The organism is Streptomyces gamaensis (assembly GCF_042656465.1).
Lineage (GTDB): Bacteria > Actinomycetota > Actinomycetes > Streptomycetales > Streptomycetaceae > Streptomyces > Streptomyces gamaensis.
The window spans coordinates 1-55,475 of sequence record NZ_JBHSPB010000014.1; the positions used below are offsets into that span (position 1 = coordinate 1).

A 55,475-nucleotide genomic window follows, 5' to 3' on the forward strand; every position below is an offset into this window, starting at 1 on the left:
CTCCGCGCGAAGCGCGGAGCAGCGAAGCTGCTCGCTTCGCTCGCAGGAGCCTTCGCGCTACGCGCGAAGCAGCTCGCTTCGCTCACTGCTTTTCTCCCCCGCTACGCGGGGGAGCTCGCTCCGCTCGCAAAAATACTCCGCTGCTTTCCTTGCTCTCCGCTGCTGCGCAGCGGAGAGCAAGGAAACCGCTCGCTTCGCGCGCTTCTTTCCTCCCCGCTGCGCGGGGAGGGCTCGCTACGCTTACAAGGAGTTCTAGAGCCCGCGCAGCGGGCTCTAGAAAGCAGTAACACTCCCTGCTGCGCAGGGAGTTGTCGCGCGCAGCGCGACACAGGACTGAAGGAGTCCGCGTAGCGGGCTTGCATCACTCACGCTCCGCGTGAGCGGAGCGGCTCGCTACGCTCACCACCCCCTGTTGACTCCACTGATGTTGAGTCAACTACGCGGAAAAGTAGACCTGAAGTGCCCGTTGCTCTTCTGGACAGGTGGCTTCCGCTGCGCTCCAGCCGCCCAGCACCGACACACAACCAGTGGGCACATGCGATGGCCCGTCACAAGACTGCAGGAGGAAGAAAAGTGACGGGAAGTTCTGATACCGACTTCCTTTTCAAGGAAAGACAGACCTGCAAAAAGAGAGGGGCACGGGCGGGGACCGGCAACCCTTTAAGAGGAGCTATTCGGCTCCTGCATGACCTGCTGGCGCCGGCTGCGGGACTGGGACGAGGCCGGGGTCTGGGACAGCCTCCACCTGCCGTAGGAGCGGGACGGTCAGCGCATATGGGGACGGTTGAGCAGGATGTCGGCTGCCATGGCGCGGACCTCGGTGTGGGTGTGGCCGGGGTGCTCGGCAGCGAGGAAGTGGCTGCCGATGGCCAGGCTGAAGGCGAGTAGGCTGCGGGCCTCGATCTCGTCGGAGTCGTCGCAGAAAGTGCCGATCATCTCGCGCAGCAGAGCCATGCGCTCGTTGTCCACCCGGCGCAGGCACGCGGCAGCAGCTGCGTCACGCCGGGCCCAGTCGCGGATCGCGAGGTCGATCGGCAGCAAGCGGTCGACGGACAGGGTCAGTTGACCGGCCAGCCGGATCTTCTCGCGCGGGTCGCCATCGAGCTGCTTGACCCGTTCGAGGACCTCGTCGATGCTCTCCCGCTCCCACGCGTCCAGCATCGCCTCCAACAGCGCGTTGCGGTCGGCAAAATACCCGTAGAACCCGCCCCTGGTGACCCCGAGTGTCTTGGCGAGGACCTCGACCCGTACGGAACCCACGCCTCCGGAGGCGAGCGCCCGCAGCCCCTCTTCGACCCAGGCCTCGCGCGGTGTGCGCTTCGCGCCCACGGTATGTCTCCTCTCGCGTCCCACGCCCGCTATACGCCACCGTATACAGCAACGCTCCCAGCCGGGATGTCTGTCGGCCCGTCCTTGGGTCACGCCTGAGGGCGACGCTGTGGTCTCCACCGTGGAGTTCGAGTCCCAGGACACCCTGGACGCGGCGTTCGCCGCCATCCAGGAACAGGTTGCCCCGATCACCGTCTTCGACAAGCGGGAGTGCAAGCCCCGGCAGGTCCACTACCTCCAGTCCCGGTAGGAACGACCACGATGAGGCTCCCTGGCACCGCCCACACCTCGCGGCCGTAGCGGATCCACGAACTCGCCCCCGGTTCCGGGTGGAGGACGTGTGGTGCTTCCGCAGCCCCGGCGCCGGTCCGGACGGCTTTCCCGTGATGCTCGGCGCGACGTCCGGCCGACTGACCTGCTCGTGCGGATGCACCCGGACCGGCGCCACATCCCGTGCCGTGCCTCTGTGTTCCCCGAGCGCATCCTCGATCTGCCGGCCCACGGTGAGGGGGTCGCATGCGTCCGCAGGCGCCGCTCGGGGAACCGCCGTTCATGAGGAGGAGGGCTTGGGTCCCAGCAGTGCCTTGCTGATCCATTCCAGGGATCCCTCGCGCATTCCGCGGACGTAGTCGCGGCCGTTGTGGCCTCCGTTGTCGATGGTGCGCAGGGTGGTTTTGATCGGGCCCTTGCCGTACTTCTGGATGAACTCCTTCAGATTGCCCGGGTCTTCCTTGGTGCCGATCTGGAAGTTGAGGTGGACGTCCGGTCCGCGCCGGGCGATGAGTTGCTCTGCGAGCTTCTCCGGGTTGTTCTCGTCCATCTCCTTCTGGTGCCCCTGCCACAGCTGTGAGTCCGGTTTGGTCATGCCGCCGCTGGCGATCACCGCTTTGAAGCGGTCGGGGTGCTTCATGACTTGTTTCAGGCCCACGAAGGCGCCGGTGGAGGAGCCCATGAACGCCCAGCCGTCGCGTGACTTGTACGTGCGGAAGTTCTGCCGGACGAGGTCGGGGACGTCGTCGGCCATCCAGGTGCCCATCTTCGGCCGTCCCGGTATGTCGCTGCCGTCGTGGTAGGCGCCCTTGTCCGGGTTGAGCACGGGCATGACCACGATGAAGGGGTGGTTCTTGCCTGCCGACGCTCCCTCGCTGACGGCCTTCTGCAGGCCGAGGTCGGTGCCCATCCAGTAGTTGGTGGGATAGCCGCTGCCGCCAGGCAGTGCGATGAGGACGGGGAAAGCGCTCTTGGCGTACGCGGGGTCCTTGTACTCCTTGGGCGTCCAGACCCATACGTCGCCCGTGAACCCGGACTTCGGGCCCGCGAGTGTGGTCTTGCTGATCTCGGTGCCGTCGTCCAGGCGGGCGGTCCTCTTGAATGCGGCGAGGGGCCCGGTGGGGAGCTGCACGTTGGGGTCGGTGCCGGTCTTCTGCTCCGGTCCGGCCCCGGGGCGCGCGGTGTCGCCGGCGTCGGCGTAGGTGACCGGCTCGCCGTTGTCGGAGAAGAAGTCGAGCTGCCAGGCAGTGATGCCGCCGGCGGCGAGCGCGAGCGCGGCGACCGAGCTGACGATGGCGAGCCGCCTGCGCTGTCGCTGTTTCTGCTGCCGGTTCACGCGGTAGACCCGGGGCTCGCTGTAGTCCTGGGCGTCGCTGCGCTGGTTCTGGCGGTCGTACTGCGGTGGGGGCTGCGTCATGTGCCTTGCTCCGGATTGCGCTGCTCGATGGGGCAGGGAGTCTGTCGGTGGAACGCTTCGGGATTCGGGGATTCTGATTGCCCGTCAGGAAATGGGAGCCGTCTCGTCAGGACGGTGCGGTTCTGCGCCCTTGTCGGGGGCGTGCCCCGGCATCAGTTTGTCGATCAGTGCCAGGGCGATGGCGGAGGCGATGAAGACCATGTGCACGATGACCTGCCACATGGTCTGCTGCCACTGCCAACCCGGTTCGCTGATGCCGATGAAGGCCTTCAGCAAGTGGATGGAGGAGATGCCGACGATGGCGGTGGCCAACTTGACTTTCAGGACATTGGCGTTGACGTGGCTCAGCCACTCCGGCTCGTCGGGGTGGCCCTTCAGATTCATCCGGGCGACGAAGGTCTCGTAGCCGCCCACGATCACCATGATGAGAAGGTTGGCGACCATCACCACGTCGACGAGCCCGAGGACGGCAAGCATGGTCGTCGTCTCGTTCGCCTTGCCGTTTCCCGCGAGGGTGTCACCGACCAGGTGGAACAACTCGGCGAGGAAGACCCAGACGTAGACCAGCTGCGCGACGATCAGGCCCGCGTACAGCGGTACTTGCAGCCACCGGCTGACAAACATGATGTAACCGATCCGGTGACCGATTTCCGGCCGGGGCCCCCGGTCTGCTCGGGGCTTCGGGACTGTGGGGGATTCGGAGTGACGCATGTACTGCTTTCTTCACGGGTTTTCTGACAGGGGGACTGAGCGGCTGCGAGCAGGTACGTCCATGACGGTCACCCCGGCTCCCGCGCGGCCTTCTCGTACAGTGCGCGTGCCCGTGTGTCGAAGAGGGCTGCGGTGGACTCGCTGTCGGTGTTCCCGCCGCTGAGTACGCCGATGAGTCTCCCGGGGTGTTCCGGGCCGGCGTGGTCGGCCAGCCACGGACTGCCGCTCGTGCCGCCCCAGAAGCCGGCGCATTCCATGCGCATCATCCCCGGCATTTCGTCGTCGCGCCGGGTGCGCGTGGTGCAGGAGACCGGCCGGTCGCGGGGGTTGTGGTCGGAGTCGGGATAGCCGATGACGGTGACGTCCCGGGAGAATCCGGAGGACCAGTCGGGGATCGTGGCACCGACTGCCTCCTGGACACTGCGGCCGCGCTCGTCCGGCTCGACGGTCAGGAAGGCGTAGTCGGCTCCGTCGTCCTCCTCGTCCTTCCAGCGGTCGTCGATGTGGATGCCGCGGACCTTCCATTTCCCGTACGGAGACCTCCCGCTGGCAGTGCCGGAGAATCCCGGTGCGAACTCCAGCCCCACCTCGGAGGGACCGGTTTGTTCGCCGTCCTTCGGGTCGCCGACGAGAGGGAAGACACAGTGCGCGGCGGTGGCGAGGACATTGCCGTTCGGGCTGTCCACGACGCTCGCCGTGCACCAGTGTTCTCCTTCGTCGTCGAGGAGCACGCCGACGTACGGGACTCCGTCGAAGGGCGCGGCCCGTGGCGTGGCCGGCTGGGCGCACGCGCCGAGGGCCAGCGCCGTGCCCACGGCAAGGACGGCGTGTCCGCGCCGCAGCCGTGGCGTCATCGGTCCCGCTCGGGCGTACGGCCGACGGCGGAAGGCGTCGGCGGAGCGGGCGCGGACGACGACGGTGGAGCCGACGCCGGCCGGTGCCGGCCGGCCGCCGAGCGCAGCGCCCACTCCAGCGGTCCGTGCCGCAGCGGCGAGCCGCGCCAGGCGTACCGCCAGGCACAGGCACCGGCCAGCGCGGCGGCGCTGAACCAGCCCAGCGCCTGCCAGGACCGGGCGCCGTACGCGGGCCATGCCAGGGCCAGGGCGTGGACGACGTACACGCTCAGCGACATCGCGCCGACGACGGCCAGCGGGCGCAGCAGGCGCAGCACGCGCGGGTTCGTGAACGCCATGGCCAGTCCGATCAGCGCGCCTCCCACTCCCGCGTTGCCCAGGGTCTCCAGCGGGGTCTGGCTGTAGGGCTCGGCGATCAGCAGCCAGTCCCAGGAGGTGCTGGGTATCGCGCCGAACTGCCGCGCGAGCACTGCCCGTACGGGGTCGGCCGCCGCCGAGGCACCGGGGTGGTGTTCGGCGATCGCGGCGAGCAGCCTCTCGCGCCCGCCGAGCCGTTCCGTGGCCAGCCAGGCGCCCCCGTATCCGGCGACGGCGGCCGCCGTTCCCCAGCCCGCCATCCGCCGTGCCGTGCCCGGACGCCGTGGATCGGCGACCCGGCCGAGTACGAGCCCGATGAGCAGGTACGGCAGATAGGTCAGCAGGGGGTAGGCCCCGGTGACCAGCAGGTCGGTGAGGGCCCGGCCCGCCCCCTCCCAGGTGGTGAGATCGCTCAGCGAAGGTGTCCCGCCGCGCCCCTGGGCCCGTACGCCGAGCGGCGGGCCGAGGACATAGGAGGCGAGCGGGCCCAGGACGGCGCTTCCGGCGGCGACCGCGGCCAGTACGGGGGTACGCAGCCGGGTGAAGGGCTCGCAGGCCAGGAAGTACGCGGCGTAGAAGGCCAGGATGACGAGGATGCCTGTCTGCAGGGAGGCCAGCGCCAGCCCCAGCAGTGCCAGGACCGCGCACCGCACGATTGTCGTCCGGGGCGGCGGGCCGGGCCGGGGCGTCGTGCCGCCCCGGGCCAGCGCGAGCGAGAAGCCGGCGACGAGGGTGAAGACGGCGGGCGCGCGGCCGTCGGCGGCCACGAGCACATACCCGGGTCCGTCCCGGTACGGCGCGGGCCCGACGTGGACGGCGAACATCCCGAGGATCGCCAGGCCGCGGACCGCGTCCAGCCCCACCAGCCTGCTCTCTCGCAGGTCCCTCATATCTCAGAGCTCCCATCCTTTTCTCTACAGACGGCAAAATTACGGACAAGGTTGCCCCATCCCTCCTGGGTTACCTTGGCGGGGCGGTCCGCGGCTGAGTCATGACCGGGGCAGCCCCGCGCGGACCGGATGCGAACGGAGAACCTGCATGGCTGTGACAGCACGTCCGATCCGTGGACCTCGCTCATCGCGCAGCGCTCGGGCGCGTGCGCGCGGAGGGGCCGCTGTCGCACTCCTGCTGATCGGTTCGGCGGTGGCCTACAGCGCGTGGATCCTGGAGTACTTCCTGGACACGGGACTGTCCTACTCCCATGCCTTCGTGAGCGAGCTTTCGGCACGTGACCAGCCGTACCGGTGGCTGTTCGGTGGCGCGGACGCCGTGGCCGGCGTACTGGCGACCGCTGCGGCAGCCGTCATGCTGGCCCTGCGGCCGCCCCGGGACCACTGGGCGACCACCGGATGGCTCGGGCTGGCGGTCTTCGGTATCAGCACGGCGGCCGACGTCCTTCTCTTCCCGCTGGACTGTGCCGTCTCCCAGAGCACGGAGTGCCGGGTCGCGGAGGACGCGGGCCGCGTGTCGCTGGGGCATCAGATCCATACGGGAACCAGCGCCCTCGCCGGAACGGGACTGTGCACAGCGGCTGTGACACTGTCCGTCGCGGTGCGCGGGAAACGGCGGTTGAGCCCGTTGACCGGCCCGGTCGGGCGGTGGCTGGTCGGCGGGCTCATCGTGGCGACCGTGGCGACGCTGGTCCTGGTTCCTTTCGCGTACGGTCACGGTGTGCCGCAACGCGCGCAGGTCGGGTTGGCCACCTGCTGGCTGGTTGCCGCCGGCCTCGCGGTGCGCCGTGCGACGGCGCGGTGAGTTCACCCTCCGCCACTGGCCGCCCCGGGAGGCGCTGACGGCGCCAGGTATAACACCCGTATGAAACATGTGACGTTACGCCGTCGTTCCCTGGTCGCCCTGACGCTCGCTCTGGCGGCGCTCCCGGCCCCGGCCGCCTCCGCCGCGGCCGGTTCGTCCCCCTCCCCCGCCGCCCCGGACCACGCGGTGGTACGCGAACTCCAGCGGCACGCCCACCCGCTGCGCAGCACGGAACCCGGCGGATCCACGGCCGACCTGGCCGCGTTCGCCTCGATGGCCCGCGGCGCCACGGTCGTCGGCCTCGGTGAGGCCTCGCACGGTTCGAAGGAAGTCTTCGCCGTGAAGGACCGGTTGTTCCGGTACCTGGTCGAGCGGGAGGGATTCTCCGCTCTCGCCACGGAGATGAGCTGGTCGGCGGCGGCCCGGCTGAACTCCTATGTCCTGACCGGTGAGGGCGACCCGCAGCAGATCATGCGCGAGGAGTTCCAGGACGGGTACAGCCTGTTGAACACCGAGGAACTCCTGCGGATGTTCCGCTGGATGAGGGAGTACAACCGCGCCGGGGCGCACAAGGTCCACGTCGTGGGCATGGACTTCTCCGACGCCGGTCCGGAACAGTACGAGCGCATCCTCACCTGGGCAGCCGCCCACGAGCCCTCCCTGGTGCCCGAACTGCGCCGCCGCTACGCGGCACTTCGGGCCCTGCCCGGTGGCGTCGCCACACGCATGGCCGCGCACAACGCCCTGCCGTTCGCCGAGCGCAGGACCATGGCGGAGGACGCGGAAGCCGCCTACCGGCTGCTCGCCCGGGCCGGTGAGCAGGATCCCTGGGTGCTCCAGGAAGCCTGGATCATCTCCCAGTTGGCCACGTCGTACACCTTCGACATCGACGACCCGGCCCAGGCGGGCGCCATGGGCCGCCACCGTGACCGGACCATGGCGGAGATCGCCGTGTGGTGGCAGCGCCGGACGGGCGACCGTGTCGTCGTCTCGGCGCACGACGGCCACGTCTCGTACGAAACCGTGATGCCCGCCTACTATCCCGTCACCACGGGCGCGGTGCTGCGTGAGCTCATCGGCGGCGAGTACCTGGCCGTGGGCACCTCCCTCTACGAAGGCGACTACCGCGCCCGGACGTCGGAGAGTGCCGCGGGGGTGTTCTCCGTCGGACCCGCCGCACCGGGCAGCAACGAGCACACCCTCGGCAAGGTCCGCTACCGCGACTACTACGTCGACCTGCGTGCGGTGGGCCGTGATCCGGTCGCGCGCGACTGGCTGGACACGGCCCGTCCGACGTTCGTCATCCCCGGGCGGTACCCGAACCTGCCGGCACCACCGCTGGCACTGGGCCGCGCCTTCGACGTCCTCGTCCACCTCCACCACGTGCACGCGTCCGTTCCGCTGCCGTCGTCGTGTTGACGCGGGCGCTGTCCGGGTCCCCGCGCAGCGCCGTCTCCTCGGCGACGACGGCCGTTTCGGCCAGGGATGCCCCGAGTCCGCCGTAGCGGGCCGAACGGACGGCCCCCCGTCATCTCGCCATACTGCCGGTAGGCCTTGCGTTCGATGCTGGGCCTCGTGGTGGGATAGGGCGATGCGAACCCCCACCCGCATACCCGTCCTCCCCGCCAACCCCTATGACGAACTCGCGTCACTGGACGACGAGTACGAGCCGTGCCCCCCGCACCCGCTCGACTCGGCGTTACAGCGCCCGGCGGGCGAAGTGGAGGACGAGCCGTGGTCACCGCCCGACCACCGCCGCGCCGCACCGCGCAGGCGCAGGCGCCGGGCACGGCGTCGCCCGCGTCACCGGCACCTTCCCCTGAAGCTGCTCATCACCGCCGGGACCGGCGCCGCCCTGCTCGTCCTCGCCGACCGGTGCGCCGCGCTCTACGCGGAGAAAGAGGCCGAACAGAAGCTTCAGCAGACCCTGCATCTCGAAGCGGCGCCCCAAGTGGACATCCGCGGCTTCCCGTTCCTCACCCAACTCGTCGACAAGGAACTGACGGAGGTCGACGTCACCGTGCCGCACCTCGCCGCCGACCGCGTGTCGATCGCGCGCGTACAGGCGAAGGCGCACGGGATACGGATCCGCGGGGATCTGCCCAGCGACATACGCGGCGCGGTGGTCGGACGCCTCAACGGCAGCGTTCTGCTCGCCTTTGACGACATGAACCGTGAACTGTCCGCATCCCAGCTGAAATTCGGCAGGGAGAGCGACGACACGATCGTGGCCCGCGGTGACCTGACCGTCGCCGGCCGGCCGGTACGCATCCGTGCCCGCGCACACGTGCACCAGGACGACGGGCAGTCCCTCTCGACCCGCCTCGACGCGGTGACCATCGATCTTCCGGGCATCGCGGTCTACCGCCCCGTCCAGGCGGACGGGAACCACGGCAAGAGCCTGACTCTCCACCGCGAGGCGGCCGAGCGCATCGCCCGCGACGCCGCACGCGTCAAGGCGCTGTTCTCCGTCCCAGCCCTCGCCGCCCGGCTGGGTGTCACGCCGGACGAGGTCGCGATCGCGCTCCGCGAGGACGAGCGGCTGCACGAGATCGCGGGGACACCCCGCTTCGTCGAGAGCCTGACCCGCATCAATCTGGTCGACGTCGTCGCCGGGCACCCTTGGCTCCTCCAGAAGATCGGCATCGACCCGGCGGTCGTCACCGGTCTGTCCCGGCTCCGGCCGCCCACGGTCACCGACGGGCTCACGCTCTCCTACACGCTGCCCGCCGAGGCCCGGAAGCTGGGCCTGAGACTCGACGGCGTGAAAGTCGGGGACGACGGGGTGCAGGCGGACGTGACCGCCGACGACCTGCCGGTCGACGCCACCGCGCACTAGGTTGCCGACGGTACTGAGCGTCGGATGCCAGGAGGTGTGTGCCATGGACGGCTTCGATCCCGTGACCGAGCACGCGAGGTGCCGTGCGACGCTGCGCGTCACGGTCGCGCGCCTGGCGCGGCTGCTGCGCGACATCCCCGATCAGGACGCGCCGTCGGGGCTGCCGGTGTGGTCGGTGGGAGACGTCGCCGCGCATCTCGGTGCCGTATACCTCGCGTTCTGCTCCGCTGTCACGGGCGGGTTCGAGGACTGGGCGCATATCCTGCCGCCGGACGAAGGCCCGTTGGCGGAGCGGATCGCGTCCTTGAACGCGGAGGCGGTGCGCCTCGTCGGCAGGGACGAGCGCCGGCGTCTCGGAGACTTCGTCGCCGAGCGGGGCGAGACCTTCCTGCGGGTGACGGAAGGCCTTGCCCCGGACACCCCGGTCGCCGCGCCCTGGTACGGGCAGCGGACGGTGCTGACGCTGGCGACGGCCACCGGGCTGCTCCTCAGCGAGAGCCTGCTGCACGGACTCGACATCGCGCGCCGTACCCGGCCGGCGTGGGCGATCGCCCCGGACGAGGCGCGGCTGGTGCTGGGGCAGGTGATGCCGACGATGATGCCGCTGGCCCTGGACGCGTCGCGGGCACGGGACGTGAGCATCGCGTACGACATCGCCGTCAGGGGCGGTCCGCGGCTCGCGGTGGTCTTCGGCGGCGGCACGGTGACGGTCGTGCGCGACGCGCCGCCGCGTGCCTACGACTGCCGGATCACGGCGACGCCCCTCGCGTTCCTGCTGGTCGCCTTCGGGCGTACGCCCGTGTGGAGACCGGTCGCCCTCGGCCGGCTGCGGGCCGGTGGCCGCAGACCGTGGCTGGCCCCGCGCCTCACCCGCCTCATCACGAGCCCGTGACGGTGCGGGGTGCACGGGATGGTTCTCGGAGTCCGCTGGAGGTTGTCCACTTTGGGATACAACTTTCGTCTCTCCCGTTGCGCGCACAGCACGCCCATGATGGAGGCAGCAGCACACGAACAGCACTGACGAAAGGGCTTCCATGTCGTTTCTCCCCCGCCACGGCCGGTGCACCCGGACCCCCCGACGGGCCCAGGGCCTGACTCTGGCAGCGGCCGGCGCGGGCCTCGCCGCCTCTCTCTTCCTCGCCGCACCGGCCCACGCCGTCACCCCGGACCGCACGGACACGACGACAGCCGCCCAGACCACCGACTCGGGCCACCGGACCGCCGAGCAGCACGTCGAAGCGCTGGCCCGGCTGGCCGCCCAGCGGCTCGCGACCGCCGACCAGGTCGCGGCGTCCAAGTGGATCTCGGACAAGCCCATCGAGGACCCGGAGCGTGAGAAGCAGGTCCTGGACGCGATGGACGCCGAGGCCCAGCGCCTGGGCATCGACCGGGCCACGGTCGAGCGGGTCTTCCAGGACCAGATGGAGGCCAACAAGTACGTCCAGCACCAGTTGCACGACTACTGGCGCGAGCACTCCGACCAGGCCCCCACCACCGCGCCGGACCTCAGCACGATCCGGGAGGAGATCAACCGCATCAATGCGGGCCTGCTGACGGCGATCCAGGGCGCGCAGCCCCTGCTGAGCGCGCCGCAGTGCTCGGGCGTCCGGGAGAAGGCGTACCGGACGACCGTCCACGATCTGCGTCTCGACGCCCTCCACGCCCAGGGGCTGCGGCGTGCTCTGACGGGCCTGTGCTCCCCCGCCTGACAGCCGGCGACCGCCGACTCCCCTGGGCCGGTGCCCAGGGGAGTCGCCGCCGCACGGGCGGGAGTTGACGGGGCGTCCTACGAACCGGCAGTGGATCCCATCCACTTGTCGTAGTACCGCTGGAACGTGCCGTCCGAGAGGGCCTTCGACAGCCAGCGGTCGATGTCCTTCTTCAACGGGCTGTTCCTGGGCGTCATGTACGCCTTCCGCACCTGTGTGAACGGTTCGTCGGGGTGGACCGGTGCCAGGCCCGGATGCTGTCGGGACTGGTATTTTGCCTCCAGCGCGTCCGTGATCATCACGTCCGCGTGGCCGTTCACGATCTCGTCGAAGACGGTGGTGTTGTCGTTCCAGACGGTGACCGTGGCGTTCCGCAGGTGCTCCCGGACGAACTTCTCGTTCGTACCGCCGGGGTTGACGATCACCCGGACGTTCTCGCGGTCGATCTGTTCCAGGGTCCGGTAGCGGTCCACGTCGGCGGATCTGACGAGCGGGACCTTGCCGTCGTCGAGGTAGGGCTCGGTGAAGTCCGCCTGCTGCTGCCGGTCGGGTGTGATCGAGACACCGCCCATGGCGATGTCGCATTTCCCTTGCCCCACAAGGTCGTTCATCATGCCGCCCCAGGTCGTCCGGACGAATTCCGGGCTGCGGCCGATCCGGTCGGCGAGGTCGTGCGCCATGTCGATGTCGATGCCGCTGTACTGTCCGGTGCGCGCGTCGAAGTACGTCAGCGGTTTGTAGTCACCGGTCGTGCAGATCCTGAGCTTCTCCGGCGCACCGGCATCCGCGTGGGCCGTGCCCGTACCGGCGAGCAGAGCGGCGAGGAGGGCACTGCACGCCTTGGCTGACGCGAAGGGTTTCCGCAGGCCGGGCGGCTTGGGCATGGTGGATCACCTCATCGGGGGCCGGACCGGATCGGGGAACGTCGGCTGGAAGCGGCGGCGTTGGGCACGGTAGCAGCTTGCGGGGCGGGCTGGTCCGTGTCAGCTGCCGGTGACCGTCGGCCACAGCCGGTCGCCGCCGCCCTCCACGACATGCCGTCCGATCCTGCGGAACCAGGCGTGTTCGCTGCCGTCCTCGTCGCGCCAGGACCGCATGCGGGTGGTGGTCAGGTGAAGCGGGCTGAGCCCGGTGAAACCGATCGCGCCGTGAAGCTGGTGGGCGATGCGGGTGATCTCGGCCACCGAGGCGGAAGCCTGCGCGGCGGCGGTCCAGGCGGCGAACCCGGCGGTGCCCGGGTCGGCCAGGGCGGCGGCCGCCGCCTGTCGCCGCCGGTCTGTGCCTGGCGCTCGCCCCTGAGCAGGTGCGCTCGGGGATTCCCGGGGTGGCCTGCCGCCCCCTGCGCGGCTACTCCCCCTGTCTGGAGACCGCGGTCGCGGTCGTCCATCGCTCGGACGGCTCCGACGCCGCCGTACAGCGGGTCCTGAAGGTGTTCGCGGCCTTCGGCCTGCCGGGGAGCGGCCGTGGAGAGGGCCGTCACGGTGAATGCGGTGGTCGGTGAGGGTGAACGTGGAGGATCGGACGCTGTTCCGGCTTGGCCGATCAGGGCGCTCCGGGTAGGGAGGCGGGGGGATTCACCAACCGCGAGGGTCAGGATCACACAGTGAAGAGAGCCTGTCGCACGAAGACGGCGGTCGCAGGTCTTTTCGGCCTGCTTGTGGTCGGGGGCGGGGCGCCGCCCGCCATGGCCTGGGGCGACGGACCGTTCCGCGCCGACGGCGACACCCACATCAGTTTCCAGGCCGGCTTCAGATGCGAGGGTGCGGCCCGGACCTGCGTCAACGGACCGGTGAACAGCGGCAACTCCAACAACGCGCAGAACGTCAAGCTGACCGGCAATCCCAGCAACAGCGGCAGCCCCACGAACAACAGCGGGTCCGTCAACTCCGGCTCCTCCGGTACCGGTGCCGCGTCGGGCAGTTCCAACCACCAGCAGAGCATCGGCAAGGGCGGCGACCTCCGTCTGTGAGCCGGCGGCACGGCGGGAAGGACCTACCGCAGGCTGGTGTCGTTCCTGCTGTTGCGCTCCGCGCCGGTGGCGGTGTTGAGGCTGTTGGTGGAGCCGGCCGCGGTCTCGATGTTGCCGCTGTCCACCGGGTTGCCGTGGTTGAGGAAGTTGTTGCTGTTGCTGCTGTTTCCGCTGTCGACCGGCCCGTTGACGCAAGGGTGCGGCGAACCGGCCACCGGCGACTGGTAGTGGAAGTCGGCCAGGCGGTTGTCACAGATGACGTAGGACACCATCCCGGTGACGGTACCGAGGTCGGCGCCCGTCACGGCGGACAGCAGGGACTCGCCCGGATTGGTCTGCGCCCGCGCGGTCCCGGTGCCGCACAGCACCAGGCCGCACGCCCCGGCGAAAGTCACCGTCTGCACGAGTCTTCTCACGACGCTCCTTGCCCGGTCGGCTTGTTGGTCCCGGACGTATCGTGCTGCGGTTGCCCTCCGGGGTCCCGACAACCCACAGGAGGCCAAACGCTCGTGGGCCGTATTCACCCGGACGACACAACCGGCAGCCCCGCAGGGCCCCGCCGGAGGGCCCGTCGCCTCCCGGCGCGGGGTCTGCGCCCGCGCCGGGAGGTGATGGGTCCGGGCCCACGACCTGACGCAACAGGCGTCACACCAGTTCGGGTTGCCGTTCCGGTTGCCGCACGGGTGCGGCCTTCGGTTCCCACATTTTGGTCGTCCGGATGTAGCCGTAGATCACCGAGGCCGTCGCCAGAATGAGAAGGGGTCCGAACACCCACGGGTATTCGGCCATCTGTACCGGCAGATAGCGGTAGGACACCAAGAACGCGGTGAAGACCGCTGTGCCGTAAGCGACCAGTTGGACTCCCGCCCGGTCCCAGCCGCGGTCGAGGGCGCGCAGAGCCGCCTCGATCGTGAGGGTGAACACCACGCCGGCGATGATGTCCGTGCCGTAGTGGTAGCCGAATCCCAGCGTCGCGCCGAGCGTGGCGACCAGCCAGAACGCTCCTCCGAACCGGAGAATGCGCGGGCCCTTGCGGGAATGGATGAAGATCGCGGTGGCCCACGCCGTGTGCAGGCTGGGCATGCAGTTGCGCGGGGTGATCTCGTCGAAGGGCATGTGCTGGGGCGCGGTGAGCGGCACCAGCGTGTCCGGCCACAGGTCGGCCACCGCCCAGTGTCCGCCGTCGGTGCCGTAGGCGAAGATCGGTCCGACCACCGGGAAGATCATGTAGATGCCCGGTCCGAGGAGGCCGATCACCAGGAAGGTGCGCACCAGATGATGTCCCGGGAAGCGGCGCTCGGTCGCCACGTTGCGCAGCTGGTACACCGCGACGAGGACCGCGGCCACCGCCAGCTGGATGTAGACGTAGTCGAGAACGTGGGCGCCGACCGGACCGGTGGCCTGGACGATCCGGCCCGCCAGCCACGAGGGGTCGCCCAGCGCGTGGTCCGCGGTGGCCACGTACTGGTCGAGCACCGTCGGGCGGGTCTTCGACGTGATGAGCAGCCAGGCGTCGCCGGTCTTGCGGCCGGCCACCAGCAGCAGGCCCAGTCCGACGCCCTTCAGCAGCAGGACACGTTCCCGGCCGGTGCGGCGCGTGACGGCGATGACCGCACAGGCGAGAACCACCCACAACGCGCCGTTGCCGAACATCATCTTGGCGTCGACCGCCCACCGCACCAGAAAGAAGACGATGTCGATGCCGACGGCGGCGCCGACCGCGATGAACCGCTGTCTCCAGGTGAGGACCACCATCATCAACGCCATACTGGCGTACAGCAGCGGCCCCGATTTAGGCGCGAATACGACCTCTTTCACCTGGTTGGTAATCGGCCCCGGCTGGCCGTAGTGACGCGCGGCTATTTCCAGCGCGACCAGGAATCCGAGGGCTATCACACCCGCCGTGGCCCACAATATCGCTCGCGGTTGACGACGTGCGGCGAACGCTATTCTGCTGTTTATTCGCGAGAACAACCGCGATGATGTAGGTATCAATTGTTCGGCCGATTTGCTAGACGTTGATTGAAGGGTCGTTCATCGTGCTGGACGGCATGTTTCCGGTGCAGGGCGGGCGACGAGGCGATCATCGCAAGCCCGAACATGCTATCGGAGCGGCCAGGGACACCCTGGCCGGGGTTTGTATCGGGCGAGTATCGAGGAACGCTTGGTTGTCCATCAAAACGGTGCGCCGGGCGGCGGCGAAGGAGGTTCCGCAGGGAGCCGGCGTGCCGTGACCCCGGCCCGCGCCCGAGTCGTACACCCGGTGCGACATGGCTATTCGCGGAAGGAAGGCACTGCACGGGGTGCACCGCATGTCCGTTGTGTGACGCGGTTGCCACGCTCGGTGTTTGCCATAGGGTTCCTTTTCGGGTCGCCGTATGCGCGTGTACGTACGGACCTGTGCCGCTCGACCGTCCGAACAGGAGTCATTCGCCCGTGTCCTCGTCCGCCCCTGCTCCGGCCTCTTCGCGGCCCGTCCGTGTACTGCTGGTCGAGGACGACGACCTGATGCGCCGGTCCTTCAGCGTCGCCCTTGAGCGCTACGGCTATCAGCTGGAGGCCGCGGCCGACGGCCTGGCGGGCCTGGAGCTGTTCCGCGAGGAGAGCTTCGACCTGCTGATCCTCGACGTGATGCTGCCCGGTCTGGACGGGATCGGCCTGTGCCGCCGCATCCGGGAGACGAGCCTGGTGCCCGTGCTGATGATGTCCGCCCGCGGCGACGGACTCGATGTCGTCGCCGGTCTGGAGGCCGGGGCCGACGACTACGTGGTCAAGCCGGTGGACACCTACGTGCTCGTGGCGCGGATCCGCTCCCTGCTGCGGCGGGCGACGTACGCGCCGGCCCCGGGGCCCGAGCGGGCCGCCGGCGAGGGGCCGTCACCGTCCGGGGCGGAGGTGCTGGTCTTCGGGGACCTGGCCATCGACACCGGTGGCATGGAGGTGTCCGTCTCCGGCTGCCCGGTGGCGCTGACCCCGACCGAGCTGAAGCTGCTGCTGGAGTTCGCCGCCCACCCGGGCATCGTCCTGGAGCGGCACACCCTGCTGCGCAATGTCTGGGAGTACGGCTGGGACGGCGACAGCCGGGTCGTGGACCTGTGTGTGCAGCGGCTGCGCAGGAAGCTGGGCCGGGAGCGGATCGAGACGGTCCGCGGCTTCGGCTACAAGTTCAGGCGTTGAGGCCGGTGCGCCCGTTCCGGCGGCTGCGGCCGGCCCGCGTGTCCCTGCGCTGGAAGATCGCGGCGCTGGCCGCGTCCACGGCGTGCCTGGTCGCGGCGGTGGTGGGCGTGCTGGTGCACGCGTGGACCGCGCAGGAGATCCGTTCCCGGGCCGAGGCGCGGGCCTTCAACGGCGTGTACTCGGCCATGGACGTCTACCGGCGCACCGGCGCTCTCACCGAGGGTGCCGAGATCGATCCGGCCGAACTGCCCGCCGTCCTGCGCAGTCCGGCCGACGGACAGCGGCACACCGCCTACGACGGGCGCGTGAGGGGGAACGTGGGCCCGAGGTTCTGGGCCGCCCAGCGGGTGGACGGACCGGGCAGCCGGGTACTGGCCGTCCAGGTCAACATGAACACGGAGCTCCACACATTGAGCCGGCTCGACGTGACCATGACGGTGGCCTCGCTGGTCGCGCTCGCGGCGGGCACTCCCCTGGCGGTCTACGCCGCCGGGCTGCTCGGCCGCCGGCTGCGGCAGGTCTCCGAGACCGCGGGCCGGATCTCCGCCGGGGACCTCGATACCCGGACCGGGCCCACCAAGGGCCGCGACGAGGTGGCCGACATCGCCGCCACCGTCGACCTCATGGCCGACAGCCTCGGCCAACGGCTGCGCGTCGAGCGGCAGTTCACCGCGGACGTGGCCCACGAGCTGCGCACCCCCGTCGGCGGTCTGCTCGCCGCCGCCGACCTGCTGCCGCCCGGTGAGACGGAGGATCTGCTGCGGGCCCGGGTGCGTGATCTGCGCGGCCTGGTCGAGGACCTCCTGGAGATCTCCCGCCTCGACGCCGGGGCCGAACAGCCCGTCCGCACCCGGGTGCCGCTCGGGGCGGTGGTCTCCGAGGCCGTGGCGCGCACCGGCTTCGGCACCGAGGTGACCGTCGCCGACGCCACGGACGGAGCGGCCACGACGGTGGAGACCGACCCGCGCCGCCTCGAACGGATCGTCAGCAACCTCGTCGTCAACGCCCACCGGCACGGGGAGAGCCCGGTGCGGGTCACCGTCGGGGACCGTACCGTCGTCGTGCGCGACCACGGCCCCGGCTTCCCCGCGGACCTGCTGCGCGACGGCCCGCGCCGCTTCCGCACGGGCGCGGCGGAGCGCGGCTCCGGCCACGGCCTCGGCCTGACCATCGCCCTGGGCCAGGCCCGGCTCCTCGGCGCCGAACTGCGCCTGGACAACGCCCCGGACGGCGGCGCCGAAGCCACCCTGCGCCTGCCGGACTGACCGTCCGGCCCCTCGGGGCAGCGGCTGCAGAGCTGATACAAAGCGGCTGGGCCGCCGATACACGGCAGCCCAGGGCCGGATACGTTCCCCGGACACCCTTCGACGTGCACCGTTGCGCACCCGAAGAGGAGTCCCGCTGTGACCGCCGAGCCCCTTGCCCCGTACGCGCCGTACCCGATGACGGGGGTCGCGGCCGCCACCACGGATCTGTCGAAGGTCTACGGCAGCGGCGACACCCGTGTCGTCGCCCTGGACCGGGTCAGCGTCTCCTTCCGGGAGGGCGAGTTCACCGCGATCATGGGCCCCTCCGGTTCCGGCAAGTCCACCCTGATGCACTGCGCCGCCGGGCTCGACTCGGCCGACTCCGGCTCCGTGCGCGTCGGCACCACCGAACTGGGCGGTCTCGACGACCGGCAGCTCACCCGGCTGCGCCGGGACCGGATCGGGTTCGTCTTCCAGGCGTTCAACCTCCTGCCGACGCTGACCGCGCTGGAGAACATCACGCTGCCGATGACCATCGCCGGGCGCCGCCCCGACCCGCAGTGGCTGGACCGCGTGATCTCCATGGTCGGCCTCTCCGAACGCCTCGGCCACCGGCCCGCGCAGCTGTCCGGCGGGCAGCAGCAGCGCGTCGCCGTGGCCCGGGCCCTGGCCCCCCGGCCCGCGATCGTCTTCGCCGACGAGCCCACCGGCAACCTCGACTCCCGTGCCGGGGCCGAAGTCCTCGGTTTCCTGCGCGAGTCGGTGCGCGAGCTCGGCCAGAGCGTGGTGATGGTGACCCACGACCCCGTCGCCGCCTCCTACGCCGACCGCGTGGTCTTCCTGGCCGACGGCCGCCTGGTCGACGAGATGGCCTGTCCCTCCCCGGACCGGGTCCTGGACCTCATGCCGCGTCTTTCTGGGGGGAACCCCCAGGCCCCCGCACTCGACGCCCCCCGGACCGGCTGAGCCGTACCCCGCGCACTCCCCCGTACCTCCACGCCCCGAAAGCCATCCATGCTGAGAACAGCCCTGCGCAACGTCCTCGCGCACAAGGCCCGTCTGGTCATGACCGTCCTCGCGGTCTGCCTGGGTGTCGCGTTCGTCTGCGGCACCCTCGTCTTCGCGGACTCCTCCGCCGCGGCCTACCGTGCGGCCGCGTCGAAGAACTTCGCGGACATCGCGGTCACCGTGTCCCCGAAGGACCCCCCGCCGGGGAGCGCCGCGGACCGGCGCGGTTCCGTCCTCGACGACGCGCTCGCGCGGAAGCTGGCCGATGTGCCCGGGGTCGCCGCCGTGCGTCCGTCGGCCGACGGCTCGGCCGTCCTGAACGCGGCGGACGGCACTCCGCTGCGGGCCGGCAAGGCGTGGGCGAACCTGGCCACCGCCTATGTGCCGGGCAAGGACGGCAAGGACAGCCGCTACCCGCTGGTCAAGGGCCGGGCGCCCAGCAACGGCGACGAGCTCGCCGTGGACAGCGGTACCGCCGCCGCGGGCCACTTCCGCATCGGCGACACGGTCACGCTGGCCACCGACGGCCCGGTCATGACCAAGCGGCTCGTCGGCATCGTCACCACCGAGGACACCCGGGTGACCGCCGGCGGCACCCTCGCCCTGTTCGACGTGGCGAGCGCCCAGAAGCTGTTCGCGTCCCCCGGCCACTACACCGGGATCGACCTGTCCGCCAAGCCCGGCATCAACGAGGTCCAGTTGTCCGGCCGGGTCACCGCGGTGCTCCCGGCCGACCGGGCCGAGGCCACCACCGGCTCCGCGCAGGCCGCCCAACAGGGCATTCTCGTCGACACCCTGACCCGGGGCTACACGAAGATGCCGCTGGTCTTCGCCGGGGTCTCGCTGTTCATCGGCTCGTTCCTCGTCGTCAACACCTTCACGATGCTGGTCAAGCGGCGCACCCGTGAGATCGCGCTGCTGCGGGCGATCGGCGCCGAACGCCGCCAGGTGGTCCGCTCCGTCCTCCTGGAGGCCTTCCTGCTCGGCCTCGCCGCGTCGGCGGCCGGGTTCCCGCTCGGCCTCGGCATCGCCTCCGTACTGCCCGACGTCCTGGGCACCGACGCGGACCCGCTGCCCAAGGGGCCCCTGGTGATCGGCCCGCTCCCCGTCGTGGCGGCGCTCTGCGTGGGCGTGGGTGTCACCATGCTCGCCGCGTGGCTGCCGGCCCGCGGGGCCGCGAAGGTCGCGCCCGTCGAGGCGCTGCGCTCGGCCGAGCAGCCGCCCTCCGGTGCCCGTTCCCGGATCCGCGGCGTGGTGGGGCTCGGCCTGCTCGCTCTCGGCGCCGGCCTGCTGCTCTCGCTCACGGGGGCGAAGGACGCCTCGGAGGAGAACCTGCGGAGCGCGATGTTCGGCTGTGCCGTCCTCGTCGTCGCCCTGATCGTCCTCGCGCCGCTGCTCGCCGCCCAGGTGATCCGGCTGACCGGCCGCCTGACCGGCCGTTTCGGGGTCACCGGCCGGCTCGCGCGGGAGAACGCGCTGCGCGACCCGCGGCGCACCGCGGCCACCGCCGCCACCCTGATGGTCAGCACCGCGCTGGTCGCCGGGCTCGCCGTCATCGGGAACTCCACCGGGCAGGCCCTCGACCGCCAGGCCGCGGACGGTCTCGGCGCCGACTACGTCATCGGCACCCGCACCCCGACGACCGTCATCGACCCGGCCGCCGTGCGGCGGGTCGCCGACACCTCCGGGGTGCGGACCGCGGCCGCCGTCTCGGACTCCACCGTCTTCGTCGGCGGTGGTGTCCGGCACATTTCCGGTGTCGAACCCGACGCCGTGAAGGCCGCCATGAAGCTCGACTTCACCAGCGGCTCCCTGAAGGACCTTGGGCCGGGCAGGATCGCCGTGTCCAGCACCGTCGCGCGGGAACACGGTGTGAGCGCGGGCGGCAGGCTCAACGCCCGCATGGGCTGGGGCCAGGACTTCAGGCAGTACACCGTCGTGGGTGTCTACAAGGACAACCCCACCGCCCAGGACGTGCTCGGTGACCGCGGTGAGGTGCAGCGGAGCAGTTTCAAGCCCGGCTCCGTCCAGCGGATCCTCGTCCGTACCGACGGCGGCGCGACCTCGCGGAGCATCGAGGGGAAGCTGCGCACCGCCGTGGGCAACAGCCCGCTGGTGAAGGTGCAGGACCGTGAGGCGCTCGTGCGTGAGGCCGCCGGCGCCCTGAGCAGCCTGCTGACGCTGATGTACGGGCTGCTCGGCATCGGTGTCGTGATCTCCTCGCTCGGCATCGTCAACACCCTGGCCATGTCGGTCGCGGAACGCACCCGTGAGATCGGTGTGCTGCGCGCGATCGGCATGGACCGCGCCGGCGTGCGGCGGATGATCCGTCTGGAGGCGGTGACCGTCGCCGCGTTCGGCACGCTGCTGGGTCTGGCGGGCGGGCTGTTCGGCGCGTGGGCGGTCGGCTCGCTGGCGGGCGGCGCGATGGGGCAGTACTCCCTGGCGCTGCCGTGGGGGACGCTGCTGCTCGTGTGCCTGGTGTCCCTCGCGGTCGGCGTGGTCGCGGCCGCTCTCCCGGCCCGCCGGGCGGCCGCGCTGAGCCCCCTCGAAGCCGTCGCGGAGTCGTGACGTCCGGCCCGCGCCGCCCGTTCTCCGCCCGTTCTCCGCCCGGGGCGGGGAACGGGCGGCGCGGCGTCGACGCGTTCCCGAAGACCCGGCCGGCCGCCCCGTCGCATCCTCTATGTCAGGATTCATCCATGGATCATGTCGATATCGTCCCCATGCAGTTGTCCCATCTGGAAGGCGTGCTGAACCTCGGCTACCGCGCGTACGACGTGAACGCGATGCCGTACACCTCGTGGTCGCTGTCCAGCGTCGCCATGCACTGGGACGCGCAGCCCGAGGCATGCTGGGTCGCCGTCGACGACGAGGGGCTGCTCGGCTTCGTCCTCGGATCGCTCTCCTACGACGAACGCGAGGACTGGGGCTATCTGGAGTGGATCGCCCTCGACGAGCGGGCCCGGGGCAAGGGCATCGCGAGCACGCTCGTCGAGCGGTGCTGCTCCGCCCTCTTCGCGGCCAGCGCGTCCCGCATCATCACCGACGTCGAGGCCGGCAACGAGGCGTCAGCGGCCATGATGCGCCGCAACGGATTCAGCGAGGGCGTCACCGTGACGCTGTTCGTACGCTCCAACCCCGAGCGGCCCGCTCCCCCGGCCGCCCACCCCCCGCGGGACCCCGCCCGCGCCCGTCTGCGCCGCGCCGCCCGGACCACGAGCGGGTCCTGACCGGCCGTACGACGTGACGGGGTTGCGCAGCGTTCCCAGGCCCTCGATCTCCACTTCGACCTCGTCGCCCTCGTGCAGCGCGGCGCTGCCCTGCGGGGTGCCTGTCAGCAGGACGTCGCCCGGCAGCAGGGTCATGGAGGCGCTGACCTCTGCGACGACGCGCGCGGTGCTCCGGCTGAGCCGGGAGGTGTCGCCCTGCTGGCGGATCTCCCCGTTGACGCGTGTGGTGATACGGGCCGCCGTGATCTCAAGCCGGCAGGGCACGGCTGCCCCCGCGCGCGTGGTGCTCCGCCGGCCGGGTGGCGACGTCGGCGAGCCAGGACGAAGTACACGGCGTCGGGGGCTCCTTGGCCGGTGCCGGGCGCCCGGGAGGTGCAGTTCTCCTCCAGTTCGGCCATCACGGAGCGGAAACCGTCGGTCACCTGACGCACCATCGCATGGTCGTTGGCCATGAACGTCAGATAGCGCGTGCGACCCGTGTAGTCCTCGTCCTTCACAGTGACGGGTCTGTGCCGGGTCCCGCGGAGCGCGCGCAGTCCGCGCAAGCCGTGGTCGCCGTGCCGGGCGCGCTGCCGGCCAAGTGCCGGCGCGCAGAAGGCGACGCGTTCGGGGGTCGCCCTGCCGCTCGCGAGCAATGCCGCGAGGACGCTTCCGCCGCAGCTCTGCCCGAGTGCGGTGACCGGCAGGTGCGGGTGGCGTCCGTGTACGGCCTGCCAGAGCATCGCGTAGTCGTCCAACACGGCCCGGGCGGACGGCAGATGCCCGCAGAGCCCGCGGCTGCCGCCGGAGCCGCGCCGGTCCGGGGCGTGCACGGCGACGTTGCGCCGGGCGAGTTCGCCGTACCGGCTGGTCTTGTACGTCAGCATCGTCGCGATCCTGCCCCATGCCTCCTGGGCGATGGCGCGGTTCGTTCCGGCCTTGGCCTTGGCCCCGTTGCGCAGGAACCTTCCTGCGTTGTCGGGGTCGGGCTTGGGGGCCGGGGCGGGTGCCCGTGGTCCTGGTGGTCCTCGTTCGACAGGGCGAGGGGGGATGTTCACGTCGGCGTCGATACCTGCCTCCGGACCCTGGTGCGGCTCGGGGCGCGTTCGAGGGTCTGGACGCGGAATGCGATGTGCCAGCCCAATGCGTCCTTGACCAGCCGGGCGCCGGTGATCCGGTTCTCCTTGTTCGCCCGCTTGCCGACCGGGAGGTCTTTGGTCCAGCGGAAGCGGACGCGGCCGACCTTGGGGATGTTGACCATGCCCCAGCGGCGGTGGACGCGGACGATGTTCAGGTCCCGGCCCTGCGGGATGTCCACGGACATCGGCGAGCGGAAGCGGCCCTTGCGGGTGGGCTCTTCGGCCCGTCCTTCCCAACAGTTCACCCAGGCGCGCAGGTACGTCTTGCAGGCAGTTCCACATGGTGCGGGCCGCATGCGCCTGATCATCGACGGCACGGACCTCGGCAGGGCTCAGCGCCAGTCGGGCACGGTACCCGAACTGCCGCTTCATCAGACCGGGTTCACTCGTGACGATCACGATACTGCAGTTGGTTCATGTCGCCGCGCCGGAATCCCCATCCCGATGTCAGGACCGGCCGAACAGGACCACCACGTCCGCCTGCTCCGCGAGGAGTACGACGCGCACGTGCGCCGACACCTCTGGGACGGCCACTTCTGGTCCGGCTCCTACTGCGCCGGAAGCCGCGGCGGGGCACCCCGACCGTCGTAGGCAGTACCGAACGGCAGCAGCGCCCCGTGGCCTGAGCCGAATACTGCGGACCCGTGCCTATGCTGCGGGTCAGAGCATGCGTCTTCCGGGACTTTCAGTCCGGCCGCCCCAGCGAGAGCAGGAGCATGGCGTCGTGGTCGGGTGTCCCCGGCTCGGCCTGATACACGATCAGGCGGTGTCCGTCGCTGCGGGCCACGGCGTACGCCTCGTAGGTGAGCGTCATGCGGCCGACGTCCGGGTGACGGTACAGCTTGCGGCCGTTGGTGCGGACCCGGACGTCGTAGCGCTGCCACAGGTCGGCGAACTCCGCGCTGTGCTCGGACAGTTCGTCCACGACCTCCATGACGTCGGCGGCCCCCGGGTGGGCGTCGGCGGTCGCCCGCAGATGGGCCACGACGCCGGTGGCGACGTCCTCCCAGTTGCGGTACAGCTCACGGGCCGCCGGATCCAGGAAGGTGTAACGGGCGGTGTTGCGCCTGCCCTCGGGCATGTCCTCGATCCCCGGGAACAGCCGGAGCCCCGCGGGGTTGGCGGCCAGCAGATCCCCGGCACGGCCGAGCACACAGGCCGGATACGGCCGCATGATGTCCAGCATGCGCAGGACCTCGGTGCGCACCGCCGCGGACGGGCGTGCGGTGCCGGAGTCGTCCGGACTCGCCGACGCGGCCCGGCCCAGCGTGTACAGGTGCTGCCGCTCGTCCTCGTCCAGGCGCAGCACTTCCGCTGTCCTCCGCAGCACCGCGAGCCCCGGCCGGTTCTGCTTCCCCTGCTCCAGGCGCCGGTAGTACTCGATGCTGACCCCGGCGAGCGTCGCCACCTCTTCACGCCGCAGCCCCGTCGTGCGCCGCCGCCCCGCGATCACCGACAGCCCCGCTTCCCGAGGGGTGACACGAGTCCGTCGCGACCGCAGAATCTCGGCAAGTTCCATGGTGCCCACGAGGACCAGTATCCAACTGCGGTGTCGGAGAAGGGATGCCCTGACAGGGCCCCCTTCGGGAGGGTCTCCCACCGCCGGGCCGACGGCCCCATGCTGGGCGGACCACGCCTTGATCGTCGCCCCCCGCCCGCGGGTGAACAGCCTCGCGGCAGGACGGTCCGTGCCACCCCTGACGAAAGGACGGCTGGCGTCCGTGTCCGCAGCAGTTCAACCCTCCGGCCGTGCCGGGCGACTCGTGCTCGGCATCTGCTGCTTGAGCGTGTTCATCGGCAACCTCAACAACACCGTGCTGAACGTCGCGCTGCCGGTGATGCGGCATGATCTGCACACCTCGCTGTCGGGGCTGCAGTGGACGGTCGACGCCTATCTCATCGTCCTGGCGGCCCTGTTGACGCTCTCCGGTTCCACCGCCGACCGGCTCGGGCGCCGCCGCGTCTTCCAGCTGGGGCTCGCGTTGTTCACCCTCGACTCGCTGCTGTGCGCCGTGGCGCCGGGGCTCGGCTGGCTGATCGCCTTCCGCGCACTGCAGGCGGTGGGCGGATCGATGCTCAATCCGGTCGCGATGTCCATCATCACCAACACCTTCACCGAGCCGGCGAGCGGGCCCGTGCCATCGGTGTGTGGGGAGCGGTGATGGGAGTGAGCATGGGGCTCGGCCCGCTCGTGGGCGGGCTGCTGGTGCAGGAGGCCGGCTGGCGCTCGATCTTCTGGCTCGACCTGCCGATCGGCGCGGCGGCCATCTGGTTGACGGCGCGTCATGTCCCGGAGTCGCGCGCACCGCGTCCGCGCCGCTTCGACCCGGTCGGCCAGGTCCTCATGATCGTGCTGCTCGGAGCGCTGGTCTACACCATCATCGAAGGGCCCTCCTCCGGGTGGACGGCGCCCCGCACGCTCGTCAGCGGCGTGCTCGCCCTCGTTTCCCTGCTGCTGCTCCCCCTCTACGAGCGCCGCCGTGACGAACCGCTGATCGACCTGGAGGTCTTCCGCAGTCCCGCGTTCAGCGGGGCGAGCGTGATGGCGGTTGCTCCTTCTTCGTCCTCGGCGGGTTCCTCTTCCTCAACACGCTCTATCTGCAGAGCTCGCGCGGTCTCTCCGCGATGGAGGCGGGCTTGTTCCTGCTGCCCATGGCGGCGATGAACATCGTCACCTCGCCCCTGTCCGGGCGCCTGACCGCCGCCCGCGGCCCCCGGCTGCCGCTCGTCCTCGCGGGCGCCGTCACCGCGGTGGGCGGAGCACTCTTCGCGGCGGGCGACGCGGCCACCTCCGACGCGCTGCTCTTCCCCTCCTGCATCCTGCTCGGCGTGGGCGTGGGACTCGCCAACACGCCGGTCACCAACGCGGCGATGTCGGGCATGCCCAAGGAACGGGCCGGGGTGGCGGCGGCGATCGTCTCCACCGGCCGGCAGGTCGGGCAGGCCCTGGGGGTCGCCGTCCTCGGAGCCGCGCTCACCAGCGCCCTCGGACGGCCGGGGACGAGCTACGCGGACGCCATGCGTCCGGCCTACTGGCTCGTGGTGGCGTGCGGCGTGATCATCGTCGTGCTCGCCCTGCTCACCGCGCGGCCCGCCGGCGGCCGTTCGCGGCGCGGCGCCGTCCCCCGCCAGGAGCCTTCCTGCCGGCGTCACGGCACCGCGTCCGCGGGGACGGACGACTCCGCGCGCCCGGACGACGCGGGACAGCCGACCGCCCGGTGAACTGCCGTACTTTTGCGCTCAGTTCTCCCAGGGCCAGCGGGCGTCCTGACCCCTTTCCAGCAGCGGCACCATCCGGAACGCGGCGTCGGTGAGGCCGCCGAAGGTGTGCCGGCCGGCGGAGCCCGACGGGCCGTGGCCGGGCCCGTGGCCGACGAGGTTCCAGGTGTAGACCGGGACGCGGGCCGGGACTTGCTCGGTGGGGCCGCCCGCGCAGTGCGGGGATGCCTGTTCGTCGGTGACGATCAGGACCCGGTCGTGGCCGCGGTAGTGCCGCCGCACCGCCTCGGTGGTGTCGGTGCCGCCGAGGTCCCCGAAGCGCTCCAGGACCTTGAGGACGGACTCGCCCGCGCGGCAGGCCACGGGCTCGCTGGTGGTGCCGAACTGAACGAGGTCGGCGTCGGCGGCGCGCATCGCCACGGCGGTACCGAAGACGGCAGCGGCGTCCGCGCGGTTGAGCCGGGACCGGTCGGACATCGGTGACCGCATGGAGCCGGAGCGGTCGACCAGGATCAGCGTCCGGCCGGGCAGGGCAGGCACATGGGACAGTGAATGGCGCAGAGCCTGCTCCAGCGGACAGGCCCAGCGCGGCGAGGAAGCGTGCCGGTAGGCGGCCAGGTAGCGGAAGGGGAACTGCCGGGCCCGGGCGACCTCTGCCGGGTCCGCGATCCGGGCGGCCACCTGCCGGGCGGTCTCCTCGCCGATACCGGCCTCGTCGAAGTTGCGCAGGTTGCGGACGAGAGCCATGGTGCCCATGGAGGGGATGACGGCTTCCCAGGCGGCCGCGTCCATCGGGCCCTGCAGCCAGCCTGCCAACGCCTCCCACGTCATGCCCGCCCCGGCGAGCCGTTCGGCGCCGCCGGGGCCGGTGACCAGGGCGCGGCGGTCCGGAACGGGCAGGGCCATCAGGGCGTGGTGCGCGGTGAGGGTGCGGTCCGAGGCGGGCGGCCGGGCCGTGTCCGGGTGGTGACGGCGGTCCAGGGCGTACTGGAACAGCTCGCCCTGCCAGGGCTTGTCGGGGTCGGGCGTGGGGTGGACGAGGTTGAGGACGTCGCCGAAGCGGTAGCCCTTGGAAGCGGTGTCGTACTTCAGGAGGTTGCGGCCGGTGTACAGGCGCCGTACGGCATCGGCGATGCCCCGCTTGACCGGCTTGGGCACGTTCCGGCCGTGGGCGGAGGTCCAGTACGCGAGTATCTCGCCGGGCTCGTCGGCGCGGCGCAGCACCGAGCCGATGACCTGCCGGTTGGCGGGACCGTCCGTGGCACCGGCGTCCAGCCGGGCCTTGACGTACTCGGCGGCGCCGACGAGGGAGGCCGTGCGCGTGTGTCCGTCGGCGCGCAGCCATGGCAGGAGGCCCGCGGTCCAGGGGGCGTCCTCGACGGCGAGCTTGCGCACGAGCGCGGCGAACCGGTCGTCCCGGCCGCTGCCGCTCTCGTGAAAGGTCTGCTGGGAGACGAAGTTGGCGACCGCGAGCAGGAACAGCTCGGAGCGGTCGTCCCGCAGGTGCCCCTCGCCGCCGAGGTGGGTACTGGTGCGGCCGGTGCTCGTCACGGGCGAGACGGGACGGGCCGCCGCGGGTGTGCGGACGGTGAAGCGTGCCATGTGAATTCCCCCCCACATCCACGGGGGGAAGCACGGCAGCGGCGCCCGAGATCGGAAACCCGGCGACGGTACCTTTACGGCTGCTCTGCGCAACTGAGCTACACCGGCCCGAAACCGGGGCGGGACTCGGACCCGCGACCTGCCGTCTGACGAAGTAACCGTCACCTGCGCACCGGGCGCCCCGATGCCGCGCCTCCCGAGGTCGAAGCGGCCACGGCACGGATTCGGTACGAAGGAAGGAGCCGTGGCCCGCGCACCGGGAGGTGCGCCGAACATGCGGATCACTCTAGGCGTACGGGCGCCCGGTGCGCCAAAGGGTTTTCGCACTGCGGCCGGGGGCGACCGGCCGGGCCCGGGTTCCTTCCTACTGCGGTTCCTCCTGCGTGAGTTGGTACAGCTCGGGGACGGAGACCTTGATCGGTTCCTGTGTGGTCCGCGCGATCACGACGACCACGGGCTCGTCCGGGTCGGGGTTCTCCTCCCGGTGCGGGACGAACGGAGGGACGAGCAGGAAGTCGCCGGGATGGGCGGTGATCCGGACCTCCTGTGTGCCGTCGTGGTAGACGAACACGGGATGGCCGCTGACCACGTAGATCCCCGCTTCGGACGCACCGTGGTGGTGGTTGTCCGTCGCGCTCGACGGCGGGTTCTCCACCAGGCCCATCCAGAGCTTCTTCGAGCCGACGGTGCCGCCGCTGAGGGCTGCGTAACCGTCCAACTCGCCGGAACGCACGTGATGGACGCGGTTGCCCAGCGGCGTGCTGTCGTCGGTGCCCGGTGTGCTCCCCGGCTCTGCGTGGGTGGTCATGGTGTGGCCTCCTGATTCTCTCGACGGCCTTCGGCCGGGGATCAGACTGCGGCCACCGCTTCTGCAACGGCAATAAAGGTTGCCATTACAGCAACAAGGGGGCGGGCCGGGTGCTCGGCGTGCTCCCGGGCCCGCACCGGTCTCAGCTCACGTTGACGGTGACCTTCCAGGTCCTGACGAGGTGGGAGCACAAGTGCCCCGGCCTGGTGACGCGGCAGTGCCTGTGGGCAGTGATGCTGCTCGTTCCGTCGCCGGTGGCGGTGAAACGGGCGACGGCGTCGCCGTCCGGCGTGGTGTGCCCCTCGTCCCGGTGGAGCACTTCGGGTGAGGAGGCCGCGGGCACATCCCACGACCATTTCTCGCTGTCGGTGCGGACAGCGACCAGGTGGACGTCGATCCGGTCGCCGCTATGGACGCTGACGGTGTGTCCGTTGTCGTCGTTGGACAGCGCGACAGTGTCACGCACGCGCACGGCCGCGTCGGCGTCCGGAAGCGCGGCCGGGACGGCGAACGTGGCGGCGAGGGCGGTGACGGCGAGCAGGGTCCTGCCGAGCATGAACGGTCCTCCCCCTGAGGGCTCGTGGTCTGCCGGGCCAGGGTAGGAGCCGCCCGCGGGTCCGGGGACGGCCGTTCCGGCCGTTCACCCGTACGGGACCGTGCCCGCACACCACGGCGATTGCGGAGGGCGGGCAGCGGGTTCAGGAACAGCTGCTGCTACTGCAGCTCGACGAGGAGCAACTGCTGGACGAGCAGCTGCTGCTGGAGCAGCTCGATCCGGACGAACCGCTCGATCCACCGGAGTCACCAAAGCTGCCGCCGCTGTCGACCCCGCATCCGCAGCCGGCGTCGCAGGAAGCCCCGACGACCACCGCTGACGTCGAACTGGACGAGCCCGACGACGACCGGTTCCCGGAGGACGTGGCACGGCGCTTCCGGTGCTTGGACGTGCCGGACTCCCTCGCTTTCTCGAACTCCTCGCGCAGCTTCGCGTCGTGCAGGGAACCGGTTCCCCGCACGGCGACCACTCCGGCCGCCCCCTCGTGGTGGAACTCCGGGTCGGACATGCTCCAGGGCGGGTCGTAGCGCAGCTTCCGGGCGATGCGCCGGCCGTGCTCGGTGCAGGGGATCCGGCCCTTGTGACGGCGACGGCACACGACCCGTACCACGACGCCCGCCACGATCACCGGGAACACGGCGAAGGACCACGGACTGGACGACGCGAGCGCGATGACCGCGGCGACGGCCAGCCCGGCCGTCTGCACGACGAGGACGCGCGGCCACAGTCGCTCGGTCCGCGACGTCATCAGCAACTTCCGCTCGACGAGCGAGCGGTGCAGCGCCTCCAGAGCCGGGTCCCCGCGCAGCTCCCGGCGTACCTGCCGCAGGGAACGCTTCCAGGATCCGTCGCACCGTTTCAACAGCGCGCGTTCCAAGGAGTGTTCGGTGGCGGGGTCCGTCACGGTGACCTTGCCGTCGGCCACCGTGATCCGGCCGTCGGTGTGCATCCTGGTGATCACGGTGTCCACCACCCGGCCCGCGCCGCCCAGCAGATAGGCGACCTCCAGCAGGTCCGGCCCGTCGGCGGCGAGGGCCGCGGACGAGCCGCGCGGCCGCCACCGCAGCCGCAACAGCCAGACGGACGGGGCGAGTACGGCGAGCAGCGCCACGCCGAGGGCGATGGTCATCAGGGGTGTGCCTTTCGTTCTGTGTCCGCGCGGTCAGCGCGCGGCGCGCCGCCGGCGCAGGGCCCGCGCGAGCCGCCCGAGGGTGCCGCGCTCCGGTGCGACGGCCGCGCGCTGTGCTTGCAGCCAGGCCGTCAGACGGGCCTGTCGGGGTCCGTCCACGGCGGCGGTACGGATCAGGTGGCCGGCGAAGTGCCGGGCGTCCTCGTGGTAGCCGCCCGTCATGGGCTCCTCCCCGGCGTAGGCGAGGAACAGCCGTCGGTAGTCGTCGGCCAGGATGTCCCGCAGTCCGGGAGCCACCTTGGCGACGACCTTGGCGCGCTTGGCGGTCAGGGCGCGCCGCTGCGCGCGCAGCCGCCGGGGGTCGAAGCCCTGGGGCGGCGGTCCGCCCGCCACGAGCGAGCGCAGCAGGTCGTGCTGGGCGCGGGCGAGTCGTTCCCGCGCCGCGTCGATGTCCCGCTCAGACACGGCCGGGCAGCTTGTCCGTCGCGGCCCGGACGGCGTCCAGTTCGGCTCTGAGGCCGTCCGCCGTGGGGAAGTCGTCGTCGCGTTCCAGGAGGACGCCGGGCGGGGTGACGCGGGCGCACAGTTCGGCGAGCACGTCCAGTACGGGCCGGGTCACCGGGTGGGCGTGGCTGTCGTACCAGAGTCCGTCGTGTTCGTAGCCGCCCGCGACGTGGACGTAGGCGAGGGCGTCGAGGGGGAGTTCGTCCAGGACGGCGGCGGGGTCCTCGCCGCGGTTGACGTGGTTGGTGTGCAGGTTCGCGACGTCGACGAGGAGTTGTACGCCCGTGCGCTCGACGAGTTCGGTGAGGAACCGTCCCTCGGTCATCTCCTCGCCGGGCCAGGTCAGACAGGAGGCGACGTTCTCCAGGGCGAGGGGTACGGGCAGGGCCCGCTGGGCCAGCCGGACGTTGTCGCACAGCACGTCGAGGGCGTCGCGGGTGCGGGGGACGGGCAGCAGGTGCCCGGCCTCGATCCCCGGCGAACCGGTGCCCGGTCCCGCGGACCGTACGAACGCGATGTGCTCGGTGACCAGCGGGGCGTCGAGGGCCTCGGCGAGCTCGGCGAGGGCCATCAGCCGTGCCAGACCGGGGCGTTGGGCGCCGCCGAGTCCGAGCGAGACCCCGTGCGGGACGACGGTCGTGCCCCGTTCGCGCAGCAGCCGCAGTTCGTCCGGCAGATGGTCCGGGCAGAGGTTCTCGGCCACGACCTCGACCCAGTCGACTCCGGGCAGCCGCGCGATGTCCGCCGCGATCTCCGGCCGCCAGCCGATCCCCGTCCCCAGCACACGTACCCCCGCCCCTCATCTCCGGTCCTTGGTCCGGAGCCCCTTGCCCACCACCTTACAAAATCTTGACCTTCGGGCGGCCGGCTGGGGCTCATGGCGTCGATGCCGTCTCCACCCCTGGGCCCCTGCCGGTCCGTCGAAGGATGCAGCGCGGTTTCATCACCGCCTACGAGGACCGGCGTTCCGCTCACGGTGAGGATGAAGGAAACCGACGACTCCCGGGGGAACTTGATGACGGATACCGCACGCTCCGCCGCGCCCTTGTCCGGGCCGGGCAGCGGCCCCGGCGGCAAGGGTCCGGCGGACGGCCCGGCGGGGCGGATTCCGCTGCTCGACGTGGCGCGCGGGACGGCGATCCTGGGCACGCTGATGACCAACGTGTGGATCTTCACCGGTCCGGGGGCGGAGTGGGGTGTCCTCAGCGGCGGCAGTGGCGGCGCGTCGCTGCACGGCCTGCTGTCCGGCCCCTCGTGGGCGACGGTGGCCGAGAGTGTCTTCCGCTTCCTCGCCGACGGCAAGTTCCTGTCCATGCTGACCGTGCTGTTCGGCGTGGGGCTGGCCGTCCAGTACGGCTCGGCGCAGCGGCGCGGGCGGCCCTGGCCCGGGCGGTACCGGTGGCGGGCGCTGTTCCTCTTCGCCGAGGGCACCGTCCACTTCGTGCTGGTCTTCGCCTGGGACGTACTCATGGGCTACGCGGTGACCGCGCTGCTGGTGGCCCGGCTGCTGAACCGTACGGAGCGGTTCCGGCGCCGGGTGATGTGGACGGCGGCGGCCCTCCACGTCACGGTGATGGGCCTGCTCACGGCCGCCGTGGCGGGCTCGGACCCGGGCGGCGGTGAGGGGCCCGGCCGCGAGGTCGTCGACCTCTACGCGCACGGCGGTTACCCCGACCTCGTGGCGTTCCGTCTGCGCCAGGCGCTCGTCCTGCGCCTGGAGCCGGTCCTGTCGTTCGGCCTGCTGGTCTTCCTCTTCCTGCTGGGGGTGGGGCTCTACCGCGCGGGGGCGTTCGCCGCTGACGGCACGGGGCGGCGCATCCGCCGGCGTCTGCTCGGCTGGGGCCTGGGGGTGGGGCTGCCGCTCAACGCGGCGGCGTCGCTGGGTGATTGCTTCCTGCTGAGCCGGTACGTGGCGGCACCCGTGGTGGCCCTCGGCTACCTCGGTCTGATCGGCGTGCTGACGGACCGGCTGCGCGGCGGCGCGGTCTCGCGCGCGGTGACGGCCGGGCTGACATCGGTGGGACGCGCGGCGCTGACGTGCTACGTCACCCAGAACGTGCTGTGTGTGCTGGTCTGCTACGGCATCGGCCTGGGCCTGGCCGAACGGCTCGGGCACACCGGACCGTGGTGGGTGTTCGGGCTGTGGGCGGCGGTGTGCGCCGTCCTCATGGCGGGCTCGGCGCTGTGGCTGCGGAGGTTCTCCGCCGGGCCGCTGGAGTCCCTGCAGAAACGGGTGCTGCGCGGGTGACGCGCCCGTGCTCCCCCGCCCCGAACCGGCGGAGGACGCCCGGGTCGCGGGCCGTGAGCCGTCGCGGCCCGGGCGAGTGGCGCGGCCGGCCCGCTGTTCACGGGCCGCGCTCCCCCGCCTGCCGGGTGATCGCCAGCAGGGCCATGTCGTCCGTGACACGGCCGCCCGTGTGATGGCCGACGTCCCGCAGCAGCCTGCCGAGGAGGTCGTCCGGGCCGGGGAAGGTGTGCCCGGTCAGGGCAGCGACGGGGTCGTAGAAGGCGCCCGCGCGGTCCTTGGCCTCGGTGAGGCCGTCGGTGTACAGCAGGAGCGTGGCGCCCGGGGGGAAGGGCACGGTGTCGGTCGTCTCCCGGCCCGCGCCCAGTCCCGCCAGGCACCACGGGAGAGCCGCCTCGGACGGCTCCACGCCGCGCACGGCTCCGCCGGGGTGCAGCAGCAGTGGTGGCGGGTGGCCGCGGTTGACCAGGCGGACCTCGTCCCAGGAGTGCGGGATCTCGGCGAGGACGCCGGTGACGAACCCTTCGGTCCGTTCCAGTCCGGCCCGTCGTTCCGCCTCGCGCAGCAGCGCCCTCTCCAGTCTGGCCGCGACCCCGGCGAGCGTGCGTTCCTCCTCGGCGGCCTCCCGGAACGCGCCCAGGGCCACGTCCACCGCCTTGACCGCCTCCACGCCCTTGCCCCGGACGTCCCCGACCAGGCAGCGCACGCCGTAGGGGGTGTCCTGCGCCCCGTACAGGTCGCCGCCGATCTGTGCCTCCCGCTCCGCCGAGCGGTAGCGCGCGGCCAGCCGCAGGGGGCCGATCGTGGCCGGCGGCTTCGGCAGTACGGCCCGCTGCACGGCGAGGGCGATTTCGCGCACGGACTGCAGGCGTACGTCCCGGTAGTGCATGAGCCGGTTGACGACGACGGCGAAGGCCGAGACGGTCGCGACCGCCGCCAGCTCGCTCCAGCCGCCGTAGTCCTCCAGGAACCCGAAATAGGCGAGCAGCGCGAGATCGACGGCGCACGCGCCGATGCCCGCCAGGACCGTCGCGCGCAGCGACAGCAGCGCCGCGGCCGACATCGGCGCGGCGGCGTAGAAGGCCTCGGCGCTGAAGTGCGGCGGGGTGTGGAAGTCGAGGACGGCGCCCACCGCCAGGAGGAGGACGGGCAGCACCTGCAGGTGGCGCAGGAACCAGCGCGTCACGGCGTTGCTCCCCGCGCCCGGTGCGTTCACGTGGCCGCTCCCGATCCTTCGTGCCGTACGCCATGCTCCAGCATCCTCGCAGCGGATCATGCCTGCCAGCCGTGGAGCGGCGTACGGGTCAGGGCGGGTCCGTGCCGGCCGGGCCGTCAGGCGGCGAAGACCGGGCCTATGCCCTGCAGGGTGGCGAGGGTGTGCAGGCCCTCGACGCCCGCCGCGACCTCGAAGCCCATGCGGTGCGTGGGCGGGCAGCCGATGAGTTCCGCCGCGCGGTTGGCCGGGAGGGGGCGGTCGGCGGGGCGGTCGTGCTCCCAGACCATGAGGGCGCCCCACGCGTTGTGTTCGCGGTCGGCGATCCAGAGTTTGAGGACGAGTCCGGGGACCTCGACCCAGGGCCGGGTGGCGCCGTCGCGGAGGTGTGCGTTGAGCGAGTCGATGGTCTGTCCGGAACCTTCGAGGTCCCACCATGCGAGTTCGGCCTTCACCGGTACCCCACTCTCCTCTGCTGTCTTTCCTCGGGCGGTGCGGGATCGCGCGGGGGTGCCGCGCGGGGAGGCGGGAGCCGGAGGGAAGCGGAAATCCGGTGCGGGGGCGGGCGGTTCGACGCCGTGGTCCGTCGCCGCCGCATGCGAGCGGACGGGGCTGGGAACGGCCCGTGACCGCACCGTGGCGTTCGGTGCGGCCCCCCGTCATGGTGAGGGATGCCGGGCCGTTCGTCCAGAGCGCCTCGAAGGCCGGCCGGCGGCGGGGTCGGGCAGGAGTTCGCGGGCGGTGCGGACCAGGGCCCGTGCGGCGGGGCCCGGCGTGCCGCCGGTCCGCCAGGCCAGCAGGATGCGGGCGCGGGTGGTCACGCCGTGCAGCGGCAGGACCCGGACGGCCTCCGCGTACAGGCGGGCGGAGGACTCGGGGAGGACGGCGAGCCCCAGTCCGCGCGCGGCCAGCCGTACCAGCGTGCGGGTGTCGCCCGCCTCCAGGGCCACGTGCGGCGGGAAGCCCGCCTGTGCGCAGGCCTGTTCCAGGCAGGAGCGCACTCCGCTGCCGCGCGGCATGCTGATCAGGGGGCGGTCCTCCAGCTCGGCGACGGTGAGCGCGTCCCGCCCTGCCAGGGGGCCGTCGGGGCCGACGGCGACGACGAGCGCCTCGTCGGCGACGAGTTGGGTCGCGACGTCGGGGTGGGGGACGTCGGGGGCGCCGACGAGGACGAGGTCGAGGCGGCCCGCCCGCAGTTCGTCGACGAGTTGGTCGGAGGTGCCCTCGCGCAGCGTGATGTCCACGTCCGGGTGGCGGGTGTGGAAGGCGGCCAGCAGTCCCGGCAGGTCGAGGGAGGCGGGCGAGGCGACGGTGCCGACGGTGACGTGGCCGCGCACCATGCCGGTGAGTTCGTCGACGCGGGCCCGTATCCCGGCGACCGCCTCCAGCGCGGCGCGCGCGTACGGCAGGACGGCGGCACCCACCGGGGTGGGCCGGACCGTGCGGCCCGAGCGGTCGAGCAGGGCCTCGCCCAACTCCTTCTCCAGCAGCCGTATCTGGGAACTCACCCCGGGCTGGGCGACGTGCAGCCGGGCGGCGGCGCGCGTGAAGCTCGCCTCCTCCACGACCGTCACCAGGTAGGTCAGCTGACGCAGCTCCATAACGGGCGATTCTAGCTGGCAGTTGATCCAGCTCTTGGACTTCTGGCACTGCCCGGCAGGACAGTTGAGGCAGCACGCAGCGGGATTGCCGAAGCGGATACCGCACCCCGAACGTCGCCGCCCCCCGTACGCCGCAGAACCGAGGAAGGACACCGTCGTGAGCAAGGAACGCACCACCCCCACCGAACGGGGCGCGTGGCTCGCGGTCCTGGTGCTGGCAGGCGGGCTGTTCGCAGCCGTCGTCTCCACCACGGTCGTCAGTGTCGCGCTGCCGTCCATCGGCCGCAGTCTGCATGCCGGTCCCAGCCAGTTGCAGTGGATCGTCGATGCCTACGTACTGGTCTACGCGAGCCTGCTCGTCGCCGGCGGAGTGCTCGGCGACCGGCGGGGCCGCAAGGGCCTGTTCATGCTCGGCGTGGCCGTCTTCGGCGCCGGGTCCCTGCTGACCGGACTGGCGACCGGCACTCCGCTGCTGCTGGCCGGGCGCGTGGTCCAGGGCATCGGGCCCGCGCTGCTGGTGCCCGGCAGTCTGACCGTCATCCGGGCCGTCTTCGACGACCCGCGCAAGCGGGCGGTGGCCATCGGCCTGTGGTCCACGAGCTCCGGGCTCGCGCTCGCCGTCGGCCCCGTCCTCGGCGGTCTGATCGTCGACGCGCTCGGCTGGCGCTGGGTGTTCCTGCTCAACGTGCCGCTGTCCGTCCTGCTGGTCCTCCTCGCCGCGCGCTTCATCCCGCGCGTGCCGCGTGTCGCCGCGCGTTCCCGGTTCGACTGGGCCGGTGCCGCCCTGAGTACGGCCGCCGTCGCCGCCGTCGCCTACGCCACCATCGAGGGCCGCGAGCGCGGCTGGGGTTCGACGGCCATCGTGGCCGCTCTCGCGGCGGGGGTCGCGGCCCTCACCGCGTTCGTCCTCTGGGAGCGCCGCCGCACCGAACCCCTCGTCGACGTGCGGCTGTTCAAGCGGCCCGCCTTCACCATCGCGAACACCGCGGCGCTGGTGGTGTTCTTCTCCTTCGTGGGCGCGATCGTCTACTTCAGCGTCTACTTCCAGCAGGTGCAGGGCCGTTCGCCGATCGAGGCCGGTCTGGACGTCGCTCCCATCGGTGTCGCCTTCGCCCTCGCCGCGCAGGTGTCGGGCCGTCTGGTCGCCCGGATCGGCGCCCGCGTCCCGATGCTGCTGGGGCTGCTGCTCAGCGGGGCGGCCACGCTGGGGCTGCTGCGGCTGGGCACCGACACCGGTATCGGGGCGATCTGGTGGGACTTCGCGCTCGCCGGTGCCGGCATCGGTCTCTGCCTGACCCCGATGACCGCGACGGCCGTCGCCGCCGTGGGCGCCGAACGGGCCGGTATGGCCTCCGCCGTCCACAACGCGCTGCGGCAGCTGGGCCAGGTGCTCGGGGTGGCGGTCCTGGGGGCGCTCGTCTACGCCCGTACCTCCGCCCAGGGGGGCGGCAGGCGGCTGGGCGTCGCGCAGCAGGCGGCCTTCGTGGACGGGCTGCACCACGCGGTGTGGGTGTGCGGCCTGGCCCTGCTCGCCGCGGCCGTCCTCGCGGCCTTCCTGCCGAAGGTACGCCCGGCGGCCGCACCGCCGGCCAAGGCGGCCGTGCCCGTGGCCGCGGCCCGCGGCTGACCTTCCACCGGGGAGTCCCCCGCAGCGGACGACCAGCCGGACCGCACCGAGAGGAGACGAGGAACACCATGGACGTTCTGATCGCGGGAGGCGGCATCGGCGGCCTGACCACCGCCCTGAGCCTGCACGCGGCCGGGATCGGCGCGACCGTCCTGGAAAGCGCCCGCGCCATCCGTCCCCTGGGGGTGGGCATCAACCTCCAACCGCACGCCGTCCGCGAGCTGTTCGAACTCGGCCTCGCCGACGGACTCGCCGCCGTCGGCGTGCCCACCGCGGAGATCGTCTACCTCGACCGGCACGGCAACCGCGTGCTCACCGAACCGCTGGGCACGGCCCGCGGCTACCGCTGGCCGCAGTACTCGGTGCACCGCGGCGAGCTGCAGATGACGCTGCTGCGGGCGGTACGCGCCCGGCTCGGCGAGGACGCCGTCCGTACCGGCCGGCGCGTCGGCCACGTCGAGCAGCCCTGCGACGACGGCGTGCGCGTGCACGTCACCGACCGCGGCACCGGCGCCGGCCGGACGCTGGACGCGCCGCTGCTCGTCGGCGCGGACGGGCTCAACTCCCGCGTCCGGGCGGTCCTCCACCCGCAGGAAGGGCCGCTGTGGTGGTCGGGGACGATGATGTGGCGGGGCACGGCCGAGGCCGAGCCCTTCCTCACCGGCCGCTCCATGCTCCACGGGGACGACGGCGACCGGCTGCGCCTGATCGCCTACCCCGTCTCCCCGGCCGGCCGGGGCACCTCGCTCGTCAACTGGGTCTGCCAGGCCGCCGTCAGCGGCCGCCGCCGGCTGCCCGAGGGGGCGGGCTGGCGGCGTCCGGGGCAACTCGACGACGTCCTGCGGCACTTCGGGGACTGGGACCTCGGCTTCCTCGACCTGCCGGGCCTGCTGGCCAAGAGCACCGAGATCCTGGAATACCCGATGGTGGACCGTGATCCGCTGCCCTGGTGGGGCCGGGGCCGGGTGACGCTGCTGGGCGACGCCGCGCACCCCATGTACCCGGTGGGGGCGAACGGGGCCTCCCAGGCGATCGTCGACGCGCGCGTCCTGGCCTACGAACTCGCCACCGCCACCGACCCGTCGGCCGGGCTGCGCGCCTACGAGCGGACGCGGCGCGAGGCCACCGCCCGGGTGGTGCTGGCGGCCCGGGAGATGGACAGCGCGGAACGCCGGGTCGGCCGGACGGTCCCGGCCAGCGCCTCCCGCGCGGACGGCGGCGCCAGGTCGCGGCGGTACGCGGACATCACCGCCGCCTACCGCCGCTCGACCGGCGCCACCGTGGAGGAACTGAACGCGCGGGCGTCGCTGACGCCGCCCCGGCGGCGCCCGTGACCGCGTCCGCCGGGCTCAGGCCAGCGGGGCCGGGTAGGTCGGGTACTCCACTCCGGAGACGTGCTGGACGACGCGGACGACCTGGCAGGAGTAGCCGAACTCGTTGTCGTACCACAGGTACAGGATCGCGTTGTCGCCGTCGACCTTGGTGGCGCCCGCGTCGACGATCGAGGCGTGGCGCGAGCCGATGAAGTCGCTGGAGACCGCGTCGGGGGCGCTGATGAAGTCGATCTGGCGCTTGAGCGGCGAGGTCAGCGACACGTTGCGGAGGTGGTCGAGGACCTCCTCGCGGGTGGTCTCGCGGGCGAGCCGCAGGCTGAGGATCGCGATCGAGACGTCCGGCACCGGGACGCGGATCGAGCTGCCGGTGATCGGCGCCTTGAGGTCGGGCAGCGCCTTGGCGACGGCGGAGGCGGCGCCGGTCTCGGTGATGACCATGTTGAGCGGCGCCGAGCGGCCGCGGCGGTCGGAGCTGTGGTAATTGTCCAGCAGGTTCTGGTCGTTGGTGAACGAGTGGACGGTCTCCACGTGGCCGCGCAGGACGCCGTACTCGTCCGCCATCGCCTTCAGCGGCGGGACGATCGCGTTGGTGGTGCAGGACGCGCAGGAGATGATCTGCTCGTCCGGCTTGATCATGTCGTGGTTGACGCCGTGGACGACATTGGGGACGTCGCCCTTGCCGGGCGCGGTCAGGACGACCTTGGCGATGCCGGGGCGCAGGTGCTGCGAAAGGCCCTCGCGGTCGCGCCACTTGCCGGTGTTGTCGATGAGGATGGCGTCCTTGATGCCGTACGCCGTGTAGTCCACCGACGCCGGGTCGGCGGCGTGGATCACCTTGATCTCGTTGCCGTTGGCGACGATCGTGCTGTTCGCCTCGTCGACGGTGATCGTGCCGTGGAACTGGCCGTGGATGGAGTCGCGGCGCAGCAGCGAGGCCCGCTTGACCAGATCGTCGGCGGCCCGCCCACCTCCCTGGCGGACGACGATGGCGCGCAGCCGCAGGCCGTTGCCGGAACCGGACTTCTCGATGAGCAGGCGGGCGAGGAGGCGGCCGATGCGGCCGAACCCGTAGAGGACGACGTCCCGCGGCTCCCGGCACTCGATCTTGTTGGCGCCCGTGGCGCCGGCGACGGCCTCGGCCGTGAACTCCGCCACCGTCAGACCGCGGTCGTCGGCCCTGTAGGTCGCGGCCAGCATGCCGATGTCGATCTGCGAGGGGCCGAGGTCCAGAGTGGTGAGAGCCTGCAGGAACGGCAGCGTCTCGGTGACCGAGAGTTCCTCACCGGCTATCTGCCGGGCGAACCGGTGGGTCTTGAGAATGCTGACGACCGACTTGTTCACCAGGGAGCGGCTGTGGACCAGGACGGTGACGTCACGCTCCCGGTGCAGCTTCCCGATGATGGGGATCATCGACTCCGCGATCTCCTCGCGGTTCTTCCAATTGGTGAACGTGTCCTCGTTGACAGTCACAGGCTTCTCTTTCGAGCTAGACGGCGCTCACATGCTAACCCCATGCCGTTTCGATCTTCCAAGGGGTTCCGTGCGAGGGGGATGCCGTGCCGCTCCGCAGCCGTTCAGTCACCTTCCGGTAGGCGGCCCGAGGCCAGTGACGCGGGAAGCTGCCGTGGCTGCCAGGCCGGCAGCGGGGGCGTCGCGCCCGTGGACCGGCCGTCGCGGCAGTACCCGTCCCGTACGAGCCGGTAGCCCGGCACCTGCACGGCCGCCAGGAGCGTGCCCCAGGCGGCGGCGTTGTCCTCGACGGCCCGGGAGGCCCTGCGCAGTTCCCCGGGGGTGCCGGCAGCGGTCAGCCGCTCGGCGTAGTGCCAGGCGTTGCGCCGCCACAGCACGAGCAGTTGGTGCGCGGTGAGGCGCGCGACGGGGTTCCACCGGGCGTCCGCCGTGGCGAGCAGAGGGTCGTAGTGGCGGGCGATGTCCTGGACGGCGGGCTCGTAGGCGCGGTCCAGGACGGCCTGGGCGCGGTCGAAGTCGCCTCTGCGCGTGGCCCCGCCGGGGGTGACGAGGCCGAGACCGGCCAGGACGTAGGGCATGTCGCGCTGGATGTGCGCGTTCGCGCCCAGCAGCGCGTCCTGCGCGGCATTGGTCTGCCCTGTGCGCGCCGCGGTGAAGGCGATGCGCCAGGCCCGCGGGACCGGGCGCCCGTCGCGGTCGTCCCGGTAGGCGGTCAGGTAGCGGCTGACGAACGCGGCGTCGAGGTCCCGGGCCACCCACGTCGGCTCCGCGAACAACGCGGGACGCTCCCGCAGGGTCTGCCGCAACGCGCCTTGCACGCGCACGTACAGGGCGGCGAAGGGCGCGCGGTGGTCGCAGCCCAGCTCGTCACGGACGGCGGCCAGGGTGTGTTCGAGCCTGCTCACGCAGTCCGGTACGGGGCCCTCGCAGGACACCGTGCCGTCCGCCGGGGCGGCCCCGGCCGTGGTCGGCCCGCCGGCGCACAGGAGGATCACGCCGACCGCCGTCGCGATCGTCTTCACGAGCGTGGGCACGGGCTTGCCTCCGGACGGGACGGCGACGGGCGGCCCTGCTCAACGAGCTTCCGGCTTCCGGGCAACGCGGAGTCGGCTGTGCCGGTGCGCCGATCGGTCCGGGGACGGGCCACCAGTGAACTCGACTCCTGGCTGTTCGCGTGGCGCACCCGCGTCGGGGACGTGGGCAGCGGCGACGCCGCGCGCACGCCGGTCAGGCGGCTTCGCTCAAGTCGGCCGGCAGCGCGGCCCGTACGGCTGCGGCGGCGCCGGCGGCCCGGTTGCGTCTCCGCCGGGCGTCCAGGGAGCCCGGCCCGAAGGCGCTCTCGGTGCGGGCCCGTACAGCGTCCAGGCCGATGCCCAGGGCCCGCAGCGCGGCCGCGTCGTCCTCGTCGAGCGGGCCTGCGGCCGTGAGGGCCTCGCGGCAGGCGGTGGGTGACCCCGAGCGCGGCGACGGCGCGCAGCCCGGCGGCGGGGTCGCAGTCCACGGCGACTTTCCCCGGGACCCCTTGACGGCTGGTCTGGACCTTTCTACGGTCCCCGGCATGGCCCGTCGCAGAACCCGCCTGCCGCTCATCGGCCTCGCCCTCGCGCTCGTCGCCCAGACACTGCTCGCCGCGTCACCCGCCCCGTCCGCACCGCGCGAGGACAGCTGCGCGCTACGGCCGAAGCCCGCCGGCAAGGTGCTCCAGGGGTACTGGGAGAACTGGGACGGCGCCGCCAACGGCGTGCATCCGCCGTTCGGTTGGACGCCCGTCACCGACCCCCGCATCCGCGACCACGGCTACACGGTGGTCAACGCGGCCTTCCCGGTGATCCGTTCCGACGGCACCGCCGTGTGGGAGGACGGGATGGACGCGACCGTCAAGGTCCCCACCCCGGCGGAGATGTGCCGGGCCAAGGCGGCCGGACTGACGGTCCTGATGTCCATCGGAGGTGCTGCGGCCGGCATCGACCTGTCGTCCAGCGCCGTCGCCGACCGCTTCGTCGAGACGCTCGTCCCCATACTGAAGACGTACAACTTCGACGGCATCGACATCGATCTGGAGACGGGCCTCACCGGCAGCGGCGACATCACCGCCCTCTCGCCCTCGCAGGCCAATCTGGAGCGCATCATCGACGGCGTGCTCGACCGTATGCCGCCCGGCTTCGGCCTGACCATGGCCCCGGAGACGGCCTACGTCACCGGGGGCAGCGTGACGTACGGCTCGATCTGGGGCGCTTACCTGCCGATCGTGAAGAAGTACGCGGACAACGGCCGCCTGTGGTGGCTCAACATGCAGTACTACAACGGCAGCATGTACGGCTGCTCCGGCGACTCGTACGCGGCCGGGACGGTCGAGGGGTTCACCGCGCAGACCGACTGCCTCGACAAGGGCCTCGTCGTCCAGGGCACCACGATCAGGGTCCCCTACGAGCAGCAGGCCCCCGGGCTTCCCGCCCAACCCGGCGCCGGGGGCGGCTACATGACGCCCGACCTGGTCGGCCGGGCGTGGAACACCTACGGCGGCCGGCTGAAGGGCCTGATGACCTGGTCGCTCAACTGGGACGGCTCCAAGGGGTGGACGTTCGGCGACAACGTCAAGGCGCTGCAGGGACGTTGACCGCCCGGCGGACCCCGGGCGGCGTACGCCCCCGCCGTGCACCGGCGCGCCGTCACCTGATCGTGCCGGGCGTCGTGCAACAGGCGTCCGGCCGGGCAGTGTCGGGGACGTCCGGCACCGACTCCCGCTCAGGAGGGCCGCTTTGAAGACCGTCCGTCGCGCCGCCACCGTGACCGTCGCGAGCGCACTGCTCATGCTGGGAGGGGTGGCCGCGGCCGCGCCCTCCCCGGCGGATCCGCACACGCTCCCCGCTCCCGTCTCCACCGCTGCCGACAGCGGCGCAGGCGATCACACCGGGTTCCCCGGCTTCCTGCTCGCCGCTGCGGGAGGTCTGCTCGCGTTCCTGCCGGGAGTGGGCTGAGCGGTGCCGGAGGGCCGCGGCAGGGCTGTTCCCGTACGGGCCCGGCCCTGCGCGCCCCCGGCGCCGTACCGGAAGCACGCCCGTAAGAGTCTCTGCGAAAGGCGCGACGGGGCAAGGCGAATAAAATGGACGAGTTCGGTTTTCCGGCCGGAATCGGGAATCGCCCATGGCGTCCGTCTCCCCGCGATGGCCGCGCTCCGTGCGGTTCGTCCCCGGTGTCCTCGTCGCCGCCGGGCTGCTGTGGGACATTCTGGCGCCCGCGCAGTACTGGGGCGATCCGATGCTGGCCGCGGCCTGTGTGGTGGCGGGCTCCCTGCTGTCGCTGCGGCACACCGTCACGATCGGCGTCCTGGTCGTCGCGGGAGTGCTGGCGCTGACCGCCAAGGACGGCTATCTGGGCCATTCCACGGGCTATCTGGAGCTGGTCAACACCGTTTTCGCCGCCCTGATCGGCGTCGGGGTCAACCGTGTGCTCGCCCGTCACGGGCGCCGTCTGGAGATGGTGCGCTCGGTGGCGGAGGCCGCCCAGCGGGCCGTGCTGCCCGTGCCGCCCCCGCGGATCGGCCCGCTGGCCGTCGCCGCCTGTTACCGGGCCGCGCACGCGGAGGCGCAGATCGGCGGCGACGCGTACGCGGTGCAGGGTTCGCCGTACGGCACCCGGGTGCTCATCGCCGACGTGCGCGGCAAGGGGCTGGGCGCGGTGGGCGCGGTGTCGGTGCTGCTCGGGGCGTTCCGCGAGGCGGCGGGCTCGGTCCCCGACCTCATGGGGCTCGCCGACCGGCTGGAGGCGGCGCTGCTGCGGGAGTTCGACGACCGCGTGGAGGAACTGCGGCTGGAGGGCTTCGTCACGGCGCTGCTGGGCGAGTTCTCCCCGGACGCCGGCGAGGTGCGGCTGCTGGACTGCGGCCATCCGGCGGCGTACCTGTGCGACGGCGCCGACGGCCCCCGGGTGCGTGCCCTGCACCCGCGCGACCCCGGTCTGCCGCTGGGCATGAGCGCGCTGGGTGTGCCCCGTCCGGGCCCGGAGCGCTGGCCGTTCGCCGTCGGGGACACCCTGCTGCTGGTCACCGACGGCGTGACCGAGGCCAGGGACGCCTCCGGCGTGTTCTACGACCCGCAGTCGCGGCTGTCGGCTCCGGGGCGGCCGCCGTTCCAGGGGCCGCAGGACGTGATCGACGCCCTGGTCCGCGATGTCGAGCGCTGGACCGCGGGCCCCCGGGACGACGACATGGCCGTGCTGGCGGTCACACGCGAGAGGTGACCGGGCGCACGCCGCCGCCTGCCCGACGACGGCCGCCGGCGGCACACCCGGTCCATGGCCACGACCATCCGTTTAAGTTAGGCTGACCTAACTTTCTTCGGGCCCCGTCCGGGCTCGCCGACGAGGACGGTCTGCATGCAGGAACGGCACTGCCGCCGCACCACGGGAACCGCGCCCACCCGGGACGGACGCGCCCTTTTCTACACGGAGTTCGCCCCTCCCACGGGGGACGGTCCGGCAACGGTCGTCCTGGAGAGCGGTCTTGCGGCGAGCCGCTCGTACTGGGCGCTCGTGCAGCAGGCCGTCGCCGCCTCCGCGCGGGTCGTGGCCTACGACCGCAGCGGGCTCGGGCGCAGCGCCCCCGACCCGCGGCCGCGCCGGCTCCAGCGGCTCGCCGACGATCTGGGCGATCTGCTCGACCACCTGGGCGCGGGGCCGTTCGTCCTGGTCGGCCACAGCTGGGGCGGACTGGTCGTGCGCCTCGCCGCCGCGCGGCGGCCCGAACGGACGGCCGGGCTCGTCCTGCTCGACCCCACCGACGAGTCCTGCGACCTGCTCCTCGATCCGTCGATGCGCCGGCTGGAGAAGGCCGGGGCGGTCGCCGGCCGGGTGCTGGCACGGACCGGGCTGCTGCCCCTGCTCTTCCGCAAGGTGACCACAGCGCTGCCGCCGCAGGCCGCGGCCGAGATGCGCGCGGAGGCGTTCACGGTCGGCGCGATGCGTACCCACCGCGCCGAACAGGCCTCGGTGGGAGCCGACTTGCGTGCCCTGCGCGACAATCCTCCGGAGCTCGGCGGCATCCCGGTCACCGTCGTCTCCGCCACTCGCCGCACGCCGGGCATGAGCGCCCGCGCCCGCGAGGCCATCAACGCCGCCCACGCCTATCGGGCGCGGCAGTCGCCGGCCGGGCGTCACGTCCTCGCGCCGCGCGCGGACCACATCGTGCCGGTGACGGACCCGGCGACCGTCGTCACCGAGATCGAGCGGCTCCTGGGCCCCGTCCCGGACACCCCCTGACTCCCGCGTCGGGTCCGGCTCCACCCTCCCGGGTGCGCGGGGCCGGGAAAACGGTGCGCGGCTCCCCGGTGCTCGGCATCATGAGGAGCATGGACGAGCAGGGCGAAGTCCTCATCGAGGACGAGGCGGGCACCCCGGCCGGCGACGACGACCGCGACGCCGGCTGGCAGGACGACGACGGGTACGAGTGGGACCGGTGACGCCGGTCACCGGCCGGTGGTCAGGACCATCCGGAAGCGGGCGGCGCCGCTGAGCATGCGCTCGAAGGCCTCGCCCACGTCCTCCAGGGGGACGGTCTCGGTCATGGGCCGCACTCCGGTGAGGGCGCTGAAGGCCATGGTGTCCTCGACGTCCTGGGCGGTGCCCGAGGGGTGGCCGTGGACCGTGAGGCCGGCGTTGATCAGCTGGAGCGGGGTGACGGTGAGCGGTTCGGCGGTGGCGCCGAGCACGAGGAGTTCGCCGCAGTGGGCCAGGCCGTCGACGGTGGCGCTCATCGCCTCGGAGCTGGCGGCGGTGGCGAGGACGGCCTTCGCGCCGCCGAGGGCCCGCAGGGCTTCGGCCACGTCGCCGGCCGTGCTGTCGATGTAGTGGCGGGCGCCCAGTTCGCGGGCGAGCGGCTCCTTGTCGGCACCGCGGGCGATGACGGCGGTCTCGAAGCCGAACCGGGCGGCGTACTGCACGCCGAGGTGGCCCAGGCCGCCGAGGCCGAGGACGGCCACCAGGTCGCCGGGGCGGGCGGCGCTGCGCCGCAGCGCGTTGTACGTGGTCACGCCCGCGCAGCCGAGCGGCGCCGCCTCGGTGGCGGACAGCCCGTCGGGGATCCGGGCCGGGGCGGTGGCGGGGGCGAGCATGGCCTCGGCGTAGCCGCCGGGGTAGGACAGGCCGGGGACCTGGAGGGCGGTGCAGTGGATGAAGTCGCCTTCCCGGCAGGGGCGGCAGCGGCCGCACTGGCCGCCGAACCAGCCGACTTCGACGCGGTCGCCCACCTGCCAGCCGGCCGTTCCCTCACCCAGCGCGTCGATGCGGCCGGCCACTTCATGGCCGGTGACCAGCGGGAAGTCGAGCCCCGGGAAGGCGCCCCGGACGATGAGGGCATCGGTGTGGCACACCCCGCACGCCTCGACCGCGATCCGGACCTGTCCCGGGCCCGGCTGCGGCAGTTCGCGCTCGACGAGTTCGAACTTTCGGCCGGGGGACGTCACTTGGGCTGCGCGTACGGAACTCATGGGAAGCCTCCTTCGCGACGGGAGCGACCGCCGGTTCCGGCGTACGGACCCACGACCAGGGTCGCGCAGCACCGGCCGACGGGCACGCGGGGGGCTGTGCGCCCCACTGTCGCGGCGGGCTCCTGACCCCTCGATGAGGTTTTTCCCGCATACAAGCCATAGAAATGGAATATTTTGTCGACAGGAGCGCGCCGAGTCGGAGTGCCGGTCCGGCAGGGCCTAGTGTCGTGGACGAGGCGGGCAGGAGCCGTCCAGCGTCGTCGACGGCTCCTGCCCGCCCTTCCGCTCCGCTGCCGGGACACCGCCCCGGCGGACGGGACGACGGATCCGAGGAAAGCCCGAGCGTGACCGAGACACCCGAACTGGACGGCCTCGACCGGAGGTTGATCGCGTGCCTGCGCGCGGACGGCCGGGCCTCCTTCCGCCGGCTCGCGCAGCGCCTCGCGGTCTCCGAGCAGACCGTGGCCCGCCGCTACCACCGGCTGCGGTCGGCGCATCTGCTGCGCGTCACCGTGCTGCCCGCGCCGCCCGCGATCGGGCGCTCCCCGCTGCTGCTGCGGGTACGGACCGAGGGCTCGGCCGGGCAGGCGGTGGCCGCGCGGCTCGCCCGCCGTCCCGACATCCCCTGGATCGAGACGCTCGCCGGTACCACCGACCTGGTCTTCACCGCTCTGACCCGCCCCGGCACCGAGGACACCGGCCGGCTCCTCGACGGGCTCAGCCGGACGCGCGGGGTCCGCGAGACCGTTCCGTGCCTGCTGCTGCGGCTGTACACCGAGCCGACGGGCAGTCTCGCGGACGGCCCGCTCCTGGACGCCTTCGAGCAGCGTCTGCTGGCCGCCCTGGAGAAGGACGGCCGGGCCGCCTACGGAGAGCTCGCGCCCGTCCTCGGCACGACACCGGCGACGGTGCGCCGGCGCCTGGAGCGGCTGCTGGCCGCCGAGGCGCTGCAGGTCCGTACCGAGGCCGACCTGGCGCTGCTCGGCTTCCCCATCGAGGCCACGCTGTGGCTCGACGTACGGCCCGACGCCCTGGAGGCGGCCGGCAGCGCGCTCGCCGCCCACCCGGAGGTCCGGTTCGCCGCCGCCACGACGGGCCCGTCCAACCTGATGGTCTCCACCTTCCATGCGACGCTCGCCGATCTGTACCGGATGCAGACCGAGACGCTGGGCGGTCTCGACGGTGTCCAGCACGTCGAGATCACGCCGACCGTCCGCGTCGTCAAGCGCCACGGCATCCTGCGCGACGGTCACACGCTCAGGAACTGAGCGGCTGTCAGGTCGCGGGGCCGGTGGGGGTCACTCGGCCAGCGCGACCTCCTTGTGGACGTCGCTGTCCTTGCTGCCGCCGTTGGCCTTGAGGATGGAGGCGCCGAGGGTGCCGGGGTCGCCGACCTTGCCGTCGTGGCCCGTGATGGCCTTGATGATCTGTTCGCTCAGCTTCTTGTCGATGCCGGGGAAGAGGCCGAAGCGCGGCTCGGCCTGCCAGGTGAGCTTCTCGCCGGTGGCCGTCTCCCAGGCGCGGCCCGCGAAGTTGGTGCAGTTCTGGTCCGGGGCGTAGGCCTTGCCGCGCTGCGAGGCGACGAAGTCGAAGAACGCGGTGCGGCCCTGCGCCGTGATCGGCTTGCAGCGGCCGGTGCGGGTCTTGGTGGGGTGGTCCTCCTCGGCGGCGCCGATGGACTTCAGGTGGTCGGCGGGGGTGCCGCGGCTGAACTTGTCGGCCGCGCCGCCGTCCACGTCGTTGCCCCAGTCGTCGGGGTAGTCGACGGCGAGTCCGCCCGGGAAGCTGGTCGCGGGCCACAGCTTCGGGTTGTAGGCGAGGCCGTCCCAGGGGGACTGGAAGGAGTAGGTGCCGACGGTCCCGTCGGGCGCGGTGTAGACGGTCCAGGAGTGGCCGAGGTCGCCGCTGCCCATGATGCCGGCGGCGATGTCGCCGATGCCCTTGGTGGGGTGCTTGAGCTTCTCCTGGGCGATCTGCTTGACGATGCCCTTGACGTCGGCGGGCTCCTGCCGCTCGCTGAAGACGCACAGGGCGCCGCCGTCCCCGGGCCAGAGGTTCTCGGGGCCCTTGATGGCGCCGACGCCGCCGTCGGTGACCACGCCGGCGGACGGGGCCGCGGCCGCGGTGCCGGTGGCGGTCGTACTGACGGTGAGCAGCAGTGCGGCGCAAGCGCCTGCGGAGAGCCAGCCGTTCACACGCACGGTGATGTCCTGTTCTGTGGTGGTTCATCGGCCGGGGACAGCGGGGCGCCGCCCGGCACATTCCAAGATCACCCTACCGCCCGGTAACGACACTGTCCGCACGGCGATTCCACATCATCGGACATCTACCCGTGTAGCAGATGATTCCGAAATCAATCACAACTTTACTGACTTTTGGTGTAGTTGACTCCCTTCTTGCGACAGCCTCATGGGCAACAAGCGGCGACCGCAGCCCCACCGGCAACATGTCCCCGCTCCCCTCCCCCACGGCACGACGGCAAGGCGAAAGGCACGGACCCATGGTGAGAACTCGCATGGCGCGCAACGGCGGACGGCTCCTGGCACTCTCCACTGCGGCCCTGGGCATGGTGGCCGCCATGGCGCTGCCCGCGGCCGCCGACGACCAGCCCACCCGGCAGCAGCTCATGGCCGACTGCGCTTCCGGAAAGGGCAAGTGCAGCTTCAACGACCCGGTGCTCGGCAAGGCGTATCTGGGCGATTTCCGCCGGGTGTCCAATTCGCTCTACAACTGCAGCACTTCACCCGCCACCCAGTCCATGACCTGGTCCGACACGGTCGGTTCCTCGGACACCGCGGGAGTCTCGGTGACGGCCGGCGGGAAAATAGCGGACCTCATCAACCTCAGCGTGACGGCGAGCTACAGCCACACCTGGTCGAGCTCGCACTCGGAGAGCAGTTCCCTCAACATGACCGTGCAGCCCGGCGAGGTCGGCTGGATCTCCCGCGCGCAGGTGATGCAGACCGTCTCGGGCACCTGGCAGACCCACTACGACAGCCCGCAGTGGGGCCACTACTACTGGTACGTGCCGGACACCGTCACCGGCCCCGCCGCGAACGGCACGGACGGGGTCAGCAACGCCGTGGTCGTCAAGACCCGCAAAATGACCGCCTCGGAGAAGGCCTCCTGCGGCACCTCGGCCCGCTCGGGACGCGTCTTCGTCGCCTAGCGCTGTCCCCCTCGACAGGGGCTGACCTGCACCGGACCGCCCACAGGTGGGCCCCTGCCGTCCGCCGCGAGCGCGGGCGGGCAGCGCCGCGAAATGGCTCAATAGTCCCTCTCCCCATGATCCCCGCGGACGGCTAGCGTGCGTCCGCGAGACGGGGGCCGTCGGGCAGAGGGACTCACTGACATGTTCTACAGCGTGTTCAAGTCGGTCGTACTCATACCGCTGTTGCGGTGGCTGTACCGGCCGCGGGTGGAAGGACGGGAATACGTTCCCGACACCGGTGCGGCCATCATCGCGGGAAACCATCTGTCGTTCTCCGACCATTTCCTCATGCCGGTGATGGTCAAGCGCCAGATATCCTTCCTGGCCAAACAGGAATACTTCACCAAACCCGGCCTCACGGGCCGCCTCACCGCGGCGTTCTTCCGCGGCATCAGGGCGATCCCGGTGGACCGCTCCGGCAAGGAGGCCGCACAGGCCGCCGTCGACACGGCCCTGGGCATCCTGGACAAGGGCGAGTTGCTGGGCATCTACCCGGAAGGCACCCGCTCGCACGACGGGCGGCTGTACAAGGGAAAGGTCGGGGTGGCCTCCATGGCGCTCAAGTCGGGTGCGCCCGTCGTCCCCTGCGCCATGATCGGCACCTTCGAGGCACAGCCGGCGGGACGGCTCCTGCCCCGTCTCGTCCCCATCACCATCCGCTTCGGCAAGCCGCTGGACTTCTCCCGCTACCAGGGGCTGGAGGACGAGCGCGCCGTGCTGCGCGCCGTCACGGACGAGATCATGTACGCGATCCTGAAGCTGTCGGAACAGGAGTACGTCGACACCTACGCGGCCGAGGCCAAGGCGGCCCTGCGCGGGGAGACGGCCGCCGACCGCGCGGCCCGTGAATGGGGCACCCGCCCCGCCGCCGACGCCCCGCACCCGTACCCCGACGACGACCGGCCCGCGGCGGCCTGAGCACGGCACACGCACGTGCGGCGTCCCGGCCCGTCGCGGGCCGGGACGCCGCACCGTTCCGCGAGCGGAACCGGGGCCCGGTCAGACGATGGTGAACCCGCCGTCCACGGGCATGACCGCGCCCGTCACGAACGACGAACGGTCGCTGCACAGCCAGGCCGCGGCCTGGGCGATCTCCTCCGGGTCCGCCGTGCGCCCCTGCGGCGTCAGCCGGTGCAGCTCCGGCTCGATCTCCGGGTTCCGCTCGAACCAGCCGGCGATGATCTCGCTGCGCGTCGTCCCCGGCGCCACCGCGTTGACCCGGATCCCGCACGCCGCGTACTCGGCCGCGGCGGCCTTCGTCAGCCCGATCACCGCGTGCTTGGAGGCGATGTACGGCGCGGCGGCCGGGATCGCCTGCAGGCCCGCGACGCTGCTGTTGTTGACGATGGAGCCCCCGGACGGGTTCTCCTTCATCGCCGCGAGCTCGCACCGCAGCAGATTCCACACACCGCGCACATTGGTGTCCATCAGCGCGTCGAAGGCGTCGTCCTTCATCAGGTGCATCGGCTCCTGATCCCAGCCGATGCCCGCGTTGTTGAAGGCCGCGTCCAGCCGGCCGTGCCGCTCCAGCACGAAGTCGACGGCGCGCTGGGCGTCGGCGGAGCTGCGCACGTCCGTCTCCACGTACGCGGCGTCGGTCCCCGCCCCCCGCAGCTCGTCGACGAGTCCGGTGAGACGGTCCACGCGGCGGGCGGCGAGGACCACCGCCGCCCCCTCCCGCGCGAACACCTTCGCGGAGGCCGCACCGATGCCGCTGCTCGCGCCGGTGACCAGAACAACTTTGCCGCACAGAAGACCTTGACGTTCAACCATGGTCAAATCATCCCATCCCGGTACACCGGCCCGGGCACCGGGTTCCCGGTCACCGCGCGGTGGTGGGCGGGGCGTCCTGGCACTCCCGCAGCCGCGCGCGGATGTCGGCGGCGGCTCCCTCCGCGCCGGGCACCTGCTCCCACAGCGCCAGCAGCGAGGGTGCCAGGGGCACGGCCCGCGGACCGCTGTGCTGCCAGCAGTAGTGCGCTCGCTTCAGGGCGGCCAGGGTCTCGGACTCCCGCGCCCCGCCGCGCGCCAGCCGTCCGCGGACCGCCGCCATCCACAGCTCGGCGGCCCGCGCGTGGTCGCCCGCGAGGCGGGCGAGATCGGCGCGCACCTCGGTCCACAGCCCCGCCTCCGGGCTGTCCGGACCGGAACGGCGCAGGGAGTGCTGCTCCCAGGCCGCGGCCATCGCGGCGGCCTCGTTGTGCCGCCCGGCGTGCGCGGCGGCGAGGATCTCCGCGAGTATCCCGTCCCGGGAGGACGGCACCGCCTCCGGCCCGGGCACGCCCTGCTCCGCCGGCACGCGGGCGGGACCGGCGGGACGCGCCGGTACGGACGCCCCGCCGGCCTCCGCCGCCGGTACGCGCGGGGGGCCGCCCTCCCCGTGGTTGGCCAGGACCGGGCCGGGCAGGCCGTACTGCACGGCCAGCATCCTGCCCTCGAACTCCCCCTCGGCCAGGGCCTTTTGGTGCACGGCGCGCACGTCGAGCACGGGACCGGCCGTGGGGTCGCCGGCGCGCAGGCAGTCGAGGAAGGCGCGGGTGTAGGGGCCCGCCTCCTTCGCCGGCTCGGCTCCCGCCTCGGTGATGACGCCGAAGACCGGCACGCCCTCGAAGACGCGTCCGTCCCGCACGGCCTCCGCCGCGTGCGGCCAGACACCGGCGTCGGCCTCGGCGTCGACCATCAGCAGCGCGGGGCCGGCGTGGGCGGACAGCGTCCGGGTCAGCCACGCCCAGGGCAGTCCGGTGTACCGGACCGTGGCGGGGGTGCTCTCGCGCAGGGCGAGATGCAGTCCGCCGCCCCGCCGCGAGGGCACCATCAGCTGCCCGGTCACCCACACCAGCAGCGGGCCCTGCCCGGCCGCGGCGTGCTGCAGATACGCGAGCACGCTCTGCGGCCCCTCCATGGCGGGCAGCTGCACCACGTCGACCGACTCCGCCGCCAGGAAGCGGCGCGGGTTCGCGCCGGCCAGCGCGTGCGCCGTCGGACTCGGCCCCACCCCTTTGCGTCTCCCGGCGACCCCGTCCAGCAGCAGCACACAACCCCGAGCAGAAAGACCCACCACGCCCCTCCCACACGCCCCCGCCGAGCGAGCGCACCCACCGGCCGTCGCCCCGGGCATCGGCATACCCCACGGTCACAGCAGCACTTCACCGCACAGCAACTCTAGAGGCCCACCACCGTGTTCACGGACCGCGCACCCGTCAAGAACCACTCCAGCCGACAAAGCACTCAGGAGTCATCCGTCCCCCATGTCCCCCTATATCATCCCAATCCGCACTCCGTGGGCACGGATTCCCGGCGGACACAGCCGGGCGGCCGGTCAGGAGGGTGCCCTCCTGACCGGCCGCCCGGGAAGATCAGCCCTCCGGCGGGGCCTCGGACCCCATGTGCGGCTGGGCACCGTCCGGCTGGGACTCGGCGGAGCGCATGTGCGGCTGCGCGCCCTGCTGCTGCCGCGGCCTCATGTTCTGCTGCCGGGGCTGGGTGCTCTGCTGCTGCCGGGGCTGCGCGTTCTGCTGCTGCGGCTGCTGGACGCCCTGTTGCTGTTCCGGCGCCGGGCGGCTGACCTCGCGGCACAGCGGAACGGCTCCCGTCGGGGAGACGTGCGCCGCGGACACCCACGTCGTGCGGTCCCGCAGCAGGTACCACGTGTCGTGCGGCCCGATGTTCTGCGCCCGGACCTTGCAGCGCAGCCCGATGCGCTGGCCTCGCGCGAGGACGCCGCGCACCGAGGCGTCCGTGCTCGGGTACGTCCGCTCGTTGACCCCCGATGTGCTGACCACCGTGCCGAACGGCCGCCCCGGGACGACCGGGACCCCGCTACCGGCCTGGGCCGGCGCCACGCCGCTGAGGGCCCCCACAGCGACCCCACCGACGACGCCCCACCGGCCACACGCACGCCACCACGACATACAGATCACTCCCAACCACAGGACCACCAACGGGAGCCCGACCCAACCATTACTGAAAGCGCGTTACTTCCCAACACGCCTCCGACGACCGCGAACCACCCGCACAGCGCACACACGGCCACCCGCACGCCGCATCACGGCAGCGTGCGGGACCACGCGCCGCGCCCGGCCGACGACCGCACCGGGCCGCCAGCCCGTCAGCCCGTCAGCCCGTCAGCCCGTCAGGCCTCAGGCCGTCAGGGGTAGTCCCAGGCGGGGAAGGAGTAGGCGTCCCACAGGGCGCGCTCGTTGTCCCTCGGCGCGCCTTCGACATGCGGCCGCAGATCCCACATCATCGTGGCCCGGTGCGGCGCGCGGTAGGCGGGCCAGCCCGGGGCGCCCGCCCGGGCGAAGGACGTCCAGGCGTCCATCATGGCGTGCGAGAGCCCCGTCAGAGCGGGCCGCTGCGCGGCGACGGTCTCCGGTCCGCGCGGCACCCAGTGCAGGTCGAGGTTGCCGAAGACGAAGGGCATCTCCAACTGGTGCATGGCGCCGAGGTTCTCGGCGTCGGGCGCTCCCTGGACGTAGGGCACATGCCAGTCGAACTGGTACACATGCGCGGGCCGCCAGTGGGACTGCGCCTCGGCGAGCCGCAGCGCGGGGATCCGCATGAACTGATCGGTGAGCATCGCGTTCACCACCCGCCCCTCCTTCAGGCCCGGGCGGTCGGCGGCGTAGATCTCGTACATGCGCTGCTTGCGGTCGGCGAGTACGGGCGGGAACAAACGGTAGGCGTTGAGGGGGAGTTCCAGCGCGCGCGGGTCGAACAGGGCCCAGAAGTCCGTCTCGTTGGTGTTGGTGCCGACCATCACGTCGACAGCACGGGCGCTTCCGGCGGCGATCCGCTCCAGGACCGGGCCCGGCACCAACGCGCCGTCGACATACGGGCCGAAGAAGACGGAGCCCGCGAGTCCGGGGAAAGCCGCCCGGGCCTTCTTCTGGAGCTCCAGGATCTGCCGGGTGCCGAGGCCCCGCAGCTCGGACAGCCGACGGATGCCACCGGCGGTGAAGACCTGCGCGGCGTAGGCCTCGGCGGACCGCCGGGTGCGCACCGCGATGGCGGGGCCGCTCTCGGCGATCGCGCGGCGGAAGAGGCGCTCCGGGTGGTTCCCGGCCAGCAGCGCGTCGATCGAGATGGCGCCCGCCGACTGGCCGAAGACCGTGACGTTGCGCGGGTCCCCGCCGAAGGCGTGGATCTCGTCGCGCACCCAGGTCAGCGCGGCGACCTCGTCACGCAGGCCGTTGTTGCCGGATCCTGTGTAGGCGGGGTCCAGTCCGCCGAGCTCCGTCCAGCCCAGGATGCCGAGCCGGTAATCGGCCGAGACCACGACGGCGTCGCCCCTGGCGGCCAGGTCCGCGCCGTTGTCCAGCGCGTCGCTCGCGGACTCGTAGATGTCCTCGCCGCCGTGCAGGAAGACCATGACGGGCCGGTGGCCACCGGGGCTTCTCGGCGCCCAGACGTTCACGTGCAGGCAGTCCTCGACGCCGCTGCCGTCGCCGTCGGTGAGGTCCTGCGGGCACGGCGGCTTCGCCA

At 72.0% G+C, this 55,475-nt stretch carries 52 protein-coding genes and 3 pseudogenes (1 of these 55 running past the window's edge); 25 read left to right on the top strand and 30 right to left on the bottom strand.

Annotated features, from left to right (window positions below; all coding sequences use genetic code 11):
• Positions 1–765 precede the first annotated feature (765 nt).
• Positions 766–1,329 (bottom strand): TetR/AcrR family transcriptional regulator, encoded by a 564-nt coding sequence (locus tag ACFP1Z_RS21970; protein ID WP_390318591.1) that lies wholly within the window; start codon positions 1,327–1,329, stop codon positions 766–768.
• A 121-nt stretch (positions 1,330–1,450) separates the two neighbouring features.
• Here ACFP1Z_RS21970 and ACFP1Z_RS21975 point away from each other — a divergent pair, with 121 nt between their 5' ends.
• Complete coding sequence (locus ACFP1Z_RS21975) at positions 1,451–1,579, top strand: hypothetical protein (RefSeq protein WP_390318594.1); 129 nt, start codon at positions 1,451–1,453, stop codon at positions 1,577–1,579.
• A 300-nt stretch (positions 1,580–1,879) separates the two neighbouring features.
• Here ACFP1Z_RS21975 and ACFP1Z_RS21980 read toward each other — a convergent pair whose 3' ends face one another.
• The 4 genes from ACFP1Z_RS21980 to ACFP1Z_RS21995 form a co-directional block, all read right to left on the bottom strand.
• Positions 1,880–3,016, bottom strand: a complete 1,137-nt coding sequence (locus ACFP1Z_RS21980; protein WP_390318595.1) for an alpha/beta hydrolase — start codon at positions 3,014–3,016, stop codon at positions 1,880–1,882.
• 84 nt (positions 3,017–3,100) lie between these two features.
• The gene (locus ACFP1Z_RS21985) at positions 3,101–3,640 is read right to left on the bottom strand and encodes a TIGR00645 family protein (RefSeq protein ID WP_390318597.1); all 540 of its coding nucleotides are present in this window, start codon (positions 3,638–3,640) and stop codon (positions 3,101–3,103) included.
• Positions 3,641–3,795: 155 nt separating this feature from the next.
• A complete protein-coding gene (locus tag ACFP1Z_RS21990) occupies positions 3,796–4,581 on the bottom strand; it encodes a trypsin-like serine peptidase (protein WP_390318599.1) in 786 nt (261 codons plus the stop codon).
• Entirely contained in the window at positions 4,578–5,828 is a 1,251-nt protein-coding gene (locus ACFP1Z_RS21995; protein WP_390318601.1) for a heparan-alpha-glucosaminide N-acetyltransferase domain-containing protein, read from the bottom strand. The genes ACFP1Z_RS21990 and ACFP1Z_RS21995 overlap by 4 nt, the downstream gene beginning before the upstream one ends.
• 148 nt (positions 5,829–5,976) lie before the next feature.
• On the opposite strand from ACFP1Z_RS21995, the gene ACFP1Z_RS22000 reads away from it, so the two are divergent.
• From ACFP1Z_RS22000 to ACFP1Z_RS22020, 5 genes are all read left to right on the top strand, one after another.
• Positions 5,977–6,693: a DUF998 domain-containing protein gene (locus ACFP1Z_RS22000; protein WP_465269281.1), complete on the top strand. Its 717-nt coding sequence runs from the start codon at positions 5,977–5,979 to the stop codon at positions 6,691–6,693.
• A 60-nt stretch (positions 6,694–6,753) separates the two neighbouring features.
• On the top strand, positions 6,754–8,112 hold the full coding sequence (locus tag ACFP1Z_RS22005; RefSeq protein ID WP_390318605.1) for an erythromycin esterase family protein: 1,359 nt from the start codon (positions 6,754–6,756) through the stop codon (positions 8,110–8,112).
• Between the two features lie 172 nt (positions 8,113–8,284).
• Complete coding sequence (locus ACFP1Z_RS22010) at positions 8,285–9,532, top strand: LmeA family phospholipid-binding protein (RefSeq protein ID WP_390318606.1); 1,248 nt, start codon at positions 8,285–8,287, stop codon at positions 9,530–9,532.
• Between the two features lie 43 nt (positions 9,533–9,575).
• Positions 9,576–10,424, top strand: a complete 849-nt coding sequence (locus tag ACFP1Z_RS22015) for a maleylpyruvate isomerase N-terminal domain-containing protein (RefSeq protein WP_390318608.1) — start codon at positions 9,576–9,578, stop codon at positions 10,422–10,424.
• Positions 10,425–10,566: 142 nt separating this feature from the next.
• A complete protein-coding gene (locus tag ACFP1Z_RS22020) occupies positions 10,567–11,241 on the top strand; it encodes a chorismate mutase (protein WP_390318610.1) in 675 nt (224 codons plus the stop codon).
• Positions 11,242–11,318: 77 nt separating this feature from the next.
• On the opposite strand, the gene ACFP1Z_RS22025 is transcribed toward ACFP1Z_RS22020, so the two are convergent.
• On the bottom strand, positions 11,319–12,125 hold the full coding sequence (locus ACFP1Z_RS22025; RefSeq protein ID WP_390318611.1) for a transporter substrate-binding domain-containing protein: 807 nt from the start codon (positions 12,123–12,125) through the stop codon (positions 11,319–11,321).
• Positions 12,126–12,224: 99 nt separating this feature from the next.
• Positions 12,225–12,425 carry an Hpt domain-containing protein gene (locus tag ACFP1Z_RS22030; RefSeq protein ID WP_390318613.1) on the bottom strand — a complete coding sequence of 67 codons (201 nt, stop codon included), beginning with the start codon at positions 12,423–12,425 and terminating at the stop codon, positions 12,225–12,227.
• Between the two features lie 140 nt (positions 12,426–12,565).
• Between ACFP1Z_RS22030 and ACFP1Z_RS22035 the strand changes: the two genes are divergently transcribed.
• Together ACFP1Z_RS22035 and ACFP1Z_RS22040 are read left to right on the top strand one after the other, a co-directional pair.
• Complete coding sequence (locus ACFP1Z_RS22035; protein ID WP_390318615.1) at positions 12,566–12,742, top strand: hypothetical protein; 177 nt, start codon at positions 12,566–12,568, stop codon at positions 12,740–12,742.
• Between the two features lie 102 nt (positions 12,743–12,844).
• Complete coding sequence (locus ACFP1Z_RS22040) at positions 12,845–13,210, top strand: hypothetical protein (protein WP_390318617.1); 366 nt, start codon at positions 12,845–12,847, stop codon at positions 13,208–13,210.
• 23 nt (positions 13,211–13,233) lie between these two features.
• Here ACFP1Z_RS22040 and ACFP1Z_RS22045 read toward each other — a convergent pair whose 3' ends face one another.
• A complete protein-coding gene (locus ACFP1Z_RS22045; protein ID WP_390318619.1) occupies positions 13,234–13,626 on the bottom strand; it encodes a hypothetical protein in 393 nt (130 codons plus the stop codon).
• A 229-nt stretch (positions 13,627–13,855) separates the two neighbouring features.
• Positions 13,856–15,160, bottom strand: coding sequence for a phosphatase PAP2 family protein (locus tag ACFP1Z_RS22050; RefSeq protein ID WP_390318862.1), 1,305 nt, complete (start codon positions 15,158–15,160; stop codon positions 13,856–13,858).
• A gap of 486 nt (positions 15,161–15,646) precedes the next feature.
• On the opposite strand from ACFP1Z_RS22050, the gene cseB reads away from it, so the two are divergent.
• The 5 genes and pseudogenes from cseB to ACFP1Z_RS22075 all read left to right on the top strand — a co-directional run.
• A complete protein-coding gene (gene cseB / locus ACFP1Z_RS22055; protein ID WP_390318621.1) occupies positions 15,647–16,387 on the top strand; it encodes a two-component system response regulator CseB in 741 nt (246 codons plus the stop codon).
• Positions 16,388–16,392: 5 nt separating this feature from the next.
• Entirely contained in the window at positions 16,393–17,652 is a 1,260-nt protein-coding gene (locus ACFP1Z_RS22060) for a sensor histidine kinase (protein WP_390318622.1), read from the top strand.
• A gap of 177 nt (positions 17,653–17,829) precedes the next feature.
• Positions 17,830–18,600, top strand: coding sequence for an ABC transporter ATP-binding protein (locus ACFP1Z_RS22065; protein ID WP_390318864.1), 771 nt, complete (start codon positions 17,830–17,832; stop codon positions 18,598–18,600).
• Positions 18,601–18,648: 48 nt separating this feature from the next.
• Positions 18,649–21,213, top strand: coding sequence for an ABC transporter permease (locus tag ACFP1Z_RS22070; RefSeq protein ID WP_390318624.1), 2,565 nt, complete (start codon positions 18,649–18,651; stop codon positions 21,211–21,213).
• 251 nt (positions 21,214–21,464) lie between these two features.
• Positions 21,465–21,686, top strand: a pseudogene (locus ACFP1Z_RS22075) (GNAT family N-acetyltransferase); the annotation flags it as partial.
• Positions 21,687–21,710: 24 nt separating this feature from the next.
• On the opposite strand, the gene ACFP1Z_RS22080 reads toward ACFP1Z_RS22075, so the two are convergent.
• Genes ACFP1Z_RS22080 through ACFP1Z_RS22090 form a run of 3 tightly spaced genes read right to left on the bottom strand, consistent with a single transcriptional unit; the run spans position 21,711 to position 23,286 of the window.
• Positions 21,711–22,118: a fumarylacetoacetate hydrolase family protein gene (locus ACFP1Z_RS22080; protein WP_390318866.1), complete on the bottom strand. Its 408-nt coding sequence runs from the start codon at positions 22,116–22,118 to the stop codon at positions 21,711–21,713.
• Entirely contained in the window at positions 22,004–22,909 is a 906-nt protein-coding gene (locus ACFP1Z_RS22085; RefSeq protein ID WP_390318626.1) for a serine aminopeptidase domain-containing protein, read from the bottom strand. Before ACFP1Z_RS22085 ends, ACFP1Z_RS22080 begins: the two co-directional genes overlap by 115 nt.
• On the bottom strand, positions 22,906–23,286 hold the full coding sequence (locus tag ACFP1Z_RS22090) for a hypothetical protein (protein WP_390318627.1): 381 nt from the start codon (positions 23,284–23,286) through the stop codon (positions 22,906–22,908). Before ACFP1Z_RS22090 ends, ACFP1Z_RS22085 begins: the two co-directional genes overlap by 4 nt.
• A 148-nt stretch (positions 23,287–23,434) precedes the next feature.
• Between ACFP1Z_RS22090 and ACFP1Z_RS22095 the strand changes: the two genes are divergently transcribed.
• Positions 23,435–23,581: a transposase gene (locus ACFP1Z_RS22095; RefSeq protein ID WP_390318628.1), complete on the top strand. Its 147-nt coding sequence runs from the start codon at positions 23,435–23,437 to the stop codon at positions 23,579–23,581.
• Between the two features lie 94 nt (positions 23,582–23,675).
• On the opposite strand, the gene ACFP1Z_RS22100 is transcribed toward ACFP1Z_RS22095, so the two are convergent.
• Positions 23,676–24,509, bottom strand: a complete 834-nt coding sequence (locus tag ACFP1Z_RS22100; RefSeq protein ID WP_390318868.1) for a helix-turn-helix transcriptional regulator — start codon at positions 24,507–24,509, stop codon at positions 23,676–23,678.
• Between the two features lie 193 nt (positions 24,510–24,702).
• Here ACFP1Z_RS22100 and ACFP1Z_RS22105 point away from each other — a divergent pair.
• A pseudogene (locus ACFP1Z_RS22105) lies at positions 24,703–26,212 on the top strand (MFS transporter).
• Positions 26,213–26,230: 18 nt separating this feature from the next.
• Here the strand turns inward: ACFP1Z_RS22105 and ACFP1Z_RS22110 are convergent.
• From ACFP1Z_RS22110 to ACFP1Z_RS22130, 5 genes and pseudogenes are all read right to left on the bottom strand, one after another.
• Positions 26,231–27,811, bottom strand: a complete 1,581-nt coding sequence (locus tag ACFP1Z_RS22110) for a TROVE domain-containing protein (RefSeq protein ID WP_390318630.1) — start codon at positions 27,809–27,811, stop codon at positions 26,231–26,233.
• 364 nt (positions 27,812–28,175) lie between these two features.
• Entirely contained in the window at positions 28,176–28,619 is a 444-nt protein-coding gene (locus ACFP1Z_RS22115; RefSeq protein ID WP_390318632.1) for a cupin domain-containing protein, read from the bottom strand.
• A 142-nt stretch (positions 28,620–28,761) separates the two neighbouring features.
• Entirely contained in the window at positions 28,762–29,175 is a 414-nt protein-coding gene (locus ACFP1Z_RS22120; protein WP_390318634.1) for a hypothetical protein, read from the bottom strand.
• A 142-nt stretch (positions 29,176–29,317) separates the two neighbouring features.
• Positions 29,318–30,304 (bottom strand): TIGR04222 domain-containing membrane protein, encoded by a 987-nt coding sequence (locus ACFP1Z_RS22125; protein ID WP_390318635.1) that lies wholly within the window; start codon positions 30,302–30,304, stop codon positions 29,318–29,320.
• Positions 30,305–30,337: 33 nt separating this feature from the next.
• A pseudogene (locus ACFP1Z_RS22130) lies at positions 30,338–31,592 on the bottom strand (MbnB/TglH/ChrH family RiPP precursor modification enzyme).
• A 231-nt stretch (positions 31,593–31,823) separates the two neighbouring features.
• Here ACFP1Z_RS22130 and ACFP1Z_RS22135 point away from each other — a divergent pair.
• Positions 31,824–33,056 (top strand): DUF418 domain-containing protein, encoded by a 1,233-nt coding sequence (locus tag ACFP1Z_RS22135; protein WP_390318637.1) that lies wholly within the window; start codon positions 31,824–31,826, stop codon positions 33,054–33,056.
• A gap of 97 nt (positions 33,057–33,153) precedes the next feature.
• Here the strand turns inward: ACFP1Z_RS22135 and ACFP1Z_RS22140 are convergent, their stop codons facing one another.
• From ACFP1Z_RS22140 to ACFP1Z_RS22150, 3 genes are all read right to left on the bottom strand, one after another.
• Positions 33,154–34,269 carry a PP2C family protein-serine/threonine phosphatase gene (locus ACFP1Z_RS22140; RefSeq protein ID WP_390318639.1) on the bottom strand — a complete coding sequence of 372 codons (1,116 nt, stop codon included), beginning with the start codon at positions 34,267–34,269 and terminating at the stop codon, positions 33,154–33,156.
• Positions 34,270–34,385: 116 nt separating this feature from the next.
• Positions 34,386–34,721: a hypothetical protein gene (locus ACFP1Z_RS22145; protein WP_390318641.1), complete on the bottom strand. Its 336-nt coding sequence runs from the start codon at positions 34,719–34,721 to the stop codon at positions 34,386–34,388.
• A gap of 204 nt (positions 34,722–34,925) precedes the next feature.
• Complete coding sequence (locus ACFP1Z_RS22150; RefSeq protein ID WP_390318642.1) at positions 34,926–35,867, bottom strand: LysR family transcriptional regulator; 942 nt, start codon at positions 35,865–35,867, stop codon at positions 34,926–34,928.
• A gap of 157 nt (positions 35,868–36,024) precedes the next feature.
• Between ACFP1Z_RS22150 and ACFP1Z_RS22155 the strand changes: the two genes are divergently transcribed.
• A complete protein-coding gene (locus ACFP1Z_RS22155; protein WP_390318644.1) occupies positions 36,025–37,494 on the top strand; it encodes an MFS transporter in 1,470 nt (489 codons plus the stop codon).
• Between the two features lie 68 nt (positions 37,495–37,562).
• Entirely contained in the window at positions 37,563–38,828 is a 1,266-nt protein-coding gene (locus tag ACFP1Z_RS22160; RefSeq protein ID WP_390318646.1) for an FAD-dependent monooxygenase, read from the top strand.
• A 15-nt stretch (positions 38,829–38,843) separates the two neighbouring features.
• Here ACFP1Z_RS22160 and ACFP1Z_RS22165 read toward each other — a convergent pair whose 3' ends face one another.
• From ACFP1Z_RS22165 to ACFP1Z_RS22175, 3 genes are all read right to left on the bottom strand, one after another.
• Entirely contained in the window at positions 38,844–40,298 is a 1,455-nt protein-coding gene (locus ACFP1Z_RS22165) for a glyceraldehyde-3-phosphate dehydrogenase (RefSeq protein ID WP_390318648.1), read from the bottom strand.
• Positions 40,299–40,402: 104 nt separating this feature from the next.
• Positions 40,403–41,332, bottom strand: a complete 930-nt coding sequence (locus tag ACFP1Z_RS22170) for a DUF5995 family protein (RefSeq protein WP_390318650.1) — start codon at positions 41,330–41,332, stop codon at positions 40,403–40,405.
• Between the two features lie 193 nt (positions 41,333–41,525).
• Positions 41,526–41,858 (bottom strand): hypothetical protein, encoded by a 333-nt coding sequence (locus tag ACFP1Z_RS22175; protein WP_390318652.1) that lies wholly within the window; start codon positions 41,856–41,858, stop codon positions 41,526–41,528.
• Between ACFP1Z_RS22175 and ACFP1Z_RS22180 the strand changes: the two genes are divergently transcribed.
• The 4 genes from ACFP1Z_RS22180 to ACFP1Z_RS22195 all read left to right on the top strand — a co-directional run bounded on the left by ACFP1Z_RS22180 (position 41,857) and on the right by ACFP1Z_RS22195 (position 45,554).
• Positions 41,857–42,915: a chitinase gene (locus tag ACFP1Z_RS22180; RefSeq protein WP_390318653.1), complete on the top strand. Its 1,059-nt coding sequence runs from the start codon at positions 41,857–41,859 to the stop codon at positions 42,913–42,915. The genes ACFP1Z_RS22175 and ACFP1Z_RS22180 overlap by 2 nt on opposite strands.
• 142 nt (positions 42,916–43,057) lie before the next feature.
• Positions 43,058–43,276 carry a hypothetical protein gene (locus tag ACFP1Z_RS22185; RefSeq protein WP_390318655.1) on the top strand — a complete coding sequence of 73 codons (219 nt, stop codon included), beginning with the start codon at positions 43,058–43,060 and terminating at the stop codon, positions 43,274–43,276.
• A gap of 166 nt (positions 43,277–43,442) precedes the next feature.
• Positions 43,443–44,537, top strand: coding sequence for a PP2C family protein-serine/threonine phosphatase (locus ACFP1Z_RS22190; protein ID WP_390318658.1), 1,095 nt, complete (start codon positions 43,443–43,445; stop codon positions 44,535–44,537).
• A gap of 135 nt (positions 44,538–44,672) precedes the next feature.
• On the top strand, positions 44,673–45,554 hold the full coding sequence (locus ACFP1Z_RS22195; RefSeq protein ID WP_390318660.1) for an alpha/beta fold hydrolase: 882 nt from the start codon (positions 44,673–44,675) through the stop codon (positions 45,552–45,554).
• A gap of 206 nt (positions 45,555–45,760) precedes the next feature.
• Here the strand turns inward: ACFP1Z_RS22195 and ACFP1Z_RS22200 are convergent, their stop codons facing one another.
• Positions 45,761–46,780 carry an alcohol dehydrogenase gene (locus ACFP1Z_RS22200; protein ID WP_390318662.1) on the bottom strand — a complete coding sequence of 340 codons (1,020 nt, stop codon included), beginning with the start codon at positions 46,778–46,780 and terminating at the stop codon, positions 45,761–45,763.
• Between the two features lie 344 nt (positions 46,781–47,124).
• Between ACFP1Z_RS22200 and ACFP1Z_RS22205 the strand changes: the two genes are divergently transcribed.
• Positions 47,125–48,048: an Lrp/AsnC family transcriptional regulator gene (locus tag ACFP1Z_RS22205; RefSeq protein WP_390318664.1), complete on the top strand. Its 924-nt coding sequence runs from the start codon at positions 47,125–47,127 to the stop codon at positions 48,046–48,048.
• A gap of 30 nt (positions 48,049–48,078) precedes the next feature.
• Here the strand turns inward: ACFP1Z_RS22205 and ACFP1Z_RS22210 are convergent, their stop codons facing one another.
• Positions 48,079–48,981 (bottom strand): hypothetical protein, encoded by a 903-nt coding sequence (locus tag ACFP1Z_RS22210; protein WP_390318665.1) that lies wholly within the window; start codon positions 48,979–48,981, stop codon positions 48,079–48,081.
• A 299-nt stretch (positions 48,982–49,280) separates the two neighbouring features.
• Here ACFP1Z_RS22210 and ACFP1Z_RS22215 point away from each other — a divergent pair, with 299 nt between their 5' ends.
• Complete coding sequence (locus ACFP1Z_RS22215; RefSeq protein WP_390318667.1) at positions 49,281–49,949, top strand: hypothetical protein; 669 nt, start codon at positions 49,281–49,283, stop codon at positions 49,947–49,949.
• A gap of 183 nt (positions 49,950–50,132) precedes the next feature.
• The gene (locus ACFP1Z_RS22220; protein WP_390318668.1) at positions 50,133–50,909 is read left to right on the top strand and encodes a lysophospholipid acyltransferase family protein; all 777 of its coding nucleotides are present in this window, start codon (positions 50,133–50,135) and stop codon (positions 50,907–50,909) included.
• 81 nt (positions 50,910–50,990) lie between these two features.
• On the opposite strand, the gene ACFP1Z_RS22225 is transcribed toward ACFP1Z_RS22220, so the two are convergent.
• The 4 genes from ACFP1Z_RS22225 to ACFP1Z_RS22240 all read right to left on the bottom strand — a co-directional run.
• On the bottom strand, positions 50,991–51,764 hold the full coding sequence (locus ACFP1Z_RS22225) for an SDR family NAD(P)-dependent oxidoreductase (RefSeq protein WP_390318670.1): 774 nt from the start codon (positions 51,762–51,764) through the stop codon (positions 50,991–50,993).
• 49 nt (positions 51,765–51,813) lie between these two features.
• Positions 51,814–52,986 carry a hypothetical protein gene (locus ACFP1Z_RS22230; RefSeq protein ID WP_390318672.1) on the bottom strand — a complete coding sequence of 391 codons (1,173 nt, stop codon included), beginning with the start codon at positions 52,984–52,986 and terminating at the stop codon, positions 51,814–51,816.
• Between the two features lie 361 nt (positions 52,987–53,347).
• On the bottom strand, positions 53,348–53,773 hold the full coding sequence (locus ACFP1Z_RS22235) for an SH3 domain-containing protein (protein ID WP_390318674.1): 426 nt from the start codon (positions 53,771–53,773) through the stop codon (positions 53,348–53,350).
• Positions 53,774–54,138: 365 nt separating this feature from the next.
• Positions 54,139–55,475, bottom strand: partial view of a carboxylesterase/lipase family protein gene (locus ACFP1Z_RS22240; RefSeq protein WP_390318675.1) — the 3' portion only. The gene runs 295 nt beyond the window's last position; 1,337 of the gene's 1,632 nt are visible here — the last part of the coding sequence; the start codon falls outside the window, past its right edge; the stop codon is at positions 54,139–54,141.

Bases quoted from the DNA above. Each gene is read 5' to 3' on its own strand.
- ACFP1Z_RS21980 (WP_390318595.1), bottom strand. From the start codon at position 3,016: ATGACGCAGCCCCCACCGCAGTACGACCGCCAGAACCAGCGCAGCGAC.
- ACFP1Z_RS21985 (WP_390318597.1), bottom strand. From the start codon at position 3,640: ATGTTTGTCAGCCGGTGGCTGCAAGTACCGCTGTACGCGGGCCTGATC.
- ACFP1Z_RS21990 (WP_390318599.1), bottom strand. From the start codon at position 4,581: ATGACGCCACGGCTGCGGCGCGGACACGCCGTCCTTGCCGTGGGCACG.
- ACFP1Z_RS21995 (WP_390318601.1), bottom strand. From the start codon at position 5,828: ATGAGGGACCTGCGAGAGAGCAGGCTGGTGGGGCTGGACGCGGTCCGC.
- ACFP1Z_RS22000 (WP_465269281.1), top strand. From the start codon at position 5,977: ATGGCTGTGACAGCACGTCCGATCCGTGGACCTCGCTCATCGCGCAGC.
- ACFP1Z_RS22005 (WP_390318605.1), top strand. From the start codon at position 6,754: ATGAAACATGTGACGTTACGCCGTCGTTCCCTGGTCGCCCTGACGCTC.
- ACFP1Z_RS22010 (WP_390318606.1), top strand. From the start codon at position 8,285: ATGCGAACCCCCACCCGCATACCCGTCCTCCCCGCCAACCCCTATGAC.
- ACFP1Z_RS22015 (WP_390318608.1), top strand. From the start codon at position 9,576: ATGGACGGCTTCGATCCCGTGACCGAGCACGCGAGGTGCCGTGCGACG.
- ACFP1Z_RS22020 (WP_390318610.1), top strand. From the start codon at position 10,567: ATGTCGTTTCTCCCCCGCCACGGCCGGTGCACCCGGACCCCCCGACGG.
- ACFP1Z_RS22025 (WP_390318611.1), bottom strand. From the start codon at position 12,125: ATGCCCAAGCCGCCCGGCCTGCGGAAACCCTTCGCGTCAGCCAAGGCG.
- ACFP1Z_RS22065 (WP_390318864.1), top strand. From the start codon at position 17,830: ATGACGGGGGTCGCGGCCGCCACCACGGATCTGTCGAAGGTCTACGGC.
- ACFP1Z_RS22070 (WP_390318624.1), top strand. From the start codon at position 18,649: ATGCTGAGAACAGCCCTGCGCAACGTCCTCGCGCACAAGGCCCGTCTG.
- ACFP1Z_RS22090 (WP_390318627.1), bottom strand. From the start codon at position 23,286: ATGCGGCCCGCACCATGTGGAACTGCCTGCAAGACGTACCTGCGCGCC.
- ACFP1Z_RS22095 (WP_390318628.1), top strand. From the start codon at position 23,435: ATGTCAGGACCGGCCGAACAGGACCACCACGTCCGCCTGCTCCGCGAG.
- ACFP1Z_RS22100 (WP_390318868.1), bottom strand. From the start codon at position 24,509: ATGGAACTTGCCGAGATTCTGCGGTCGCGACGGACTCGTGTCACCCCT.
- ACFP1Z_RS22110 (WP_390318630.1), bottom strand. From the start codon at position 27,811: ATGGCACGCTTCACCGTCCGCACACCCGCGGCGGCCCGTCCCGTCTCG.
- ACFP1Z_RS22115 (WP_390318632.1), bottom strand. From the start codon at position 28,619: ATGACCACCCACGCAGAGCCGGGGAGCACACCGGGCACCGACGACAGC.
- ACFP1Z_RS22120 (WP_390318634.1), bottom strand. From the start codon at position 29,175: ATGCTCGGCAGGACCCTGCTCGCCGTCACCGCCCTCGCCGCCACGTTC.
- ACFP1Z_RS22125 (WP_390318635.1), bottom strand. From the start codon at position 30,304: ATGACCATCGCCCTCGGCGTGGCGCTGCTCGCCGTACTCGCCCCGTCC.
- ACFP1Z_RS22135 (WP_390318637.1), top strand. From the start codon at position 31,824: ATGACGGATACCGCACGCTCCGCCGCGCCCTTGTCCGGGCCGGGCAGC.
- ACFP1Z_RS22150 (WP_390318642.1), bottom strand. From the start codon at position 35,867: ATGGAGCTGCGTCAGCTGACCTACCTGGTGACGGTCGTGGAGGAGGCG.
- ACFP1Z_RS22160 (WP_390318646.1), top strand. From the start codon at position 37,563: ATGGACGTTCTGATCGCGGGAGGCGGCATCGGCGGCCTGACCACCGCC.
- ACFP1Z_RS22180 (WP_390318653.1), top strand. From the start codon at position 41,857: ATGGCCCGTCGCAGAACCCGCCTGCCGCTCATCGGCCTCGCCCTCGCG.
- ACFP1Z_RS22175 (WP_390318652.1), bottom strand. From the start codon at position 41,858: ATGCCGGGGACCGTAGAAAGGTCCAGACCAGCCGTCAAGGGGTCCCGG.
- ACFP1Z_RS22190 (WP_390318658.1), top strand. From the start codon at position 43,443: ATGGCGTCCGTCTCCCCGCGATGGCCGCGCTCCGTGCGGTTCGTCCCC.
- ACFP1Z_RS22195 (WP_390318660.1), top strand. From the start codon at position 44,673: ATGCAGGAACGGCACTGCCGCCGCACCACGGGAACCGCGCCCACCCGG.
- ACFP1Z_RS22200 (WP_390318662.1), bottom strand. From the start codon at position 46,780: ATGAGTTCCGTACGCGCAGCCCAAGTGACGTCCCCCGGCCGAAAGTTC.
- ACFP1Z_RS22215 (WP_390318667.1), top strand. From the start codon at position 49,281: ATGGTGAGAACTCGCATGGCGCGCAACGGCGGACGGCTCCTGGCACTC.
- ACFP1Z_RS22220 (WP_390318668.1), top strand. From the start codon at position 50,133: ATGTTCTACAGCGTGTTCAAGTCGGTCGTACTCATACCGCTGTTGCGG.
- ACFP1Z_RS22225 (WP_390318670.1), bottom strand. From the start codon at position 51,764: ATGGTTGAACGTCAAGGTCTTCTGTGCGGCAAAGTTGTTCTGGTCACC.